Raw genomic sequence first — 57,671 nt, forward strand, 5'->3', positions numbered from 1 at the left:
TAGTCATGCAGAAGAGGTAGGAAAACGACAGCCAACTACCGTAACGGTATCGTCAAAGGATATTAAAAATGCTGAATTAGCACAGGATTTGTTCTTTAATGAATCATTTCGAGTATATACAAGTCCAGACATAGTGGGGATAGAACTTGGTGGTGCGTTAAAAAACATAATTGCGCTTGGAGCTGGAATCTCGGATGGATTGGGTTATGGGGATAATGCGAAAGCAGCTCTTATTACAAGGGGGCTGGCAGAAATCACGCGATTGGGTACCTCACTTGGAGCCAATCCACTAACATTTCTCGGGTTACCTGGTGTAGGTGATCTTATTGTTACATGTACAAGTGTTCATAGCAGAAACTGGCGCGCCGGAAATCTGTTAGGAAAAGGCCAGAAATTGGAAGAAGTATTAGATCAGATGGGGATGGTTGTTGAAGGTGTAAGAACTACTAAGGCTGCCAATCAGTTTGCCTTAAAACAACAAATAGAAATGCCAATTACTAATGGAATATATAAGATCTTATTTGATGATATGAATCCAAGAGATGTGGTTGAACAGTTAATGAATCGAACAAAAAAAGAAGAAATGGACGACCTTGCAACATTGCTCCGTACAAACTATTCAAAATAACACGTAATCTTTCTCCTTGCATACAATATGGTGAACTAACTATGCAAGGAGGCGAGCATGTGAGTAATTTTCAAGACAATCTTTTTGATAAAATTCAACAAAAGTCAGACGTAAATCCTGATGAAATTTATAAAGTTGCAGACTCTGTAAAGCATGCAGATTTTTCTGATGAAAAAACTGTAAGAGAACTAGTTAGGCGATTATCCAGAATTGCCAATAAACCAATTTCTAAAGCCAAGGAAGATAAGATTGTTAAGTCTATAACAAGTAGTAACATGCCAGTGGATATGCAATCCTTAAATAAAATGTTTAAAAAATAGTCATATCTGGGCAAGTGAGGATACATTAGTGCGTATGCTCGCATAAAATGAATCGCACAAGCATTCATCGATAGAGTTGCTGTGGGTATTATTTAGTCAAACCGGGATGGAGATAGGCCCCCTTCATCTCGGATTTTTAATGTGTACATAATGCTCTCATAAATGCCATTATGTTATAATACGTTTTGCATATTAAGAATAGGAGTGAAAGCAATGTCAGTATCAATGCTTAAAATGTATATATCATTCGGAGGCATGGCGCTATTACTTTTAGCTATCGGGCTTATTATACTCAGCAGATATAAATTAAAGGGCTTTTTAGCTGGAATTGTGTCTGTTTTAGCATATCTTTCTCTGATGATCGGTGGAATAATTATTTTATATATCGTTTTTAGTGGTCCAACAGGATAGGAGGCTTATCATGAAAAATACATATATTGGGGCTATGAGTGCATTTCTTATCATATTCTTTCTAACAGGATGTCTGTATCCAAATAATGAATTATCAAAAAACCAAGTGCCAAATCAGGCCCAACTCGAACAAATACAATCAGCAGTTGATACGTATCATAATGAAACCAATGGATTGGTTCCGATTAGAACAAAATCAAATGATACACCAATTTTTCAAAAATATTTAATCAATTTTAATAAGCTAAAAGAAAAAAACAACATATCGGAAATACCTGCGAATGCATATCAAAATGGAGGTATTTATCAATATGTGTTAATAACTCCTGAGGAGAACCCACGTGTGAAGCTAATTGATTTGCAGATAACTGAAGCAATTAGAGAAGTAAGTGTAAAACTGGAAATTTACCGAACCGAACACATTTATCCGCCATATGGAAAAGAAATTGCAGATGGTGTTTTCAAAGTGGACTATAAAAAACTAAATTTACAGGCTTACCCTTATGTTAAAAGTCCATACTCAAAAGAAAATCTGCCTATCGTAATGGATAATCAGGGAAAACTTTATGTGGATTATCGTATAGATTTAATGAATGCATTAAAAGAATATAAGCACAATTATGAAACAGGAGAAGATATTCGGTATTTGTTGGCTGACAATAGCCCCTTTGTACCTGCTTACTCTTTACCATATACAATTCGAGAAGGTGAGCCTGTTTTTAATAATACAAATAAATAAACTATCATAATAAATCCCTTGTTACATATATTGTGTTGCAAGGGGTTTTTTGCGTTTGAAGTATAAACCTCTTCCATGACTTAAGAATTTGATAACTAAAATAATCTTTTAAACATAATTAAGTCATATTTTGATAGGACAACATCATAGAATTGTAATGTCAATTATTCGTAGTTTGTTTATTATTAATGGATAAGGAGATCGGGAGGGGATCGTTTGGAGAGAGTTGATATTTTTAAAGATATTTCGAAACGGACGAATGGAGATATTTACCTTGGAATTGTAGGTGCAGTCCGGACCGGGAAATCAACTTTTATTAAGCGTTTTATGGAGTTGGTAGTTTTACCGAATATTGCAGATGAAAGTGAACGAGGAAGAGCACACGATGAGTTGCCACAAAGTGCAGCAGGAAAAACGATAATGACAACAGAACCTAAATTCATTCCAAACCAAGCTGTATCGGTACATGTGGACGAGGGACTTGATGTAAACGTCCGGTTAGTGGATTGTGTTGGGTATGCTGTTAATGGTGCTAAGGGATTTGAAGATGAAAATGGCCCTAGAATGATTAATACACCATGGTACGAAGATCCTATACCATTCCATGATGCAGCAGAGATTGGTACACGAAAAGTAATTCAGGAGCATTCTACAATTGGTGTCGTAGTTACCACCGATGGAACTATCGGAGAGATTGAAAGATCTGATTATCAAGAAGCAGAAACGAAGGTTGTTGAAGAATTAAAAGAAGTCGGTAAACCATTTATCATGGTAGTTAACTCCGTTAGACCAACTAGTCAGGAAACAGAACTACTTCGACAGGAATTAGTTGAAAAATACGATATACCTGTATTGGCTATGAGTATTGAATCAATGACTGAGCATGATGTTTATAACGTATTAAGAGAATCACTTTATGAATTCCCGGTTCTTGAAGTTAACGTAAATCTACCTAGCTGGGTTATGGTCTTAAATGAGGATCACTGGTTAAGAAAAAATTATCAGGAAGCAATTCAAGCAACAGTAAAAAATATACGAAGATTAAGAGATGTGGATCATATAGTTGGAGACTTTTCAGATTACGATTATATTGACAAGGCAAATCTCGCAGGTATGGAGATGGGAGATGGAGTTGCAGAAATTGATCTCCATGCACCAGATTACTTGTATGATGAAGTACTAAAAGAAATTGTTGGAGAAGAAATTCGAGGGAAAGACCATCTACTTGAACTAATGCAGGATTTTGCTTATGCAAAACGTGAATATGATAATGTTTCTGGTGCATTGCAAATGGTAAAACAAACCGGCTATGGTATAGCAGCTCCAACATTGGAGGATATGGAATTAGAAGAACCGGAAATTATTCGTCAAGGATCAAGATTTGGAGTTAGATTAAAAGCGGTTGCACCTTCCATACACATGATAAAAGTTGAAGTGGAGTCAGAATTTGCGCCAATAATTGGAACTGAAAAACAAAGTGAAGAGTTAGTAAGGTATCTAATGCAAGACTTTGAAGAGGATCCTTTATCCATTTGGGAATCTGATATTTTCGGCAGATCCTTAAGTTCTATTGTAAGAGAGGGCATCCAAGCAAAAATTGCGCTAATGCCGGAAAATGCTAGATATAAATTAAAAGATACCCTTGAACGAATTATTAACGAAGGTTCTGGTGGTTTAATAGCAATTATTTTATAGCAGCTTTAATTAGTTGCTATTTTTTTTTATATTTTTTTAAAAGTTGCAGGAATTTCTTTATCATTGTCGTATATATCTAAAAGAGCCTATTATACTACGGCTTTATACTGCACCCAATATACATGGTTAATTTTTCCAAAACGGCAAATTTTAGAGACTAATATGGGAAAAAATAGCTAAATATCAAATAAAAACCGAGAAAATAGGCGATTATTGTTGAAATTTATTTCAATCTCGGTTAGTATAAGCCTTGTCATCAATGAATTTGGTGGTAATAGTATAAAAAATGACAGATTGGTAACAAATGGAATTAGAATAAGTTTGTGCCAATGTCGATTGAAATTTGGGAGGAGGTGAATGTCATGAATAAAACAGACCTAGTAAATGCAGTTTCAGAAAAAAGTGAGCTTTCTAAAAAGGATGCTACTAAAGCTGTAGATGCAGTTTTTGAATCTGTCATGGATTCACTTAAAGATGGTGAAAAAGTACAATTGATTGGATTCGGGAATTTCGAAGTACGTGAGCGTTCAGCACGTAAAGGTCGTAACCCGCAAACTGGGGAAGAGATCAAAATTCCTGCAAGTAAAGTTCCTGCATTCAAACCAGGAAAAGCCCTAAAGGAAAGCGTTAAATAATAACTTACATAGGGCGAAAAAGGGCACGTAAACTACGTGCCCTTTTTTCTTTGTATTACAAATATCAAAATCAAATGAAATTTGCTGTAACTAAAATGCCCGGGCTTACCATACTGCTATGCACAGAGCTTGGTTATATAAATTATAATTCCTATTTCAACGTTCTTGTCTTTGATTTTTATGATTATGGAACATACTCAAAATATGCTATAATAACAATATCAATTAGGAATGCATGAAAGGGAACAGGTGGTTGTTTTGCAGACATCCAGTATGGATACGGGAAGTTTAAAAACATTAATAAAAGAAAAAATGCATAATTCATATTTAGAAAAATATGTAAAAAACCCGGTTTTGAGTGAAGATAAACTATTCATGTTAACTTCAATCTTAAACAATGCCGATTTGCCAGACTATAAAAAAGAGAATTACATCGTATCTACAATGCTTGTTCAAATGGCATTGGACACACATGATTTGGTTCCCAAAACAGACGATTCAGAGCAATCCAATACAGAAAAGGTAACAAAGCAACTATCAGTATTGGCTGGAGATTACTATAGTGGATTATACTACCTACTTCTATCGGAAATAGAAGATATAGAAATGGTTCATATTCTAGCAACCGCAATTAAAGAAATTAACGAATATAAAATGCAATTATATTATAGAGAAATAGAGTCTTTTGATACCTTTATAATAATCGCAAAGAAAATTGAAACACTATTATATACTCATGTTGCTGAATTCGTAGGTGAAACGACAATTAGTGGCATCGCGGCTGGATGGCTATTTACTAGCAAACTCAATGATGAAACACAACATATGCTACATACAGGTACTTCCACGATGTTTTCTATTTGGCACAAGCAGACTTCTTCAAGTGATGCGATCACAATACGCGCTGCAAAGAAGCATATTAACAAAGAAATAGCATCGGTTAGAAATCGGCTAACTCATTTTCCAAAGCATCTTATTGCAGTCAAAACACACATTTTAAAGACTTTAAATGAATTTCCATTTGAAAACAGAACAATTGTGGAAGAAGGGTAGTAAATGCATCAACAATCGAAAGAAGAACGTGTACATCACGTATTTGAAAAAATATATGATAACTATGACTCCATGAACTCAATAATTTCCTTTCAGCGTCACAAGGCATGGAGGAAGAATGTCATGCAGCGAATGAATGTTGAAAAAGGATCGATTGCACTTGATGTATGTTGTGGTACTGGAGATTGGTCTATCGCTCTTGCTGAAGCAAGTGGCAGCACAGGTGAAGTGATCGGGCTGGATTTTAGTCATAATATGTTATCTGTCGCAGAAGAAAAAAATGAGGCCCTAAAGTACAACCAGCTTCATTTTGTACAAGGAAACGCTATGGAATTGCCATACGAGGATAATTCATTTGATTATGTCACAATTGGTTTTGGGTTACGTAATGTTCCAGACTATATGACAGTATTAAAAGAAATGTATCGTGTTGTTAAACCGAATGGAAAAGTAGTTTGTCTGGAGACTTCACAGCCAACAATGTTTGGATTTCGTCAAGGATACTATTTCTATTTTCGCTTTATTATGCCATTATTAGGTAGAATGTTTGCTAAAAGTTATAAAGAATATGCATGGTTACATGAGTCAGCAAAAGACTTTCCTGATAAGAAAGAACTGAAACAGATGTTTCTATCAGCAGGTTTTTCTCGTGTACAAGTGAAAAGCTATACAGGTGGTGTAGCTGCAATGCATATGGCAACAAAAGAACAATAAATAAAACGACTTTAGTTCGGGAACTTAAAGTAAAAGGTGACATGCATGAAACTATCTAAAACTTACGGGTATTTAAACAAAGAATTGGATATAATTGAGTATGCATTAGGTAACGCTATTCAAGCTGACCACGATGTATTACGTGAAGCTTCTACACAGTTACTTCAGGCAGGGGGGAAAAGAATTCGCCCTGTTTTTGTCTTGTTATGCGGACAACTTGGAAACTTTAATATTGATCGTATTAAAACGGTTGCGGTATCGCTTGAATTAATACATATGGCTTCTTTAGTCCATGATGATGTAATTGATGACGCAGAATTACGTAGGGGTAAACCTACAATAAAACAGCTTTATGGAAATCGTGTTGCAATGTATACAGGTGATTACATACTGGCACGAGCTCTGGAAAATATAACTTTATTACCAAAGCCAACAGCACACCGTGTACTTTCTAAAACGATGGTGCAAGTGGCTACAGGGGAAATTGAACAAATTAAAGACAAGTTTAATTGGGATCAGAATTTGCGTAATTATTTACGCAGAATTAAACGCAAGACAGCTTTGTTAATTGCGACAAGCTGTAAATTGGGTGCAATTGCTACAGATGTTTCTGAAGAAAACGCAGAAAAACTATATCGTTATGGATACTATATAGGGATGTCCTACCAGATTATTGATGATATTCTTGATTTCACTGCGTCTGAAAATGAACTTGGCAAACCGGCTGGAAATGATCTTCTACAGGGGAATATCACATTACCTGTCTTAATTGCAATGAAGGATAAGGAGTTTAATAATTTAGTAAGAGAGACATTTGAAGATCCTGAGCGTGTATCTAAAGCTCAAATGGCTAACTTGTTGACCGAAATGAAGAAAACAAATGCCATAACAGAATCTTATAAGATAAGTGATCACTATTTGAAAAAAGCGCTAAATGAATTAGAAACAATTCCGAATCATAAGGCTAAACAAACATTACAGAGTATTGCAAAGTACATTGGCAAAAGACGCTCATAAATTATGCTAAAAGTTTGTTGCTATTATATAAACTGCGACACAGTGTGGAAAAATAATATAATTGCTATGACACCGCTCCGGTTACCAAGGCGACATATACTCCAGACACAGTATTTATAAACTATTTGTTAGCTTAGTCTTTTAGGTTAACTTTAGGTTAACAGTAAAGATAATTGTTATTTTAATAAATGTTTGTTAAAATTTTAAAGGTTGCTTATATAAGAAAAAATACATACTAAATGAGGTGCAAACATGGAGAAAACATTTTTAATGGTAAAACCAGACGGCGTTCAACGTAATTTAGTTGGTGAAATTATCAACCGTTTTGAAAGCAAAGGGTTTAAATTAGTGGGTGCAAAGCTAATGAATATTTCTAATGACTTAGCTGAGAATCACTATGGTGAACATAAAGAAAGACCTTTCTTTGGAGAGTTAGTTCAGTTCATTACTTCCGGACCAGTATTTGCAATGGTATGGGAGGGTGAAAACGTAATTTCTATTGCCCGTGATATGATGGGTAAAACCAATCCACTTGAAGCTGCATCAGGTACTGTCCGTGGAGACTTTGCCATGACTGTTGGGAAAAACATTATTCATGGTTCAGATTCACCAGAAAGTGCTGAGAGAGAGATTAATTTATTTTTTAATGAAAATGATGTGTTGTCTTACTCTAAACAAGATAGTGCGTGGATTTACTAACCATTTAAACCTCCGTTTTCTAACGGAGGTTTTCTTAGAAGTTACGAAAGTATAAATCCTTTCTTACTGCATGAGTGCAACTAAGCCGTTCGCCATTAAGGCTTTTACTCCAAAGTATAAGGGGTTCCAAGAAGCAAATCACACTTTTTTCATAAGAATCCCTTTAACGAATGCAAAGTTTTCTAAAATGAAAGAGGCGTATATAAATGTCGCAGGATTACATAAATTTTGTCTCCGATATAAAACATAAATTAAAAATTGATTTAACGTTATACAAAGAAACACAAATGAAGCGACGTCTTACCTCGTTACGGGATAAACGTGGCTATCAGCGTTTTAGTGATTATCTTAAAGCGATAGCCCAGGATGAATTACTGTTAAACGAATTTCTCGATCGTATTACGATAAATGTTTCTGAATTCTATCGCAATCCGAAGAGGTGGGAAGTAATGCAATCTGTTATTCTGCCTTCTTTATTGAAAAGTGGTAAGAAACTATCAATATGGAGTGCTGCTTGTTCTACTGGAGAAGAACCATATAGTATAGCATTAATGGTTAAGGAACATTTTCCAAATGCCGATTTTACTATTTTAGCTACAGATATTGATAATTTGGTGTTAGAAAGAGCGAAACAAGGGGCTTATACAGAACAATCACTTAAAGAATTGCCTGAGTCAGTACGAGATAAGTATTTTAAGCAGGAATCAGGTCTATACCATATTGATAACGAAATAAAACACCATGTACGATTTAAAAAGCACGATTTGCTTTCTGATATATACCCTCGAAATATGGATTTAATTGTGTGTCGAAATGTATTAATTTACTTTACTGACCAAGCAAAGAATATAATTTATCAGAATTTTTCGGATTCACTGAAGCATAATGGTATTTTATTTGTTGGGAGTACTGAGCAAATATTTAGTCCTGATAAGTATAATATGTCATTGATAGATACATTTTTTTATAAAAAGAATAATAATTAAATACGTTTGTTAATAGTGCAAGCGTATTTTTATTTTAACCTATGGCAAATCCTTGGTTTAAGGTATTCTAAGAACTATTCTATACTACGGAGTGCAAGTCTTAATGGCGAAAGTTTTGATTGCATATATACAGTAAGAAAGTATTAACTGCTAAAAATTTTTAACTAAATATAACAAAAGTAAAATGAGATATGATATAGTTATACAAAATTATCGAGAAGGAGGAGGTTTCATGCGTTATTTAACAGCTGGCGAATCACACGGTAAACAATTAACTACAATTATTGAAGGAATCCCTTCACATATGCCTTTATTAATAGATGATATTAATGAATCGTTACTTCGGAGGCAAAAAGGACATGGCAGAGGAAAAAGAATGCAAATTGAAAAAGACTTGGTGGAAATCACAAGCGGAGTTCGTCATGGCTATACGTTAGGATCACCTATATCACTGGTAATACACAATGATGATTTTAAGCATTGGATAGATATAATGGGAGAGGGTCCAATTGAAGAAGATAAGAAAATAAGGCGAACCGTTTCACGTCCAAGACCTGGTCATGCTGATTTGAATGGAGCATTAAAATATGGTCATCGTGATATGCGCAATGTACTTGAACGTTCATCAGCACGTGAAACCGCTGCTCGTGTAGCTGCAGGCGCTGTTGCTAAAACACTTTTAAAGCACCTGGGGATAGAAGTTTCAGGCTACGTAAAAGAAATTGCCGGTATCGTAGCAGAAGATAATCCATCTATGACAATGGAAAATAGGAAATCGACTTCTGAAGAATCACCTGTTCGAACGCTTGATAAAAATGTAGAACAGCAAATGATGAATGCAATTGATCAAGCGAAAAAAGAAGGAGATTCAATTGGTGGAGTTGTCGAGGTGTACGTAGAGGGAATGCCTGCAGGGGTTGGATCATATGTACATTATGACCGGAAGCTGGATGGCAGGATTGCTGGCAGTGTAATGAGCGTCAATGCTTTCAAAGGAGTTGAGTTTGGCTTAGGCTTTGAGGCAGCTCGAAAGAATGGCAGTAAGGTCCATGACGAAATCGCCTGGAAAGAAGATGTCGGTTATTACCGGAAAACAAATCGTTTAGGTGGATTTGAGGGAGGAATGACAACTGGCATGCCCCTTGTAATTAAGGGAGTAATGAAGCCAATCCCGACCTTGTACAAACCTCTTCAAAGCGTTGACATAGAAACAAAAGAACCGTTTAATGCAAGTGTTGAACGCTCAGATTCTTGTGCGGTACCTGCTGCTTCTGTTGTAGTAGAACATGTTGTTGCATTTGAACTTGCAAAAGCAATTACCGAGCAGTTTCCAAGTGATAAATTTTCGGCTTTACAGAAAGCAATTGAAGATTATCGTGAAGAAACAAGGTGTTTTTAGTGAAAGTGACAAAAGTTAAATCTGCTTCAAATTCCTACCATGTTTATGTAGGTGAAAATATAAGGTGTGATTTAAATTCTTATTTGCCAAAAGATTACTCATCTATTTTTATTGTTACAGATGAAATAGTAGCTAAGCATTATTTAGAAGAGATAAAGAAAAGCATATCCCATAAGCATGTCTATTCTTCGGTCATTCCATATGGCGAAAAATCAAAAAATGTAAATACGTTTTATCAATTGCATACGGATGCGATTGAATTTGGATTAGATAGACAGTCACTTATCATCGCACTTGGTGGTGGTGTAGTTGGTGATGTAGCTGGCTTTGTTGCAGCGACCTATATGCGCGGGGTTGATTTCATCCAAATGCCAACGACAATTCTTGCTCATGACAGCAGTGTCGGCGGAAAAGTTGCGATAAATCATGAACAGGGGAAAAACCTGATTGGTAATTTCTATCCCCCTGCAGCAGTTGTCTACGACGTACAAACACTTCAAACATTAAATGATAAAGAAATAAGGTCAGGTTATGCTGAATTGATTAAGGAAGCATTAATCCAGGATGATGCTTTCTTCCAATCATTACTAGCTTCAGACCTTTCTTCATTAACAAACGATGTCTTAGCTAATCAGTTAAACAGAGGGATTGAAATAAAAGCTTCAATCGTTGAAGAGGATGAACGTGAATCGGGTGTACGCAAATATCTTAATCTGGGACACACATTAGGTCATGCCTTAGAATCTATTATTGGATATGGGGTCCGTACACATGGAGAAATGGTTGCAATCGGATTATTATTTGCGATACGAGTCAGTGAAAAGGTATTCTCCATTAAGCTCCCTTATGATCAACTGTTACAATGGCTAAACGTAAATGCGTTTCCGATTCAGCTTACAAATATAAATAAACAACAAGTTTTAAATAGAATGAAATTAGACAAAAAGACAGTAAATACAACAATACAAATGGTACTTTTAAAAGATATTGCACAACCCGTTGTTGTTGAAATTAGTGACGAGGACTTATTAAATTATTTAGATTCCTTTCTTAAGGAAATTGAGAACAACGTTAATTTGAGGATGGGGGAGTAGCATATGAATGGAAAGCGAATTTTGAAGGAAATGACCCCTTATAAACAAGGAAAGCAAATGCATGAAGTGAAAAAAGAATTTGGATTAGAACGAATTGTAAAGCTGGCGTCAAATGAAAATCCGTTTGGATACTCAAAGAAGATTAATGAATACTTTGATGCACAACTGCCTTCATTTGATATTTACCCAGATGGATATACATCTGAATTGCGTACAGCTGTAGCAAACAAATTAAATATTAACGAAGATCAACTTGTTTTTGGAAGTGGAACAGATGAAATTGTTCAAATGGTAGGTCGGGCGTTTTTATATCCTGGAGTAAATACGGTAATGCCTACACCAACATTCCCACAATATAAGCATAACGCTATAATTGAGGGAGCAACTGTAAAAGAGATACCAACTATAAATGGGTATCATGATCTCGATGGAATGCTATACGCAATTGATGAAGATACAAATGTGGTTTGGTTATGTTCACCGAATAATCCGACAGGTAGTATAATTGCTCATGATGATTTCGACACATTTATGGAGAAGTGCCCGAAGCATGTGCTTGTAGTCTTGGACGAGGCATACTATGAATATGTACAAAACAATATGAAATCAAATATTTCGGTTAGATTATCAAGCTATAAAAATTTGCTAATATTACGTACGTTTTCTAAAGCTTATGGATTAGCTGGTTTACGGATTGGATACGGGGTAGCAAATAAAGAACTCATTGCGAATTTAGATGTTGTTAGAGGACCATTTAATACATCGTCCATGGCACAAAAAGCTGCATTAATAGCACTTGATGACGATGAGTTTCTTCTGGATTCAACTTCAAGGAACAGTAGTATAAAACATAGCTTTCAGCAGTTTTTAGATTCGATAGGCTGGCATTACTATGATTCACAAACAAACTTTTTACTGATTTCTACCCCAATTAATGGTGATGAAGTATTTCAGTACTTATTGGAAAATGGATTTATCGTTAGATCCGGTGAGGGATTAGGTTGTCCTAACACAATCCGCGTAACGATTGGAAATGAAGATGATATGAAACAGCTACAAGATATTGTCTACCAATTACATCTAGATATAAACAAGGAGAGAGAATCATGAAAAGAACAATTCTTGTAATTGGTTTAGGATTGATCGGTGGCTCACTAGCAAAGAGTATTGGCGAGTCAGACGAAAACTATATCATTGGTTATGATACAAATAAAGAAACGCTTGAATTTGCGCTCATGAATGAAATCATTCATGAGTCTTGTTCAACTATTGCTGATTCTGCTCAAATGGCTGATATTATTATACTTGGAACACCAATAACAGAAACAATTAAGTTTATAAAGGAATTAGATCAAATCCCATTTAATAAAGATGTTATTGTTACAGATGTTTCGTCGGTTAAAAAGCCAGTTAGTAACGTTGCAAATGGAATTACCAATAAACACATTAAGTTCATTGGCGGTCACCCAATGGCTGGCTCACATAAAAAGGGAATTAAAGCAGCAAAGGAGCACTTATTTGAGAATGCTATATATGTTCTTACGCCCTCCGATGTCTGCACTGAAACGATGATAAACACACTTAAAACTACACTGAAAGCTACAAAGAGTAACTTTGTAGTGTTAGAGGCGAATGATCATGATGAAATGACTGGAGTTATCTCACATTTTCCTCATTTGATTGCATCTGCACTTGTTCATCAAGCAAAAAAGTGGCAAAACACACATTCATTTATTCCAAAACTTGCAGCCGGAGGATTCCGGGATATTACTCGGATTGCATCCAGTAATCCCGAACTGTGGCAGGATATTTTTTACCATAATAGTGGAAAAGTGATGCACCTTATAGACGACTGGATAATGGAAATGAATGAGTTAAAGCAAATGCTTGAACAAAATAACAAAGTAAAACTAAGTTCCTACCTGAATCAAGCGAAGGATTACCGAGACGGTTTGGGTACAACCAAAAAAGGAGTAATTCCATCCTTTTATGATTTATATGTCGATATACGAGATCAAACAGGTGCAATCGCTTCTGTTGCTCAACTATTAGCTCACGAGAAAATTAGTATTAAGAACATGCAAATATTGGAGATACGAGAAGGGATTACTGGCGTTTTGCGCTTAAGTGTTCCAACAATAGATGATCAGAAGAAAAGTTATCAAGTATTACATAATAATGGATATGAATTGATGCTTGAAAAATAGTGGAAATGAAAAAGGAAGTGAATAGATTTGAAGGATATGAAGTTATCACCGTGTTCAAATGCTCTTAACGGAATATTGCAAGTCCCAGGAGACAAATCTATTTCGCATCGGGCAGTAATTCTCGGTTCGCTTGCGAAAGGTACTACAAAAGTTACTCATTTTTTAACTGGCGAGGATTGTCTGCGAACCATTAATGCATTTAAATTGCTAGGGGTGGATATCGAGGTAGATAACACCACGTTATATATACGCAGTAATGGCTTGTCCCATTTTAAAGAACCGATAGAACCAATTTACTTCGGAAACTCAGGGACTACCGCCAGATTAATGCTCGGAGTGTTATCCGGATTGCCTTTCTTCACCGCATCTTATGGGGATGCTTCATTAACATCACGTCCAATGGATCGTGTGATTATTCCTTTACAGCAGATGGGGACTAGTATAAACGGACGAAGTAATGGCAGTTATTTGCCGCTTGCAATTAATGGTGGTGGGTTGAGTGGCGTCCAATATACCTTACCTGTAAAAAGCGCCCAGGTTAAATCGGCAATATTGTTAGCAGGTCTTTTTGCTGAAGGGACGACCGAGGTTATTGAACCGACAGCCACCAGAAACCATTCTGAGAATATGTTGAAGGCTTTTGGGGCGGATATCAGTATAGAAGATACTTGTATAAGTATTACAAATCAGCCTCTGACTGCGACAGATGTATTTGTACCTGGGGATATTTCCTCTGCAGCATTTTTCATGGTTGCTGCCGCAATTGTTCCTGGTAGTAACTTGACTTTGAAGAACGTTGGACTAAACTTTACACGAACGGGTATTATTGATGTATTAACTGAAATGGGAGCTTCTATATCAATTTCAAATAAACAAACAATAAGCGGAGAAGATTTCGGTGATATAACCATTTCCTATAAAAAATTACAAGGTATTGTAATTAATGGTGATATCATCCCTCGTTTAATTGATGAACTTCCAATAATTGCATTATTAGCAACCCAAGCTGAAGGCGAGACAGTAATTGGTGATGCCGAAGAACTGCGATTAAAGGAAACAGACCGTATTGAAGCGGTTGTAGAGGGGTTGACCAATCTAGGTGCTGAAGTGCAGCCGACAAAGGATGGAATGATGATTGAAGGAAATTCCGTACTTGTTGGCGGAAGTGTCAATTCTTATAACGATCATCGTATAGCAATGATGCATGCGATAGCATCTTTAATAACTCAAAATGAAGTTGTAATCGATGATGTATCTTCTGTAGCAATTTCATATCCGAATTTCTTTCAGGATCTTACATCCGTATGTAGTTAATTTGGCAAAGAATCTGTTTACATACAGATTCTTTTCTATTTGAACAAAAATACACTTTTCTGTATGATAAAATGCATTAGATAGTTTCGCACGAAAAGAAAGGAAGTTCATAGTGGACACCAAAATTATGGAAGCAGTTAATTTAATGGAAAATAGACAATCAGAGAAAGCTATTTCACTTTTGGAAAATTATTTACCAAAAGCTGATGATGAAGAAAAATATACAATTGCAGAACTCTATATTCAGTGGGGTTTTCTAAAAGAGGCTAGTAATGCATTACAAGAACTTTTACAAAAATATCCAAAAGAAAGCGAAATTAAGGTAATGCTTGCTGACGTATATACTGAACTCGAAAATGACGAAGAGGCAATAAATTTACTAAGTGAAATTGATGAAGACGATCCGGCATTTGTTCAGAGTATGATTCAGCTGGCAGACCTTTATCAGGCGCAGGGACTTTTTGAAGTAGCAGAACAAAAACTGTTAATTGCCAAACAATATGAGCCCAATGAGCCTATCATTGATTTTGCTCTAGCTGAACTGCTGTTTTCTACCGGGTCATATAAAAACGCTATTACGTATTATGAAAAGATACTGCCTATTACAAATGAAATGGCAAATGTACCAATTAATGACCGTATGGCTGAAGCATATGCGGCAATAGGAGAATATGAAATTGCATTAAGTATATTCCAGGATATAGATAGTGAGAATCCAGATACAATATTTAAATATGGTTTTACAGCCATGCATGCAGGCCGAAGTGATATAGCAATTAAAGCATGGAAGCAAGTAATAGAACTTGATACCTATTATCATGCTGCATACTATCAATTAGCAAAGGCGTACGAAGCGGAAGAAATGCCTAAAGAAGCTTACGAGACAGCAAAGCAGGGATTGCAGGTTGATGAGTTTAATAAAGAGCTATATTTCTTTACCGGTTCTTTGGCACACCAATTAAATGAAGACATTGAAAGTGAAAAGTTGGTGAGGGAAGCAATAGCACTTGATCCTGACTATAAAGAAGCAGTTTTATTTTTAATTGAGCTGCTTAAAAAACAAAATAATCAGGAAACTATAGTTGAGCTGATTATTGAAATTAAAGGAATGGGAGCTAATGACCCACTTTATGAATGGGAACTTGCACGAGCGTATAATGAAATTGAATCATATGACAATGCATTAAAACACTATGATGAAGCATATAATAGCTTAAACCAAGACAGCGACTTTCTAAAAGAGTATGGATACTTTCTAACAGAAGAAGGGAGGATGGAAACAGCAATCCGTATATTTGAAGAATATTTAAAACAACAACCATTAGATGTAGATGTCGAAGAATATATCGCTCGACTAAAACAATCAAGAGAACTATAATAAAACGAAAGTGCAAACACATGTATAGTGCCGTATGGATTATAATCGTGCCGTATCGACGTTGTCGCACAAAGCGGCGATCTTCTTATTTCCTGAAATTTTATGAACATGACTCATCGTAAACACGGGGAGAAGTCCAATAGGCGCTGGAGCTGGACGTGGCAAACTCGGAAGTTCAGTTATACACAGCACTTAACTTTTATTTCTTATAATATTAGAGAAAATTGCTACCGCCATGCCTTTATGGCGAAAGCCTTAGTTGCACTCATGCAGTAAGACAGTATTTATACTTTCTAAACTGCTAAAAAATTATGGATATTAAGGGAGGTTAGTTCCACGAATGCATACTCCTATTTCCGTGCAGGATAAGAAAAGTTTTATTCAATGGTTTTTAAATCACTATCAGTTAAAAAAGCGTGAAAGTGTATGGATTTTAAATTATTTAATAAATCATAAAAAAATCTTAACTAACGTGCACTTTGTGCGTGAAGCGAAGTTTTGTCCAAGAGGAATTATAATTACCAGTCATTGTTCTGAGGAAGTACCATTCCGTTTCTATAAAAATCAATTAGTTACAACTGATGCTGAAAAGTCATTTCATGATATCAGGATGAATCAACATGAGCCCTTATACATCCAATTGAATTTCACAAAATCGTATCAGAATATATTATATGCAGCAGTTCTAGTTGAAAACCCATTTATTCCTGACGAATACTTTATTACGAAAAAGGATCAGGAAGCAGCAAAACAACTCTTGGAAAAATCATTATTTGAATATCAAAAGAATCAACTGCAGGTTAAAATAGATCGTGCTCTAGATGAGAAAGATCAACAAACATTTCAAGAGTTGGCAAAAAAACTACATAGATTGGATAACATGAAATTAAATCAACCTAACTTACAAAGGTAATAGGTTGATTTTTTTTGCTGATTTAAGATAAGATTTAAGTTAAATCATATTTTTTCTAAAATGAAGAAGAATAGAATAGAGGAAGGGTTGTATACTATGAAATGGAAAAAAAGTGATTTACACCAGTATGTAAATGCAAAAGAATATGTGGATACAATAATTATTCCACTCATACCCTTTCAGTTATCAAACGATTCTGTACTTGAAAAGGATGCGTTTCAGCGAGAAGTATTAGTTGCTTTTTCCTACGAACTTGAAAAAGAGCTTACAGGAAGGGTTTTGCTTACACCGAATTATAATTATCTTAAATCATCCCATAAAGACCAGGAAATAGTTCGAATAAATTCATGGATCGATGACATAGAACAACAACCTTTCAACCATATTTTTTATGTTACATTTGATTCTACATGGAAAAAGAATGAACAAGGAATGCGTGGCACCCTATTATGGCTGCCTGGCGTATCAGATGGTACATTACAATCAAATGAAATGCACTCCATCATACGTAGCAATGTTGAACAAGTAAGTGAGCTTATAAGGTCTTACTGGAAAGATTAGTGAACTTAACTTAGCGCAAAAATTTAGTGGCGATAAACTTACTTGTACTTATACGATTTCTAAAGATTTACATTTTCCTATCGGTGTAAAAAATAGTACTTTTTAATTACTAATTATTCACCTATTTACGAAAGTTTTATGTCAAAGAAGATTATTTATTGACCAGATAAACAGATTGCGCTATTATGGTAATGTCCTAGTAATCTGATTAAAATAATCTTGTCCGTGAAAAATGTATAGAGGGGGGAAAATTCATGAGCGAAGAGAAACAGCAAGTATCCCGTCGTCAATTTCTAAATTATACACTTACTGGTGTAGGTGGATTCATGGCAGCAGGTATGCTTGTTCCCATGTTACGTATGGCAGTTGATCCAGTCTTGCAAGAATCAGCAACTGGAGATTTTGCAAATGTTAGTTTGGCAGTAGAGGATATTACAAATGATCCACAGCGTGTAGATTGGAAGATTAAACAGGTTGATGGTTGGTATGAGTCTGAAGTTACTAAATCAGCATGGGTGTACAAAGATGATAATGGCGATATAATAGCACTTTCCCCAATTTGTAAGCACCTTGGCTGTGTTGTTTCATGGGAAGGCAGTGAAGATTATCCAAATCAATTTTATTGTCCATGCCATGACGGCCGTTATTATAAGAGTGGCGTAAATGTACCTAACACACCACCAACAGCGGCATTGGATGTATATGAACAAAAAGTTGAAAATGGGATGTTATATCTTGGTAATGCACATCCACAAGGGGAGGCTTAATAGTATATGCTACAGAAAATATATGATTGGATTGATGACCGCGTAGATATTTCGCCTTTGTGGCGTGATATTGCGGACCATGAAGTACCTGAGCATGTTAATCCTGCCCATCATTTCTCGGCTTTTGTTTATTGCTTTGGAGGATTGACATTTTTCGTAGTCGTTATTCAGATTTTATCAGGTATGTTTTTAACGATGTATTATGTTCCAGATATCGAAAATGCGTGGAAGTCAGTTTATTACTTACAAACTGAAGTTGCGCATGGCCAAATTGTACGAGGCATGCACCACTGGGGTGCCAGTGTCGTTATTGTAATGTTGCTACTACATACACTGAGAGTATTTTTCCAAGGTGCATATAAAAAACCACGTGAACTAAACTGGATAGTTGGGGTTCTTCTATTCTTTGTTATGCTTGGACTTGGTTTTACTGGATATTTATTGCCTTGGGATAATAAAGCATATTTCGCGACTCAAGTTGGTCTTGAAATAGCAGAACAGGTTCCATTTATGGGAGAACAAATTAAGACTCTACTTGCTGGTGATGCGAATATTGTTGGTGCACAAACACTGACTAGATTCTTTGCAATCCACGTATTCTTCCTACCGGCTGCCTTATTCGGATTAATGGCAGCACACTTTATATTAATACGAAGACAAGGAATTTCAGGACCACTATAAATAAAAAGGAGGTAAAGCTGTGCATAAGGGTAAAGGAATGAAATTCGTCGGTGATTCGCGGATTTCGGCCGAACGTAAACCAAACATACCAAAAGATTATTCTGAATATCCCGGAAGAACTGAAGCATTTTGGCCCAATTTCTTATTAAAAGAGTGGTTGGCAGGTTCTGTATTTTTAGTTGGTTTTATGAGCTTAACACTTGCGCATCCATCTCCGCTTGAAGGAATGGCTGATCCAACCAATGCAGGTTATATACCTTTGCCAGACTGGTACTTTCTATTCTTATATGAACTTTTAAAATATGACTTTGCTAGTGGGCCATTTATTCTACTGGGTATCCTGGTAATTCCTGGACTAGCATTTGGTGGGTTGTTATTGGCACCATTCTTAGATAAAGGGCCTGGCAGACGACCACACCAACGCCCAATTGCTGTTGGAATGATGTTATTAGGATTAGCTTCTGTCATATGGCTAACTTATGAATCAGCCTCACATGTTGATTGGGCACAGAGAGCTGAAGCAAATAAACCTATACCTCCATCAGAAGAAGTTGAAATTGATAAACAAGACCCAGGCTATGCAATTTATGAAAGTAACTGTATGACTTGCCATGGCGGTGATTTATCTGGTGGAGCAGCAGCACCACCTTTAATTGGTATTGACCGCTCTGCTGAGGAAATTGCAAAAATTGCTCGTGAAGGGATAGGCACAATGCCAGCAGATCAATTTAAAGGTTCAGATGAAGAGTTAAAGAAATTAACTGATTTTATTGTTTCTGTAAATGAACAAGCAAATTAACTAAAAACACCTTTGCCAAACGACTGGTGAAGGTGTTTTTTCTGTAAGCAGGATCATGCAAAGAAGGGATTCATTATATGTTAAAATATATACTTTTGGATAAGCGCTTTTTATTAGGTTTATTAATCGTAAACTTAATAGGTACTATTTATGGCTATTACTGGTATCGTTCTCAGCTTTCCATAACTCCAGATATTTTTTTAGTATTTGTTCCGGACAGCCCAACGGCAAGTTTATTCTTCACTATATTTTTACTTCTTTTTTTATTCAATAGAAATACGCCTTACATAGAAGCTCTGGCAATTATCACACTTTTTAAGTACGGTATTTGGGCAGTTGCAATGAATTTATTCACGCTCTACGTCGACGGTTCGTTAAGCTGGCAAGGTTACATGCTGATGGCATCACATGGTGGAATGGCAATTCAAGGTTTATTATATGCTCCATTTTACGCCATAAAAGTACGCCATATAATGTTTGGTGCATTATGGACATTACATAATGATGTGATTGACTATGTATTTGACATGATGCCGATGTATTCCTCCGTAACAATGTATATGGAAGAAATAGGGTACTTTACTTTTTGGTTAAGCATTTTGTCTATTTTCATAGCCTATAAGTTAACAATCAAACCCAAAAATTCATTATCGTAACCTGTTATATTAAACTATAGCCGCACATACATTAGTGGGAGAAGATGTTATGTGAGGTGAACTCTATGAAAAGTAGTCCTTTAGATAAATATACAATTTCCACGGTCATAGGGGTTTGCATTTACTTTCAACTGACTAAAACAATAAGTTACGCAAAGCAAATAATCCCTGTTAAGAATCAAATTATTTTGTCATCTAATAATAATGCAGAAATGATTCCCTTTTACTGGATGTTGACAATTGTTGGTGGGTGTATAGCTGTTACATTAACTTATGTAAGTTGGAGAAAATATAAAGGTGAGAAAAAGAAACAAAGCGAAAGAGATTCAAACAGTTGACTATCTACCCTTTTTTGACTAAAATTGACCATAAGGTACTATATACTATAATGATGGAGGAATGAACATGTTAGGTGGCCTTGGTGGATATATAATATATATAGCATTGTTAATGATAATACCAATTTGGGCTCAGTCAAAGGTTAAAAAAACGTACAAAAAATATTCGAAAAAAGCGACTTCATCACAAATGACTGGTGCCGAAGTTGCACGTAAAATTTTAAATGATAACGGAATATTTGATGTGAATATAGAGGTAACAAAAGGTGTTTTATCCGATCATTACGATCCTAGTAAAAAAGTGTTAAGACTTTCAAAAGATATATATTACGGACAATCAATGGCATCATCTGCAATTGCCGCTCACGAAGTTGGTCACGCGATACAGGATGCACAAGATTATGCATTCTTGCGTTTTAGGCATGCATTGGTCCCTGCAGCAAGCATGGGTTCTAAAATGTCATTCTTTCTGATATTTGCTGGGATTATCTTCACAATGCCGAACATGCTGCTATTTGGAATCATTTTCATGTCTGCTGCAGTGTTATTCCAATTAGTTACATTGCCAGTTGAATTTGATGCTTCAAATAGAGCAATGGGGCAATTAGTTTCAACCGGAGTTATCCGAAATAATGAAGAACGTGAAACGAAAAAAGTTCTAAATGCTGCAGCATTAACATATGTAGCCGCTGCAATGGTGGCTCTGGCTGAACTTATCAGGTTTGTTCTAATTTATGCTGCAAGCAGTGAATAAATTTAAATTATGTGGTCCAGTTCGTTTCAAACAATAAGAATATTAGAGCAAATTGAGCATTGAATTGCAGAGCAATTCAATGCTCTTTTTAGTGTGCAACAGTAATTATTAATCTTGCTGGCTTTTCTATCGAGTCACTGAATTTGTCTAGCAAATAGGGGAACAAACCATTTTTTGACATCTTTCGATTTAAACCTGCTGAAAACTGAAAAAATCACGTTGAAGACTGAATAAACACGAATGAATATTGAATACACCTGGATGGAAATTGATTAATCGTTCAAGGGGCTAACTAAGAACTGAATAATTACTGGGAAGACTGAACAGGAGTCTTCCATAGCTTTATAGCCAGCGACCTCCACAGCAGCCAGTGCATCGCTTCACAACTATAATCGTTTCTCAGCATAAAAAAGTGGCATATTTTAAAAAATGTCTCTTTTTGTAAATATTTTGCCCGTTAACCACCCAGTTGATATAAACTGCGACATAACGTGGAAAAAATTTAAGTGCTATGACACCGCATACACTTCGTTTTCCACGGGCGGCTGGCAACCTCCTCGTGCTGCGCCCACGGCTAAGAAGACACTGTGAAAGTGAGTATATTCCAGCTGCGTGGTCATGGATCCGCATTAAATACTACAAGACCGGTTACCCTTAGTCTGTGTCGCAGTTTATATTCTTTGTGTAAATAAACTTTTAGGAAGCATCCTAAAAATTAATTCTGCCACTTTTTTACTTTGGCATTCGATAATAATAATAGAAACATTAGTCTTCAATTGGATTTTTATTTTCATCTAATGTAAATCCTTCACCAACTACATCATGAACAGAGCTCACTGCTACAAAGGCATGGGGATCTATTGCATTTATAATATTCTTTAACCGCACGATTTCATTCCTTCCGACTATACAATAAAGAACATCACGATTTTCACCGGTAAAGCTTCCTTTTCCAGATAATACCGTTACACCACGATCCATTTCTTTATTAATCTTTGTGGCAATATCTTTACTATGACTGGAAATTATTGTTGCGCCACGTGCTGAATAAGCACCTTCCTGGATAAAATCGATTACTCGAGCTGCAATATATACAGCTACTAATGTGTACATGCCCTCAACCAATTCAAGAATGGTGAAGACGGATGTGGTAATAACAATAAAGTCGAAAAGAAACATTGTTTTCCCCATACTCCAGCCTGCATATTTATGGACTAACCTAGCGATGATATCCACACCGCCTGTTGTACCTCCATAACGGAAGATAATACCTAATCCGACACCGATGAAGACTCCTGCAAAAAGTGCAGCAAGTGTCATATCTGACTGCAGGTATGTTGGAAAAGGGTTGATTTGAAAAATATACAAAAATACGGATACAGCAAATGTACCAATTATCGTATACAAAAATGTGTTGCGTCCTAGAAATTTCCATCCTATGAAAAAGACAGGAATGTTAAGAACAATATTTGTAATAGCTGGATCCCATTCCCATAAAAAATAAAGGAGTAATGTAATACCAGTAAATCCGCCTTCTCCTAAGTTGTTTTGCATATTAAAGTGAACAATTCCAAATGAGAAAATGGCAGAACCCAGTAGAATAAATATAATATTTTTTATTTTTAGACTGAAAACCATCCACATAACCTCCAATCCTTTTATACGTAACATTCTCTTAAATGACACTTTTATTATTATAGACAATTTACCAGCTAAGAACAATCAAATAAGAAACACTTATCAGATTAATAATTTGTCAAATCAGGGCCTTTTAGCTAACATGAAAGGAGATTAAACAAGTTAGAGGAGTATTTTGTATGACAGAAAACGGTAAATCATATAGCACTGATGAAATTCAAGAAAGAGTCGATGCATATATTTCACAGTTCAAGGAAGGCTATTTTTCTCCATTAAGTCTTATGGCTAGATTAACTGAGGAATTAGGAGAAATGGCACGAGAGGTAAATCATTACTATGGTGAAAAGCCTAAAAAATCATCTGAGACACGGAAGAATATTGATGAAGAACTTGGTGATATAATATTCGTTCTCACTTGTTTTGCAAATTCACTCGACATAGATATGTCGGAAGCCTTTGAATTATCTATAAACAAAATAGAAACAAGGGATAAAGATCGTTGGACACACAAAGGTTAATTAACTAACAAACACTAGTAGACATAACAGGAGGCATATAAACATGAGTATTAAAGTAATTATTGCCGGACCAAGAGGCAAAATGGGGTCTGAGGCTGTTAATATGGTAAACAATGAGGAATCATTTGAATTGGTTGCATGTCTTGACCGAAAAAATCATGGCAAAAAAGTAAAAGACATTGATAACCTTCCAGATCTGTACGTACCAATTTTTGAGGATCCCGAAGTATGTTTTCAGGAAGTGGCTGCAGACGTTTTAATTGATTTAACGGCACCGGATGCAGGGTTCTTACATACAAAACTAGCATTACAATACAATATTCGACCAGTAGTTGGAACATCAGGATTTTCAGCTGAACAAATAAAGACCTTGTCTGATTTATCAGGTACAAATAATATTGGTTGTATCATTGCACCTAACTTTGCTGTTGGTGCTGTACTGATGATGCAATTTGCTAAGACAGCCGCGAAATATTTACCAGATGTAGAGATAATCGAGAAACACCATGATCAGAAACTAGACGCTCCATCAGGTTCGGCTGTTAAAACCGCAGACATGATTAAGGAAACAAGAGAGAGTAAGCAACAAGGACATCCCGACGAACGTGAAATAATGAATGGTGCTAGAGGAGCAGAGACAGATGGGATTAGAATCCATAGTGTACGGCTGCCAGGGCTTGTTGCCCATCAAGAAGTGATTTATGGTGGTCCTGGTCAAACATTAACAATTAAACATGATTCCTATAACCGTCAATCTTTCATGGATGGGGTGAAATTATCTGTTAATGAAGTAATTAATTTAAATAAACTAGTCTATGGATTAGAAAAAATACTTGAGTAGGGGGGATACAATGAATATCGCATTAGTTGCACACGATAAAAAGAAACAAGATATTATCAACTTTAGTATTGCATATAAACATGTCTTACAGAATCATAACTTATTTGCGACTGGAACTACTGGAACAAGAATAACTGAAGAGACTGGACTTGATATTCACCGGTTCCAGTCGGGTCCAATTGGAGGGGATCAGCAGATAGGTGCAAAGATTGCAAACAACGAGATGGATGTTGTTATTTTTTTCAGAGATCCATTAACAGCCCAGCCACACGAGCCAGACGTTAGCGCATTAATGCGTCTTTGTGATGTTCATTTAATTCCCCTTGCTACTAATTTAGCTGCAGCCGAAATTGTGATACGAGCATTAGGAAGAGGTGACTTCGAGTGGCGTGAAATTGTCAAGCAAAATAGAAGTGAGGATATTGACAAATGAAAAAGATTGGAATAACTTGCTACCCGACAGTAGGTGGGTCAGGAATTATTGCTACCGAACTTGGCATGTTAATGGCAAAACAAGGAGATCAGATTCATTTTATAACATCCAGTCTACCGTTCCGATTGAATAGGGTACATCCCAATATCTATTACCATGAGGTTGAACTAAATCACTATCCAGTTTTTCAATATCCTCCATTTGATCTTGCTCTAGCAAATAAGATGGCTGAAGTGATTGATCAGGAAAAATTGGATATTCTTCACGTGCACTATGCAATGCCTCATGCCATATGTGCAATTCTGGCGAAAGATATTGCAAAGCATGATGTAAAAATTGTAACAACATTACATGGTACGGACATAACTGTTTTAGGGATTGATCATTCCCTCAAAAAAATGATCAGACATGGCATTGAGAAGTCTGATGCCGTTACAGCCGTATCAAATAGTTTGGTGAAACAAACTAAAGATATAATTGGTGTGGATAAGAATATCAATGTTATATATAATTTTGTTAACGAAGAAGAATATTTTAAAAACGAACCTCCTGGAATTAAGCAACAATATGGTATCGGACCCGATGAAAAAGTAATTATTCATATATCAAATTTCCGTAAAGTAAAAAGGGTAGAAGATGTAATTTATACATTCCACAAAATACAAAAAAATATTAAATCAAAATTAATTCTGGTCGGAGATGGACCTGAATATTCTGAGGCATATCATCTAGTTGGGAAATTAGGACTCACAAATCAAGTTCTTTTTCTAGGAAAACAAAAGAAAGTTAGTGACTTATTGTCTATTTCTGATTTGAAGTTGCTCATGTCAGAAAAGGAAAGTTTTGGTCTTGTTTTATTAGAAGCGATGTCCTGTGAGGTGCCGTGTATTGGAACAAATGTAGGTGGAATACCTGAGGTAATCGATCATAATAAAACTGGCTACATAATTGAGTTAGGTGATATTGATAAAGCTGCGGAATACTCAATACATTTACTTGAAGATGAAACACTTTTAGACCGTTTTTCCAAAGATGCATTAGCACATGCCAAAAATCATTTTTATTCGCATGATATTGTTCAGCAGTATACAGATTTATATGATGATATAATTAATAAATTTTAAACAGAAATAATGGTGATTACAGTGTTATTTACCAAACCATTTATTGAGGCAATAGAGGTACTAAATCAGATTGAAAGTCATGCTTACGATGCATATTTTGTTGGTGGGTGTGTAAGGGATCTATTACTCAAACGCGAAATAGGTGATATTGATATAGCAACTTCTGCACCTCCAAGTGTAATCCAGCAGATTTTTAATAAGGTCATTCCAGTCGGATTGGAGCATGGCACTGTAATTGTGCGTCATAGACATCAGTCATACGAAGTCACTACTTTCCGCGTTGAAGGAAGCTATTCGGACCAAAGACATCCTGACACGGTTGAATTTATTCAAACGATTGATCAGGATCTAAAACGCCGTGATTTTACAATTAATGCACTCGCTATGGATAAACAAGGCAACGTTATTGATTTGTTCGATGGGAGAAGCGATATTGAAAACAAAATAATTCAGACAGTTGGTAATGGTTATGATCGATTTATGGAAGATCCTTTACGTATCATACGCGCGCTACGATTTTCCAGTCAACTGGGTTTTTCCATCAGCCCCAATACTATAAATGATATGAAGTTAGTTAAAAGTGAAATCGAAAACATTGCTGTTGAGCGAATAAATAATGAAATGACTAAATTATTTGCTGGGGATTATATTGAAATTGGTCTTAACTATTTAACAGATACAGAGGTGTATCAACATTTACCAATCATGAATGACCACCCAAATATCATCGAACTTCTTCCGAAGAACATGCAAGCTATACGATCATTTGGAGGAGTTATTGCACTTTTTCATTTTTTAGCTCCGACAATAAGTATAAAGAAATGGGTTAATGAATGGAAATGCTCAAATAATGTTAAAAATGAAGCCCTAATTTTGAATGATGCTTTATTGCATTATAAAAATTGCGGGTTGGATCGCTTATTGGTATATTGTTTACCAAGAAATTATTACCAGGTTTTTTCAGAATTAGTAAATATGCTCTTTAATCAAATTATATTAATAGATGAAATGGAGCAAATAGACAATAGGCTACCGATAAAGTCAAAAAAAGACCTGGCAATTACCGGTGATGATGTACGCGAATTGTTCCCTCAATTAAAGAGCGGACCATGGATTCGAAATACATTAGCAGCAGTTGAACATGAAGTTTTATCAGGGAAGTTAAAGAATAATAAAATGGATTTAAAGGATTGGATAAAATGGAATCCACACGTAATAGATTAATCGAATTATTAGAAACCAGCGACAAACAGTTTGTATCTGGACAGCTATTATCCGAAAAACTAAAGATATCCCGAAGTGCCATCTGGAAACATATGAAAGAGCTTGAAAAAGATGGGTACCATGTAGAAGGAGTCTCTAGAAAAGGATATCGGATTGTAAAATTCCCGGATAAAGTGAGTGAAAACACAATTCAATGGGGCTTAAGAACCGACTGGCTTGGGAAAAAGATAATTCACAAGACATCAACAACAACAACCCAGCAGATTGCCCACCAAGTTGCACAAGACAATGCTGAACATGGTACAATTATCATAGCAGATGAACAAACGAAGGGAAAAGGAAGAATGAATCGCCAATGGCAATCCACAAAAGGGAAAGGAATTTGGATGAGTATCATCCTTAGACCAGATTTTCTTCCTGTAATGGCACCACAATTAACCCTTTTATCTGCAACTGTACTTGCCGATGTACTTGCAGAGCATACTGCATTAACACCAAAGATTAAATGGCCAAATGATATATTAATCAACGATAAAAAAACAGCAGGCATTTTAACGGAAATGCAGGCAGAACAAGATCAAATCCAATATGTCGTAATTGGGATAGGAATAAATGTTAATCAAATAACAGAAGATTTCGATAAGGATATACAAGATAAAGCAACTTCTCTTCAAATACAAACCGGAAATCAATGGAATATAAAAGATTTTATCCAGCATGTCCTTCAATCATTTGAAAATTCATATGACTCTTTCATGCAGAATGGGTTTCCTGATGTAAAATATAAATGGGAAAGCTATGGTTATCGAATTGGCGAGTACATCAAAATAAAGACGTTACATAAAGAATGGAAAGCTAAATTTCTAGGAATAGCTGAAGATGGAGCCTTACTAACAAAAACAGATAACGATGAAATCAAAAAAATATATTCAGGGGAAATCGAATGGTTTATGAGAGGAGAAGACAATAATGCTCAGTAGACTGGATTTGCAAAAAATGAAACGGGAAGATGAACAGATAACGATGATTACTGCATATGACTATCCTTCTGCAAAGCTTGCTGAAGAAGCTGGAATTGATATGATCCTGGTCGGTGATTCGTTAGGAATGGTTATGTTAGGATACGATTCCACAGTGAAAGTCACAGTACAAGACATGATTCATCATGCAAAAGCGGTAAAGCGTGGAGCTAAAAATACATTTATTGTAGTTGATATGCCGTTTATGTCTTATCATGTTTCATTAGAAGCATCTTTACTAAATGCGCAGCAAATCTTTCAAGAAACAGACGCACAGGCTGTCAAAGTTGAAGGAGCATCAGAAGAAGTTCTATTACTCGTACAACGTCTAACAGATGCTGGTATCCCAGTTGTTGCACATTTAGGTCTAACACCTCAATCCGTAAATGTATTAGGTGGCTATAAAGTACAAGGAAAGGATAAAAATACTGGTGCAAAATTGCTTAATGATGCAAAGCAATTAGTTGCCCATGGTGCTATTTCCTTAGTATTGGAGTGTGTGCCAAAAGAGCTTGCTGAAATTGTAACAAATTCAGTTTCAATACCTACAATCGGAATTGGTGCTGGTGTGGAATGCGATGGACAGGTTCTCGTCTATCACGATATTTTAAAGTATGGAGTGGATCGTTTACCGAAATTCGTAAAACCATATGCCGATTTTAATAAAGTCGGTAAACAAGCTATCGAGTCTTATATATCAAATGTTAAGGACAGAACATTTCCATTAGATGAACATTCATTTAAGATTAAAAATAAAGATTTATTACCAAACAATTCAGAAGGTAGATAATATGAAAATAATACGTTCAACAACTGTAATGCAGGAAAAAATGATCAAAATATCCAAATCTGAAAGCATAGGATTTGTTCCAACCATGGGATATTTTCATGAAGGACATTTAGCATTAATGAAGCAGGCAGCGGAAGATAATGATGTTGTCGTTACAAGTATTTTTGTGAACCCTTTGCAATTTGGGCCAAATGAAGATTATGAGCAATATCCTCGTGATGAGGAACAAGATATCCGGCTTGCAGAACAAGCAGGAGTAGATATATTGTTTATTCCAAGTGTTAAGGATATGTACCCAACCAAAATGAACATAACCTTATCGGTTGAAGAGAGAGCGAATGTTCTATGTGGGCGATCACGTCCAGGCCATTTTGAAGGAGTCATAACTGTCTTAACCAAGTTATTTAATATAATACGTCCGAATAAAACATATTTTGGTTTGAAGGATGCTCAGCAAGTGGCAGTTGTCGACGCGCTTATAAATGATTTGAATTTTCCTATTCAACTTATTGCATTACCAACTATCCGTGAGCATGATGGATTGGCAAAGAGCAGTAGAAACGTGAATTTAGCCAATGACGAAAGAAGTCAGGCAGTTTGGCTCACGAAAGCATTAGAGCATGGTCACCAACTAGTGGTTGACGGAGAGCAAAATCCTGCTATTATTGTAAAAGAGGTAATTGATGTAATAAACAGAGAAACCTCTGGTACTGTCGATTATGTCGAGATGCTGAGTTATCCAGAGTTGCAATCAGTCTCCACCATTAAAAATAATGTTGTTTTAGCAGTTGCAGTACAATTTAAACGCGCAAGATTGATTGACAATATTATTTTTAATGAAAATGGAAAGCTGATAAGGCAATTTTACTAGGGGGCAGTTACATGTTTCGCACTATGATGAAAGCAAAAATACATCGCGCACGAGTAACGGAAGCAAATTTAAATTATGTAGGCAGTATTACAATAGATCAGGATCTATTGGATCAAGTTGATATGCTGCCTCATGAAAAAGTTCAAATTGTGAACAACAACAATGGTGCACGGCTTGAAACATATGTAATACCCGGAGCAAGAGGGTCAGGTACTATTTGTCTAAATGGTGCTGCAGCACGACTTGTTCAACCAAATGACATTGTTATAATTGTTTCGTATGCACTTATTTCGAATGATGAATTAGCATCATATAAACCAAAAGTTGCCATTATGAATAACAGTAACGAGATTGAGCAACTTATTGAACAAGAACCACCGCTGACCGAGATGTAATATTTTTGGTTATCAGGTAGAACTCTTATCAGTTTATATGATAAGAGTTTTTTTTACTTATACGGAAACGATAATAAGAAATGTCGATGTACAATTTAAAGCTAAGTATACATGAGAGATAGGTGGAAGTATGGATAAAAAATTTGTTGTGATTGACCTGGAAACAACAGGTCATTTTCCGGCAGAACAAGATAAAATTATCGAGGTAGGAATCGTTGTTATTCAAAATAATGAGATTACTGACGAATTTTCCACCTTCTTTAATCCGAATATGCCAATTCCATCTTTTATTACAAATTTGACTGGTATAACTGACCATGATGTACAAGATGCCCCAATGTTTGAAGAAAAAGCTCAAGAAATTATTAATTTATTTGATAATAGCTATTTAATTGCGCATAATGTTCCATTTGACTTAGGATTCTTAAATGAGGAGCTTGCATCAAATGGTTATAGGCAACTAAATAACCCGGTAATCGATACGGTTGAGCTTTCCCGTATGTTATATCCCAAGGCTCCCAGTTATAAGTTGGGACAATTGGCAGAGCATCTCCAAATTATGCATAATGATCCACATCGAGCTTTGTCAGATGCATATGTTACAGCGAAATTGTTTTTAAAGTTAAAGCAGAAGATAAATACATTACCTTATGAAACAGTTTCGCATTTATTAAAGCTGGAAAAGAAGCTGAAGTCAGACATATATACCATGCTCTACGAACAACAGCAAGAACTCGCTTTTTCAGTTTATGAAGGTGATAATATTGATACGTATAGAGGGTTGGCCTTTAAGTCAACAGAAGAAACGAAACCGGTTAAAAAAGATATCGACACAGCTTTTGGAAATTTTCTTGATGAAATTTATGAAAATGACGGTACTATGCAACAACAAATGCTAAATTATGAAAAAAGAGAAGGGCAACGTGAAATGTCTGAGACTGTCTATGATGCTTTTCGAATGAAGAATCATGCCTTAATTGAAGCGGAGACCGGAACGGGTAAAACGTTAGCCTATTTAATACCTGCAATTTATGAGGCGGTATCGGAAAAAAAGAGAATTATCATTAGTACATATACAACTCAGCTACAATCCCAGTTGATGGACGAAGAGATTCCGTTAATTCATAATTTGGTACCATTTCCATTTAAAATAGCTTTACTTAAAGGAAAACAACATTATATTAGCCTGGAAAAATTTGAACGTGCATTATCTTCTGAACAAGCGGATAATTATGATATTACACTGACAAAAGCAATGATACTTGTTTGGCTGACAGAAACAATTACAGGAGATATCGATGAAATCCAGTTACCTTCAAGTGGTTACTTATTTTATAGAAAAGTATCAACTGATACAGAAGGTTCAATCGATCCAACAAATCCTTGGTTTTCCAGATCTTATTATCAAAAAGCGCGTAAAAAAGCACAGCAGGCAGATATTTTGATAACGAACCATGCATTATTATGTACCGATATGTTTAATGATTATCAATTATTACCATCCTATGACAAGGCAATTATTGATGAAGCGCATCATTTGGAAGAAACAGCTTCAAAACATTATGGTTTAAAGCTTGATTATGTCCATGTACAGTATACGTTAACGCAAATAGGGGATACAAAAGATGGGAATTGGCTAGGCAAGCTACTGACAAACTACCCTATTAACGATGAAAACTTTTCAGTGGATGAATGGGAAAACTTCTATAACAAAGCTAAATATGAAGTTGATGATTTATTCCGTATGCTTTTTCAGTATGTTATCGAACAAAAACAGAAGGAAAAGTCATTAAGTGATATCGGAAGAATCCAGTATCGCTTTGATGAAGTCGAAAAAAATTCAGCACAATGGAACGTCATCATAGAAATGTCAACACGTTTGACATTCTATCTTAGAGATCTCATTCATTTACTTTCACAATTAAAGCAATCTCTATTAAAAGAAAAAGATATTGATAAAAATCATTTGGAAGAACTAACCAGAATTATGGAAGCAATTCAAACGATTATTGATTCCCTTGAGCAGTTGTTTCTAACGGATGAGGGGATTGCAAATGTTAAATGGATGGAAATCGAGGCTTATGGAGCAAAAAACGCTGTATACCTTTACAGTGAACCAACAGATATGTCTGCTTTGCTTTCAGAGGATTTCTTCAATCAAAAACAAAGTATTATTCTTACAAGTGCTACATTGACAATGAAGAATTCATTTTCATTTATTATGAACAGGCTAGGATTGGAATCTGATCATACGCTGACAACTAAAATTAATTCTCCATTCTCTTATGAGAATCAAGTACAGTTAATGATCCCAAATGACTTTCCTGATATCAAACATGGTAATTTAGATGATTTTATTTATTCAACTTGTGAGGCCATTTTATCGTTAGCACAAATAACAAACGGAAGAATGCTCGTATTATTTACTTCCTACGACATGCTAAGGAAATCATATAATTTATTAAGGGAAACAATTGATATTAATAAATATATGCTAATTGCTCAAGGTATTTCAAGCGGTAGCAGATCCCGATTAAAAAAGAATTTTCAAACGTTTGATGAGTCAATTTTGTTAGGAACCAGTTCCTTTTGGGAAGGTGTCGACATACCGGGCGATGATTTATCATGCCTAATGATTGTGCGTCTTCCATTTCAGCCGCCTAATCATCCGGTATACGAAGCGAAATCAAATCATTTTAAAAAAGAAGGTAAAAATGCTTTTTTTGAATTAGCACTACCTAATGCTGTTATTCGTTTTAAACAAGGTTTTGGCAGATTAATACGCTCGTCTAATGATCGGGGTATTGTTTTTGTCTGTGATGCACGTATTATTAAGGCTCGTTACGGAAAATATTTTACGGAGTCAATTCCTTCTGTCCCAACCACTTACGAATCCACCCAGGCATTAATGGACAAAGCCATGGATTGGTTCTAGCCATGAGTTAGATGAAGAAGGCCTGACGTGCAATATTTACATCATTATTCAACCTTAGAAAATTTGGATTATTACCAAGCCATAATGGAGAAATCCTTAGTTGCATTTATAGCAAAAAAAATATACTGATGCACCAAGTGATACATCAGTATGATATGGTATGATATGGGATAGGAGATTTTGTTGAAATAAATAAAAATAAAACAATTTTACACGAATGCTTGTTATACTATATTGTAATTCATCCTATTTATTCAACGTTACCTATAGTTTTCGCAAATACGAAGAACACTATGAGTAGTAAAATTTGATAAAACAAGCAGTATTTATTATTGGAGGGAAAACGATGGATAATAAATTAGAGGTATCAAAAAAAAGTTGTTCTTCAAGTAATTATAAAATAGTTAGTTACATTGTTTCACCATTTGTTGAGGCCAATGAAGAATAAGCGTTATTCGTGGTTTAACTTACCTGATTGGCTTAAGTGGGTTTTTGCTGTAATATTACTTGTATTGATTGCTTGTTTTATTTATGGTTTTAATTTATATAATGCTATACAACAGGATAAAACAGCATCTTTTGAATATGTAAAAAATAAAGTGGTGGAAGAAACAGAATTAGAAACCATTGACAAAGTAAAAAGATTTCATGGTGAAAAAGCTTATTATATAATTTATGGGGAAACAAATAACAATAAACAGAAAATTATTTACTATCCTTTTAGCAAAAATAATGAAGATATAACCATAGTAGACAAATCTGAAATTATTTCAGAAGAATCTATACGAAAAGGATGGAATGAATCTTGCAGAAACTGTAAACTTTATGATATTACTCCAGCATTAGTTGGTGATAAGCCTTCGTGGGAGGTTACGTTTACAGATGAATCAAATCGATACGTTATTGATTATTTATCCATTTATGATCGAACACGTATTGAGCAATTTCGTTTTAAACATATGTTCAAATAGAAAGGTGATTTCATGGATTTAGCAAACAGAGTAAAAACATTAACACCATCATCAACATTAGCAATTACTGCAAAAGCAAAAGAACTTAAAAGTCAAGGTCATGATGTTATTGGACTTGGAGCGGGCGAACCAGACTTCAATACGCCAGAATATATTATTAAGGCTGCTGAATCTGCAATGAAGAACGGTTTCACTAAATATACACCTTCTGGAGGTATTCTAAACCTTAGAGAAGCGATTGTGAGCAAGTTTAATCAAGATAATGACTTAGAATACTCAACAGACCAAATAATTGTTACAACAGGCGCAAAACATGCTTTATACACATTGTTTCAAGTGTTATTGAATGAAAACGATGAAGTCATTGTTCCGGCACCTTACTGGGTAAGTTATCCAGAGCAAATTAAATTAGCTGGCGGAAAACCAATTGTTGTTGATGCAGATGAAAAAAATAATTTCAAACTGACTCCAGAACAACTAGAAGCAGCAATAACATCTAAAACTAAAGCATTTATTATAAATTCTCCAAGTAATCCTACTGGAATGATGTATGATAAAGAAGAACTGCAAAAGCTAGGGGAAATATGTTTAGAACACAATATCATAATTGTGTCGGATGAAATTTATGAAAAATTAATCTATACAAGTGATAAACATGTTTCAATTGCTGCACTATCCGAACAGTTGAAAGAACAAACAATAGTTGTCAACGGCGTATCGAAATCACATGCCATGACAGGTTGGAGAATAGGATATGCTGCTGGACCAAAGGAAATAATTAAGGCAATGACAAATCTGGCATCTCATTCGACTTCAAACCCAACATCAATTGCACAGTATGCCGCGTTAGCAGCGTATGATACAAAAGAAGATCCAAATGCGGAAATGCGGAAAACCTTCAAAGAACGTCTCGAATTATCATTAGAATTATTGAATGATATTCCAGGTATCTCCTGTATTAGACCAAAAGGTGCATTTTATCTGTTTCCAAATGTAATTGAAGCAGTTAAAAGCAATGGATTTGAATCTGTTGATGAATGGGTTACCGCCCTACTTGAAGAGGAAAAAGTTGCTTTGGTACCTGGATCAGGTTTCGGAGCACCAAATAATGTACGTTTATCTTATGCAACATCAATTGATTTATTAGAAGAGGCTGCAAAGCGAATCAAACGTTTTGTACTTAACCATCAATCAAAGTAATGGAGGTAATTTTCTTGAAAACAACTATTTCGCAAGTACCAAAATATGAAGGACAAGCAGTAACTATTGGAGCATGGCTTTCAAACAAACGATCCAGTGGTAAAATTGCTTTTCTGCAACTTAGAGATGGAACTGGTTTCATGCAAGCCGTAGTTGCCAAAAATGATGTTGCAGAAGATATCTTTCAACTTGCCAAGAATATGACACAGGAATCATCAATGTACATAACAGGTAATATTGTGGAAGATAAAAGAAGCCCATTTGGGTATGAGATGCAAGTTAGTGACATTAAATTGATTCAAGAAGCTGTTGATTATCCAATAACTCCAAAAGAGCATGGGACAGAATTTTTGATGGATCATCGTCATTTGTGGCTACGCTCAAAACGGCAACATTCTGTTATGAAAATACGAAATGAAATTATACGTGCCACATACCAATTTTTTAATGAAAATGGATATGTAAAGATTGATCCGCCAATTTTAACGGGGGCTTCAGCAGAAGGTACTACAGAGTTGTTCCATACACAATATTTTGATGAAGAGGCTTACTTATCGCAAAGTGGTCAATTATATTTGGAAGCTGCAGCAATGGCACTGGGAAAAGTATTCTCATTTGGACCAACATTCCGTGCAGAGAAATCTAAAACAAGAAGACACTTAATTGAATTCTGGATGATTGAACCAGAGATGGCGTTCATGGATCATGACGAAAGCTTGGAAGTACAAGAACAGTATGTGAGCTTCGTTGTTCAATCAGTACTTATGAATTGCAAACTTGAGTTGGATACACTTGAAAGGGATACATCTAAACTTGAAAAAATTAAAGCACCCTTCCCAAGAATCAGTTATGATGATGCTGTAGAGATGCTGAAGGAAAAAGGTTTCGATGATGTTGAATGGGGTGTTGATTTTGGTGCGCCTCATGAGACGGCAATCGCTGAAAGTTTCGATAAACCAGTTTTCATTACAAATTATCCAGCTGAAATAAAAGCATTTTATATGAAGCCTGACCCAGAACGGTCGGATGTTGTTCTATGTGCTGATTTAATTGCTCCAGAAGGTTATGGAGAAATTATTGGCGGTTCTCAGCGTATTGATGATTTGGAATTGATGAAACAGCGTTATGAAGAACATGATTTAACCGGTCCTGCTTACAAATGGTATCTAGAACTACGTCAATATGGTAGCGTGCCACACTCAGGATTTGGATTAGGTCTTGAAAGAACAGTTGCTTGGCTGTCTGGTGTAGAACATGTGAGAGAGACTATTCCATTCCCTAGATTATTAAACCGATTGTATCCTTAATAAACTTGACAAACTATTCTAGCTATCCACAGAGCCTAAGTTTTGTACGCTAATAAATTGTAAAATCCCTTGCAGACGGATGGCAAGGGATTTTATAATCTTGATAAAATTAAATTCATGCTATACTGGGAAATGAGGTGTTACACATAATGAAGAAATCCATTTCATTTCAGGATATAATAACAAATCAACTGCAAATACCAATAAAATTACTTGATGACTATACATCATTGGGTCTAGATGAAAAAGAAATCATGGTTATTTTACAAATACTTCGTTTTATGCATGACAAGAATGAGTTTCCTACCCCTAATGATCTGACATCACATTTAACTTTTGATGAAAAGGAATGTGCAAATATTTTACGAAAGCTTATCCAAAAAAACCTTTTATCAATAGAACAATTGAAAAATGAGCAGAACCAACTAAGCGAAGTATACAGTTTAAACCCACTGTGGGAAAAATTGTTTACAAAGGAAGAAGAGAAAGTAAACACACAAGAAGATGGCACTATCTTTATATTATTCGAACAGGAATTTGGTAGACCATTATCTCCGTTTGAAATTGAAATGATAAATACCTGGTTGGATGCTGATGAACTTAAACCGGCTTTAATTAAAGCTGCATTACGGGAGTCAGTACTAATGGCCAAATTAAATTTTAAATATATCGATCGAATTCTTCGTGACTGGCAGAAAAAGGGAATTCATACTGTAGAACAAGCTCGCGAAGCAAGTAAATCCTTTCACCAAAACCAAGCACAAACACAAAAACAAACTGATACTAGTAAGAAACGAGATACATCTTTTTATTATAATTGGCTTGATGGGGAGGACAACTAAAATGCTAAATAAAAATCAAGTGAATTTCTGTTTAGATGTGATGAAGGAAATGTATCCACAAGCTGAGTGTGAACTACGCCATTCTAACCCGTTTGAATTAGTGATAGCTGTATTATTATCTGCACAATGTACTGATGTTTTAGTAAACAAAGTAACAGAACCTTTGTTTCAGAAATATAAGACACCAGAAGATTATTTAGCTGTCTCATTGGAAGAATTGCAGAAGGATATAAAATCAATTGGTTTATATAGAAATAAGGCAAAAAATATTCGAAAGCTATGTCAAATGCTGATTGATAATTATGGTGGAGAAGTGCCTAAAACCAAAACTGAATTAATGAAGCTTGCGGGAGTAGGACGAAAAACTGCAAATGTAGTAGCTTCAGTTGCATTTAGAGAACCAGCGATAGCTGTAGATACACATGTAGAGCGCGTTGCTAAAAGGCTGGCGATCTGTCGATGGAAGGATTCGGTATTGGAAGTTGAACAAACGTTAATGAAGAAGGTCCCAAAAGATGAGTGGGCTGACACACATCATCGAATGATATTTTTTGGCAGGTATCACTGTAAGGCTAGAAATCCGCAATGTCCGGAATGTCCGCTGCTGGAACCTTGCAGGGAAGGGCAGAAACGGATGAAAAAGGCTGAAGCGATTGAACAACAAACATAATAGGGACATAAAAGAGGCAACCTTCATTGAAGAAGGTTGCCTCTTTGACTAATTAGTTATTTTGTTCATCGTCGGTACTGCCGTCATTACCGGTGCCACCAGCGCTATCTTCCGGTTCGTCCGATCCACCTTCATCACCTTCGACAGTAGCTTGAGTACTGCTGGAATCACCTCTGACACCCTGATTAGCCCCATTTTGACCAATTGGTGTAACGGTAATGGTATAAGACCCAGAGGGGGCATCTTCGATTACAATACCCATGGATTCAACCGTTTGCCTATTAACTTCACTGCCATCTTGTGTGACAACGACTTCAAAACGTACAGGCGGTCCATCGTATCCCCAAGATACATCAACAGTCGAGCTAGACACTGAAGCATTCAGATTACTAACTGACGGTATATTACCTTCACCATCTTCTTTCTCTTCTTCCTCTTCCTCAGGAACTTTAACTGATGTTGTTTTCGGTTCACTTGAGTTAGCTTCTGTTTCATTACTAACAGCTACAACCTGTATTTCATACTCTGAACCAGGTTCGACATTTGAAATTTCAATTGATGTTTCTTCAGTTGAAGACAGTCCTTGCATTTCTCCACCATCAACACTTGCACTCACTTTAAATGAAACATCCTCATCTGAATTATACTTCCATTCAGCCTGTATAGTACTGGATTCTTTATCAAAAGTAGCTTTCAGCCCTTCTACAGGATCCAGTTGATCATATTTTTCAGATGTTTTAGTCGGTTCATTGCCTTTAACAAATAGCTCTGTAACAATTTCCGAATCTGGTGTGAAGTCACTCGGAAGTTTAGCAGGTCTAGATCCTTCTTCAACAGCAACTTCTACGACAGAATCTGGTTTTGTAAAGTCTGGTGTATCCTTATCTTTTGATAACTCTGTCATTGCATTTTTAAATAATGCATGCGGTATTTTTGTGTCTGAAATACCAATATTATTATTATTGTAACCAGTCCAAATGGAGATAGTGTAATTCGTGCTATATCCACTAAACCAAGAATCTGGAGGTCCTTCAACATCATCGCGGTTAGTTGTTCCGGTTTTTCCTGCTACATGCAATCCTGGCACATTGGCTAATTTACCAGTACCTTCTGTGACAACATTTTTCAACATATCTGTAATCATATAAGCAGTATAATCAGACATCGCCGGTTCAGGCTCTGGCTTTAAATCAACAGTTTTTCCTGTGTCTGGAAACTCTACTTTTGTGACAGCATAAGGATCATTGTAGATACCTTCATTCGCAAAAGCTCGATACGCTCCAGCTAATTTCGTAGGATTCGTACCTGAAGAGCCACCAATGGAATCAGTTAATTGTATTTCGTCATTTTCAAATTTAATACCTAAACCTTTTGCGAATTCTTTTGCTTTGCCCCGGCCAACTTCTTCAAATGTTTTAGCAGCAGGGACATTCAATGATTGCTCTAATGCGAACCTCATTGATACCCAATCGTAATAATGACCGTTGTTAACCCAGGTATTTATTTGATCTTCTGTACCAGCTATATCAAACGGTCCATCATCATTTATTTGATGATATGTTGACCATTGTTTGTTTTCGATTGCTGGACCATAGTCAATTATCGGTTTGAATGTTGACCCGGGCTGACGGCTAATACCAGTTGCGTAATTTAAACCATCGTTCTCTACACCACCGCGTGCACCACCGATTGCTCGGATAGCCCCAGTCTTTGTATCCAGGACAGTCATACCTGCTTGCAGTCTGACCTTATCACCCTCAGGATTAGCTGGGTCTGTAACAGGTTCTGGATAATTAATCGGATTATCCTCACTGTCTGATAATAAAAATTCAACATATTCTTGTGCATCTGTATCAATAGTTGTATGAATTTTCAAGCCATCTGTATAAATATCTGCGCCATCCACTTTTTCTTCAACTTCATCGCGTACTTTTTGCAGGAACGCTTGATATGGAGTAGTGTCTGGCTGATCGCCAGCTAATAGCGAAGGGATATCAACTTCACTCGCCTTATCAGCTTCTTTCTGCGATATTTTCCCATGCTGAACCATAAGACTTAAAACAGTATTCATACGTTTTTTCATTAATTCAGGATTTTTGTATGGGTTATATGCTGATGGTCTTTGCGGTAATCCAGCTAATATTGCAGCTTCTGGCAAATTAAGCTTGCTTAAGTCAGTTTTACCAAAATATAATTCAGCTGCTTTGGCAACGCCATAAGCACCATTACCATAATAAATTTTGTTTAAATACATCTCTAAAATTTGTTCTTTTGAATATTCTTGTTCCAGTTTTAATGCTAACCATTGTTCCTGAACTTTAATGCTAACTTTCTTTTCAGGTGATAAAAAAGATTTCTCAACTACTTGTTGGGTAATTGTACTGGCACCTTCAGAACCAAATCCATTTGTTACATTAGCTATTATAGCTCCACCGATGCGCCATATATCAATTCCTGGGTGTTCATAGAATCTTGAATCTTCTGTCGCAATAACGGAATCCTCTAAAACATCGGGTATTTCATTATACTCAATTTTCGTGCGTTGTTCTGCGCCTAAATCGGCAAAAAGTTCTCCATCTTTATCATATATTTTTGATGAAAACGGGATGGATAATTTAGACGCATCAATTTCGGGTGCCGTGGCAATATAATACGTAAATAGTGCACCTACACCAATACCGATAGCTAGAATTGCAATACCGGTTATTAATAATATCTTTTTCCATAATGGTTTCTTTTTTGATTGTTTTTGTTTTCTTCTTGCTGTACGAGATTGGCCTTTTTCTGCCATAGCTCATCTTCCTCCAATCTAAAAATAAAGCTTATCTATAACTTCTAAATAGTTAACTCTTGCTTGATAGTGAAATGGAATTACATACCCTTCTTCTTTGATGGTTTCATATGGTATTGATTTTTTCCCACCATTAAACTGCTTATCCCAGAGTGGAATGAAGGATTCAGCAGGCATATAATATGTTTCATTATATACTGCGAAGCGAATTATTAAAAAGCTAACGCCTCCGTGATCAATAATTGATTTCATATGCATTATTTGGTGTTCATGTATGTTCGCAAGTGGAAATCGTGTTTTATTTTTTGTTTCCTTGGCCTCAAAATCAATATACTTGTGTTTATATATACCATTATAATCAGTTGTAGATGCTTGTTTAAAATAACCTTCAGTTATGACAGCAGCACTGCGTTTGGGATAATGTACATTTACTATTTGTACAGGTGTTGGTTTTTTATGAATAATTGCCTTATCTCTATCAAGATAAAAGGTATTAGTCGCATTTATATCATCCTCCAGCGTCATCCCACGGTTACTAAAACCATACTTAGGATCTGACGATTGTTGTTTTACGTTATTCTTTTTTCCGTTTGGATAATTCATTATTTTCCCCCTTGCATATTTAAATATCATACCAAAAATACTACAAGTTGATAACTACTAAAAAATTTGGCATTCATTAAAGGGAATATTATGAGTGTATTTTGCTATCTAAGGAGACTTCTGAAAGAGGTGCTATTATGAATCCCAAACTAAGAAATAATGATTATCTCTATTATATTATAAATAAGACAAATCAGCATAACACCGATAACATTTCCCGAACAAAAGCATATCAAAACTTTTATATGGAGTTTAAAGAGATAAAATGGGCATTCATTGCAAGTATGGTATCCCGGAATGCTGGTTGGAATATGACAGATTTATTTTTATCCCCATTTCAAGAAATTCTTTCAGGTGACCAAAACAAGCAATTGTTTATGACCTATGAACGGGCAAACTGGCTAATTTTTTCTGATGCATACCCACAGTTGCTAGTTTATAAACTTTCGATTCAATTAAACAGATCAATGTTCCATCTATTACCAAATCTCCATGTATCACAGTTTATGGTTCAAGAATGGAATAACTATTGGAAAAATAATGATAAAGAAAGGCTTATGATTGCCTTAATAGTCAATGAACAGAATGTAATTCAAAAACCTGTCATTCAACAGTCTTATTTTAAGTATCATATTTTTCTACGCCTGCCATACCTCTTACAAGATTTTTTATTTATGAATGCTATTATTTTACCAACAAGAAAAAACGTTTTATATGGTACATTCGTACATGATTTCACAAATCTTTCAAAACGTATAGATTTAGGAAAGCGTATATCTTCAATCATGTTTAAACCATTGATTTATGATCGGTTGCTTGAATATGCCCAGTCAATTGAACATACAGGTTCTCGCTGGGATTATGAACAATTTCTTGGAAAACAGTTCGAAAAAGGACCTTTATTACGTACTGTATATCCAGTAATCACTCATCAAGATATTATTCGTTCGGATTGGTATAAAAGAGGGGGGATAAAGAAAAAATGGATGGAAAGCTCAAAGGACGATTTGAATTCAGATGTCAGCCAGTCATTCTACAAAAGAAGAGAATTACTTTATGCCTATTATCACTTAAGAAATATTTAGAAAAGGATTTGTATGATACAAACCCTTTTCTAAATATTATGTTGAAGGACGATTTGGACCATCCAACTTTTTATCTCCTGTATGATTTCTTTTCTTTTGTCGGCGATTTTCTGCTTTTTGTTGGGATTTCTTTTTCACCATAATGACACCTCCTTTCCATTTAGTTTGTCTATTTATCAGCGAAACTACACTTGTTTTGCCATATTTCTTCTAGTTTTGTCGAAGGGGAAGGGATGTCTATCTTTTCCTCGAAAAAGTAATTAATACTTTTATAAAAAGGGTGGTTATAATAATGGCAATTATAAAGGATATGAATCAGAAGGTTCATGGAATAGATAAAAGGAAATTTAGAAATTCAATCGGCGATTTAGCTGATCAATTGAGACTCATTGAACAAAAAATTACGATGGGAACTGATAACAGTATAGACATTAATTACAAGGAACAGCAAAAAGAAATTAATCGCGTGTATTCATCTGTCCAAAATATCACGAAAAGCGATAACCTTCTAATGTCCGATTACGCTCCGAAAGCTAAAAAAAGATTATCCTAATATGTGCTTATTTGAATTAGTAATGATAAAATGTACCTGTTAGAAAAATATATTTAAAAGGCAGGACAGTTTTATGGTATTGGAATTACAAACAAAGCAATTTAAAGAACATGTAGATAAATTAAGAGTAAGATATGAACAAAATAACCCACCAGAGAATAAAAAAGATAAACAATTTTTTCTTATGGTAAAAGAATATACAGCACCTATATATGTATTGTTAGAGGAATGGGAAAAGAATACACTTCAAGTTGTTAAGGATCGTAAAGTTAATATCCATCCTCAGCAGGTTACCTCTACAAGGGAAAATATGGAGTTATTATTAATGCATAGCTTCTATATCGATGCAAAGAGAAAAAGATACATGGAATTAAATCATTCAGTACTCTATGTCTTGGATCAATTATTGAGAGAGCTTAACAATATGTAAAAACTTTACAAGATTAGCTTTTTCTATTATAATTACCTTCCATTTAGTGTGAAGGGGGAACATGTTATGAGTGAAAAAGAATTGATTCAAGAAGCAATTACTATTCGGAATAAAGCATACGTTCCATACTCAAAATTCCCTGTAGGCGCTGCATTGTTAACCAAATCCGGTAAAGTATATACAGGATGTAATATTGAAAATGCAGCATACCCTGTAAGTTGCTGCGCTGAACGAGTAGCAATCTTTAAAGCAATTGCGGATGGCGAGCGTGAATTTAAAGAAATGGCAGTTGTTGCTGATACCAAACGGCCCGTTCCTCCCTGTGGTTCATGTCGGCAGGTTATGAGCGAGTTTTTTGACAGTAATCTGACAGTCCATTTGACAAACTTACATAATGATATTAAATCCATTACGATGGATGATCTATTGCCTTTTTCTTTTCAGCCAGAAGATTTAACTGAAAAATAGATCAAAATGGAGCTGTTACTTTCAGCTTCATTTTTTTGCAGTTAAGAAAGTATAAATACTTTGCATAAGCGCAACTAAGGCTTATCTATATTGAAGTTTGCACTCCAAAGTGTAAGGGGTCCTACGAAAGCAAAGTACGCATTCAAAAAATCCCTTTATCGAATACCGAGTTTTCTAACATTTTAATGACCCAAAAGACAAGTTCACCTAATAATGTTATACTATGATAAAGGAAGAAATTGTGCATAAATTAAAGGGACAAACAATACAATTAAAATTGACATTTACTTATTAACATTAGAAGAACGAAAAACAATTCAAAAAGTATGAGGTGACTTTAAATGAATACTAATCGCATTCAACTCAATGGAAAAGAAATTCTGGAAAAAGAGTTCAAAACAGCAATGCGTGGCTATCATCAGGAAGAAGTTGATGAGTTTCTTGATACAGTCATACAGGATTATGAAGCATATGAACAAGAAATTGAGAAATTGAAGCAGGAAAACGACCGACTAAAGAAACAGTCTGATCAAACAAGAACTAGAACTGCAACAACTCCAAATCATCAAGTAAATTATGATATCTTAAAACGCCTATCCAATCTTGAAAAATCGGTCTTTGGCAAAAAATACGCGGATTCCTGAATTAGTTTTATTTACCAATGATGTAAGCTTGTGAATATGTTATAATTTAGTTAGTAAAAAAGTTGAATACTCACGTAATCGCTGTATATTTAGTATGCAGAGGAAAGTCCATGCTCACACAAGCTGAGACGTTTGTAGTGTTCGTGCCTGACGAAATCATAAGTCAGGATAACCTAATTGGGTTAATGGCAGTGGAAAATCCTAACTCTTATGACATGGATTAATACACTTGAAAGTGCCACAGTGACGTAGTCGGAATGGAAACATTCCGAGTGGAACGAGGTAAACCCCACGAGTGAGCAACCCAAATATTGGTAGGGGCATCCTTGATTAGGGAAATTGAACCGAAAAAGGGACAAGTAATTTATTGCTTGTAGATAGATGATTACGACCAACGTACAAGGTTGACCACCGTTTGAGTACATTGGAACAGAACATGGCTTACCGAGTATTCAATGGTCTATACGTAAACGACAAACCTCCTAATTGTATACAATTAGGAGGTTTTTTTATTGGCAGTTAAGAAAGTATAAATACTTCTTGTCTGCCATTAACCACAACTAAGACTTTCGCAATTATAGCTTGACGATAATCCATGTTTCTAATTAGTAATTTCAGTACGATATGGTAAACTATAACTAATTCTTAGAAATGAAAGGACTAAATGTATGACACAAGAGGTAACATTAATCGCAACAGCTGCTATGGGGCTTGAGTCTGTGGTAGCAAATGAAGTAAAACAACTCGGGTATAAAGTTGAAGTTGAAAACGGTAAAGTAGTATTTCAAGCGCCAGTGTCTGCAATTCCTCGCTGTAACTTGTGGTTACGAACAGGGGATCGTGTGAAACTGCAGGTAGGTGTGTTCAATGCATCTACATTCGATGAATTATTTGAGTCAACGAAGGCTCTGCCATGGGAACAATTTATTACGGAAGATGGTAAGTTTCCTGTTTCAGGTAAATCTGTAAAATCTACATTATATAGCGTTCCTGACTGCCAAGCTATCGTAAAGAAAGCAATAGCTGAACGCTTAAAATTAAAATATGGTGTTGCTGCCAAAATGCCGGAATCCGGCTCATTATACAAAGTAGAAGTGGCGATTTATAAGGATGAAGCAATACTAACATTAGATACATCAGGGGCCGGCTTACATAAAAGAGGATATCGTGTTGGGCAAGGGGAAGCACCCTTAAAAGAAACAATGGCTGCTGCACTCATAATGCTAACTAATTGGAAACCCGAACATCCTTTAGTCGATCCATTCTGTGGGTCTGGTACAATACCAATCGAAGCAGCACTGATCGGGCAAAATATTGCTCCAGGGTTTAATCGTGAATTCGCTTCTGAAGATTGGGAATTCGTTAAAGATCAGTACTGGGACGAAGCCTTTCAAGAAGCCGAAGATAAGGCAAACTATGACCAAAAACTGGATATCACCGGATCAGATATTCACCATAAGATGATCAAAATATCTAATGATAACGCTAAGGAAGCCGGGCTAGGCGATTTAATTTCGTGGAAACAAATGCAAGCCAAGGATTTGTTTTTACGAGAAGAGAATGGGTATATCATAGGTAATCCACCATACGGGCAACGTATTGGAGATCAAAAAGACGCAGCAAAAATATATAAGGATTTAGGTAATGTAATGAAACAACATCCATCATGGAGTGTATACATTTTAACTGCGTATGATGCCTTTGAAAAGGAATACGGACAAAAGGCTACAAAAAAACGAAAATTATTTAACGGGTTCATCCAAACAAATTATTATCAGTATTTTGGTAACAAATAAAGGAGGATCAAGCTTGGATAATATAGAGCAAATTGAAAAAGACTTCAAAGAATTACTAAGTGAACTAGAAGTTTATCGTGAAGCAATTACCCTAACACAATGGGATATGCGTACAAAAATCCCGAAAAATGGCGTTGAGCAACGTTCAGAAGTAGTTGGTTTTTTGTCCGAAAAAGTTCACCAACTTGAAACTTCAGAAAAGATGAAATATTTTATTGACCTTTTAAAAGATAGTACCCAAGATGAAATCGTCAGAAAGACTGTAAAGGAATGCGAAGAAATATATGAGCGAAATCGAAAAATCCCCAATGATGAATTCAAAGAATATGTAATGCTTCAGTCTAAATCAGAGTCCATCTGGCAGGAAGCACGAGAGACAGATAATTTCTCTCTTTTTCAACCTTATCTTGAGGAGTTAGTCTCATATAATCAAAAGTTTGCATCGTATTGGGGTTATGAAGATAACATTTATGATGCTCTATTACATAATTATGAACCTGGTGTTACAACTGCAATGCTTGATAAAGTATTCCCTGAAGTCAGAAAATCCTTATCATCTTTATTGAACAAAATAAACCAAAGCAGCAATAAGCCAGATCCAACTGTTTTAGTGGGCCATTTCCCTAAAAAAGACCAGGAAGACTTTACTATTAAGATTTTAGAGCAAATGGGTTACGATTTTTCTTCAGGACGTCTTGATGAAACTGTACATCCTTTTGCCATCGCTTTAAATATGAATGATGTACGTATAACCACTCGTTATGATGAAAAAGACTTTCGGACAGCTGTTTTTGGTACGATTCACGAAGGTGGCCATGCCTTATATGAACAAAACATTAGCAAGAAATTAGTTAATACACCGTTAGCAACCGGAACTTCCATGGGTATCCATGAATCACAATCACTGTTTTGGGAAAACTTTGTCGGACGAAATAAGGCTTTTTGGGATAGTAATTACGAGTTATTTCAGTCATATGCACCAAAGCATTTCCAGCAGCTTCCATTGGGTGAATTTTACCGTGCTGTTAATGAAGTGAAACCATCATTAATTCGAATTGAAGCAGATGAGCTAACCTATTCGCTTCATATTATGATTCGCTATGAACTAGAAAAAGCATTAATTAACGACGAAATTAGTGTTAGTGATCTACCACATCTCTGGAACGAGAAGATGGAGGATTACCTTGGAATAAAACCACCAACTGACAGAGAGGGTGTCTTACAGGATATTCATTGGTCAGGAGGGGATTTCGGTTATTTCCCTTCTTATGCATTAGGTTATATGTATGCAGCTCAATTTCATAATACAATGAAGACCAAGTTGAATGTAGATGACTTAATTCGAAATAACCAATTTGATCAAATACGCAATTGGTTGACAGAAAACATTCACCAGTATGGCAAAATGAAGAAACCTCTTGAAATAATTGAGGATGTAACAAAAGAAAAATTAAATCCGGATTATCTTGTAAATTATCTAACAAATAAATACAGCAAAATATATAATCTTTAATATGCAAAGCACAGGGAAGTACCCCTGTTTTTTAGGAGATAAGAAGGCATTCCTTTCTTACTGAATAAGTGTGCAACTAAGGATTGCACTTGAAAGTATAAGGGGTTCTAAGAAAAGCAAAATACGTTTTTTATAGAACCCCTTTAATGATAAATAAGTATTTCTATTGTTGAATTATCAGTTATTTCCAATTGGCCAAGCAAATGGTGGTGAGCCTGGAGGTGAATGCTGAATAATTTCTATAAACGGAATGGTATATGCAAATAGAATCAGTGCTATTGTTAACCCAATCCAAAGTTTCCAATTTTCCAGGAATTTTGGTGTAGGTTCTGCATCTGGTTCTTCTTCTGCAATAGGAAACTCTTCTATTCCTTTTGGTGCAAAGAACGCTAATTTAATAAATATATATACCATCAGTATAATTCCTATAAATAGAATGGACCCGCCAATCGCCTGTGAGTACTGATAACCAATCCACTCTGATGCTTGTTCGGTACCACTATAGGTTGAATATGCTGATCGACGGGGAGCTCCGAATAAACCTGCAATATGCATTGAACCCGATATAATGGTCATACCAATTGTCCATATAATTGTTTGAATCATACCTAACTTATTGATATCAGCTGTCAGTTTTCTCCCGGTTAAAGCCGGAATCAACCAATAAGATATTCCAAAAAAGGTTAAAATAACAGTTGTTGCAACCGTTAAGTGAAAGTGTCCTGTTACCCAAATTGTGTTGTGTACAACTGCATTTAACTGGTGAGAAGCGTTAATAATTCCGCCAGTCCCAGCGGGAATAAACGCAAGCATACCTACCATCGGTGCAAAGAATCTTACATCCTTCCATGGTAAATGTTTTACCCAGCCAAATATACCTTGAAATCCTTTTTTGCGTCCCGTAATTTCAAACATTGCAAACATGGAAAATGCAGTTAACAGAGAAGGAATAATAACCAAAAATGTTAGTACAACTTGAATAAACTTCCACATTGGGTCAATTCCAGGTTCGGTTAGTTGATGGTGAAAGCCTACTGGAATGGAAAACATTAAAAATAAGACAAAGGCTAGACGAGCTAGCGAATCGCTAAATATTTTCCCGCCAATAATTTTAGGGATTATAGCGTACCAAGCCATATATGCCGGCAGTAGCCAGAAATATACCAATGGATGTCCAAAATACCAAAATAATGTTCTGCTTACTAAAATATTTATCGTGTCAGCATAACCAAGTGACCATGGAATAAACTGAATCAATACTGTAGCTGCTACACCTAAAGTTGCGATAAACCATAGCAACATATTTATAACAACCATAAATGCTAATAGAGGTGACTTTTCATTTTTATGATCTTTTCTCCATAAGAACATTTGCCTGAAGTTAACAAAGCAAGCAACCCAACTTCCGATAATTACTAATGCCAACCCAATATAAAAGGCCGGATGTGCTTTTAATGGAGCGTAAAAAGTATAAAGTACACTTGCTTTACCTAATAATATAGTGATCGAAGACATAATAGTACCGACTAGCATAATCCAAAAGCCAACCCAGGAGATCTTACGTTGTTTAACTGTTAATCCAATTGTTTTATTAATTAAAGCATACTGGAATCCAATAATGAAAAATGTTGTTAAGACAAGACCTAATATAACACCGTGAACAGTCAATACTTGGTAATAATCAATTCCCCATGGAAGTGTAAATGTCCCGGAACGAACTAATGTTTGGAGTAATCCCATTAGACCACCAATAAGCAGGGAGATAAATGCTACATAAATATATGCCATGGATAATTTCGTTTCCTGTTTAGATAAACCTAATTTTTCACTAATCATTATTCATACACCTCCACAGTAGCGAACATCAAATGATGTCCAGTTCCGCAATATTCATTACAAACTAAAGTATATTCACCAGGTTTTTCCATTACTGTTTCATAACTGCTGACATAACCAGGTTCAACCATCATGTTTACATTTGTTCCAGCAAGTTCAAATCCATGAACAACATCCTTTGACGTTACATGGAACAAAACAGTTGATCCCTTGGGTACTCTGATAGATTTTACCTGAGCCCCTTCCTCATCTACGCCTAAATCATAATTAAATGCTGAAGCAAGAACATTAAGAATATATTTATTTTCATCTACTTTAGTTAAACCAAGATTTTCTTTTTTAAATGCCTCATTTGCTTCAACATTTTGTGGATCAATTGTTGTCATCTGGCTTTGTGGATGTGTTCCTTTATAAAATGCTCCTATACCTATAACTAGAAGGAATACCACAAGTGATCCTACCCCAAACATTAGCCAAATTTTTTCGTATTTGTGTAAATGCATGTAAAACATCTCCCCATATTTCTTTTTATCTCATAACAAAAAGAGCGTATACACCAAACCAACTAGCCAAAATAAATAGTCCAAGCATCATAACCGAAATAAATGTTCCTTTTAAGTCTGGACTTTCTTTTTTAGCTTTTTCTTCCTTTTGATGATGTAGACTCGTCAAATTGCTCACTCCCTTTAAACTAAAATTATGTTTCAATTTTTATGATACACCTATAAAAAATGAAAATCGTTGAATTAAACGATAATTCATAAATTGTTCAATAACTGCTGCGAGCCAAGAGGTTAAGGGGATTATAAGCAAAATATTATAGAGGTTATGAAAAATATGTGAAGAAACTGTTATATTTTTGTGTAAAATAAACAAACTAAACCTAAAAAGGTGAGTTCATGTCATTTATTTGTTCAATTGGATTAGGTATTCCTTCAAATGAATTATCACAGCATTCAGTTAAAAATCTAGTCAGTGAAATTTTCACATACTCTGAAAAACAATTATCCAGATTATTACCTGTATTTGACCATGCAATGATTAATAAAAGACAGTTTGTAGTGGGAGAGGAATGGTTTAAAGAAAAGCACTCATTCCAGGAAAAGAATGATTTATATCATAGACACGCTATCAACTATTCATTACAAGCTATGGACGCTTGTCTAACTAATAAAGAATTTCTTAAACAGGATATTCCATACGAAGCTATTGATTTAATTATCTTTGTATCGAGTACTGGAATAGCTACGCCCTCGTTAGATACATATTTAATGAACGAGCGTCCTATCCGAGAAGATATTTCTCGTATGCCGCTATGGGGATTAGGTTGTGCAGGGGGCGCAATAGGATTATCCCGGGCTTTTGACTGGCTTAAAGCTCATCCTGATAAAACAGTGCTTATTATCTCATGCGAACTATGCAGTCTAACATTTCAAAAAGATGATAATCAAAAAAGCAACTTAATTGGTACAGCCCTATTTGGAGACGGAGTGGGTGCTGCTTTATTAGTAGGTGAAAATTCAACTTATCTATCTCATGCAAAGAAAGTAAAGCCACAAATAAAGCATACGAGCTCAGCAACTATGAAGAACAGTAATTCCGTTATGGGATGGGACATTACAAATGATGGATTGGAAGTAGTATTCTCAAAAAGTATTCCAGCACTTGTGCAGACATTCTGGAAGAAGCATATTGAAACATTTCTGCAAGATAATAATATAAACAGAAATGAAATATATTCATTTATTTCACATCCTGGAGGTAAAAAGGTATTAGAAGCTATGGAAGATGTTCTACAGGTTCCACAAGAAAAGTTTAAACATTCGTATCGTGTACTTGGAAACCACGGGAACATGTCTTCAGCAACCGTCTTTTACATACTGCATGAATGGTTAAAAGAGGAAGTACCGGAAAAAGAACAAAGTATTTTATCAGCTTTAGGGCCAGGATTTAGTTCAGAATTATTAATATTGGAGTGGAATGAAAGATGACAACTTGGATGTGGCTATTAATTATTGTAGTTATTGCACAAAGGCTGATAGAACTAAACATTGCCAAGCGAAATGAAAGATGGATGAAAGATAGGGGAGGTATCGAAAAAGGGGAGAAGCATTATAAATGGTTTATATGGCTTCATAGCATCTTTTTTTTGTCGATGATTTTTGAAGCACTTTTGAATAATAATAACAGTACCGGAATTAATTACTTTTTGATCACTATATTTTTATTAACACAATTAGGAAGAATATGGTGTATTCATACTTTAGGAAAATTCTGGAATACAAAAATTATTGTTCTGCCAGGAGTCTCGCTGATTAAAAAAGGACCATACAAATACGTGAAACATCCAAATTATATTATTGTCGCTATAGAGTTATTTGTAATTCCATTTCTTTTAGGAGCCTATTTAACTGCATTTGTATTTCCGCTCCTGCATATCATTCTCTTAAAAGTAAGAATTCCGCGTGAAGAAAAAGCGTTAACGAAAGCAACCTTGTAACAAAAGAGGATAGCATATTCGCTATCCTCTTTAAGCTTATTTTTTATGCAGGTTTTTAGCAATATACATAAATGGTGTATCAATTAATGCTACTGCGAATTTAATTATATACGTCGTAAGGAAAATTTCCAGCCAAACGGAGGTTGGATATTCACCATAAAATGCTATTGTACAAAATACAGCAGTATCAAGAAGTTGACTTACTACTGTACTGCCATTATTTCGAATCCATAAATTTTTATCTGATGGAAACAATTTCCGTAGTTTGTCATAGATCCAAACATCGAAATATTGGCTAATAGCATAAGCAGCCAGACTACCGGCAGCTATACGTGGGATCATTCCAAAAATTGTTGCTAGTGATCCGTGGGCAATATCGTCTGCACCAGGTTCGAATACAAGTACTATTTGCATCATAATCGTCATTGTAATTAAAGTTGAGAATCCTAGCCATACAGCCTTTTTCGCATCCTTTTTACCATACTTTTCGTTCAAAATGTCGGTTGCTAAGTATGCTGTGCCATAAATTATATTTCCCAACGTTGCAGTTAACCCAAATAGTTCAATTGTTTCAAGTACCTGAATATTTGCGATAACTGTTGCCATACCTATCCATGCAAAAAGACCCATTTTTCCAAACAAGCGGTAAAATAACAGTAATAATGAGAAGTTAACAAGGGCAAACAATATCCAAATTATTTCATTTGGCATCATAATAAATTCCTCCTTAGTTTTGATAACGCGGGAGTTTACGAACCGCGATAAAACAACAAAATTCATTATACGTTTTTACTGTTTAAGAAGCAAGGGGGGGATTGAAATTCAATAGACAACATATTACGTATGAACATTTTAAAAAGTTATAAAATCATTGAAGTCCAAGAAGGAATAAATTTATCTTATCGTAGACAAGTTAAGGGAAGTCCACGAGGCACTGGCGGGTGAGAACGGAAAGTCCAGTGGCGTCAACGGCACTAGAATAGTACGTCATATACGTCGGCCAAGACGTGACTGATTATCCAGTTGGTGAATGGAATAATTGCATTTATGCAGTATAAAACCATCAAAAAAAGCGGTAATCTGAAAAAGATTACCGCTTTATATATTGTTGGGTTATTTTTTAGTTACATTTGCAGCTTGTGGGCCACGTTCGCCTTCTACAATTTCAAAAGAAACTTCTTGTCCTTCTTCTAAAGACTTAAAGCCTTCTTCCTGGATAGCTGAATAATGTACGAATACATCATTTCCTTCTTCCAATTGAATAAAGCCATAACCTTTTTCTGCGTTGAACCATTTTACTACTCCGTTTTCCATGTAAATAAATCCTCCTAAAAACTTTCACGTAAAACGTGTTAATACAAAGCAGATTAATGAATATCAAAAAAGACAACCTCGTATAGAAGGTAGGATCACTAGTACGTCCACTTCTATGGAAGCTGCCTGTCGTTAATGATTCCATACATCTTCTTTGCTTATGTCTAATATAGCCTATTTTCGTCTAGCCGTCAAGATGTTAGGCATAATAAACTCAAATATTTTATAACAAAAAAAGGCTTCTTAGTTTATAATGTAAACGCTTTAAAAATCCTCTAAAATTATGTGAAAATAATGTTAAATGCGTTACACTATATATATTATTGTTGCAAGGAGGAGTACAAATGAAGACGGATATCGAGATAGCTCAACAAGCTGAACTAAAGCCAATTGGGGAAATTGCCAAAGGATTGGAATTAACAGATAAAGACTGGGAACCTTATGGTCACACAAAAGCAAAACTGTCTGACTCTTTATTGGACAAATTAAAAGAAAAACCAGAAGGCAAGATTGTCTTGGTAACATCAATTAATCCAACACCTGCTGGAGAAGGAAAGTCTACTGTTACTGTTGGGTTAGGACAAGCACTTACCAAATTAAACAAAAAAGCGATTATTGCATTGCGAGAACCATCTTTAGGACCAGTCATGGGAATGAAGGGCGGAGCGGCAGGCGGGGGATACTCACAAGTACTGCCAATGGAAGACATTAATTTACATTTCACCGGTGATTTACATGCAATAACAAGTGCCAATAATGCGTTATCAGCCATGATTGATAACCACATACAACGAGGAAATGATTTGAATATAGATCCCCGTCGGATTGAATGGAAACGAGTAATGGACATGAATGACCGTGTGCTGCGTCAAATAGTTGTCGGGCTAGGAGGACCATTACGTGGAGTTCCAAGGGAAGATGGGTTCACAATTACAGTAGCTTCAGAAATAATGGCTATTTTGTGTTTAGCAACAGATCTTGAAGATTTAAAGGAAAGGGTCTCGAGAATAGTTATTGGTTATACATACGATGAAAAGCCAGTAACAGTTAAAGACTTAAAAATAGAAGGTGCTATTACACTATTACTAAAAGATGCCATGAAGCCTAATTTAGTCCAAACTATTGAAAATACACCAGCAATTATTCATGGAGGGCCTTTTGCAAATATTGCACATGGCTGCAATAGTATAATGGCAACCAAAACAGCTTCAAAACTTGGAGAGTATGTTGTAACAGAGGCAGGATTTGGGGCAGATCTTGGTGCCGAGAAGTTCCTTAATATTAAGAGCCGTGCTGGCAATTTTGATACCGATGCTGTAGTAATTGTAGCAACAGTACGTGCATTAAAAATGCATGGAGGTGTTCCAAAAGACAACTTAACTGTCGAAAATGTTGAAGCACTTAAGGCAGGAATGGAAAATTTAAAAAAGCATATTGAAACCATTGAATATTTTGGACTACCCTTTGTCGTTGCCATAAATAAATTCCCAACGGATACACAAGCCGAAACAGACTTTATTATGACATGGTGTGAATCCAGAAATATTGACGTAGCATTAAGTGATGTTTGGGCGAACGGTGGAGCAGGTGGCGTTGAACTCGCTGAAAAAGTTATTGATAAAGCTAATTCTGATGAAAGGAACTTCAATCGTGTTTATGATTTGGAAGAAACGTTGGAAGCTAAAATCAGAAAAGTAGCAACAACCGTATATGGCGCAGATGGTATTGAACTATCCCACAAAGCGAAAAAACAGTTGGAGTTTTACGAAAGACAAGGGTGGGGGAAACTCCCAATCTGTATGGCTAAAACTCAATACTCTTTATCTGATGACCCAACCTTAGTAGGAAGACCTAAAGGGTTTACTGTTACGATAAGAGAACTGCGACCATCGATTGGAGCAGGCTTTATTGTTGTGTTAACAGGAGACATGATGACAATGCCTGGATTGCCTAAAGAACCAGCTGCACTGAATATGGATGTAGCTAAAGATGGAAAAATCGTGGGATTATTTTAATGAACAATACTGAGAAATTAGATGCTATTCGTGAATATATATATTACATTTTTTCAAGTGATGCCACTGGTCATGATTATTATCATATGAAACGGGTAGCTAGAATGACTAATTTAATCGCTAAACAAGAGGGAGCAGATCAATTTATAGCTGAGGCTGCTGCATGGATACATGATGTTGGAGACTCGAAATTGTTTTCAAATAGTGATGATGAATTAGACAAGTTAAATGATTTTTTACAAACAATAAATTGTACTCAAAGCCAATTGAAACAAATTAACATGGCTGCTAAAGATGTTTCGTTCAGCAAAGGAACAACACCTGCAACACTTGAAGGTAAAATAGTTCAGGATGCAGACCGAATAGATGCATTAGGAGCCATTGGCGTTGCACGAACTTTTGCGTTTGGTGGTTCAAAGGGACAATTGATTTGGGGAAATGACAATAAAGAGAATACATCTATTCAGCATTTTTACGATAAACTCTTAAAACTGAAAGATCTGATGAACACGTCTACCGCTAGACAAATTGCTGAGGAACGACACAGTTTCATGAAGTACTATTTAGACCAATTTTTTCATGAATGGTAGCTTGCCCAAGAAAAATTAAGTCGAGCAGAACAACTCTGCTCGACTTTTTTCACTGCTTTGGAAACTTTAAAATATAAGCGCTGTAACGTCAACTACTCGCGATGCGCGGGGCATTCCATACGACGTTGACCAAGCGCTTGCTCTTTTGTTCGCAGTTAGGAAAGTACAAATAATTTCTTACTGCATAATAACAACTAAGACACTCAACATTAAGGCTTCCACTCCAATATAAGGGATTTTAAGAAAGCAAAATATGTTTTCATAACAATCCCTTTAAAGAATGCCAATTTTTCTAACGTTATTCACTAACTGTTTCTTTTTTGATTCTGCCACTGTCTAAAAGCCAATTATGTTGAAATATTTCCGTCACTGCCAGTAGAGCAGCGGTTAAAATGGAGCCAAAGAAAGTTATTCTGGTATCTACAAATAACATTGCTCCAAAGTAAACTATTAATGTTGTGGCAACAAAATCCATGAAGACACTTAGCCAATTAGTTTCTTCACGCAACAAGATTCTCTCCATAAAATATCCTACAAAAGCTAATACAACCCCGAGTATAATTGGCTGATACCAGTATCCAAACTCTACATTCGGAAAGATCCATGAAGCCAAAAATAAACCAATTGGACATATAAGTAACTTTACAACTAACCCAGTCATAATTATCCCACCTTTACGTGTTATTAAAAATAGTATTATTAGTAAAGGAAGGATTTATTCAGTTCGGACAAATTAAGTATTTAGTTGACTCTTCTTGCACCTAGATATCTTTGATCCCAATATGAAGTACTTAATTCACTTATCTCCACACCTCGTGATTCTCCAGCATGAATAAATTTTCCATCACCAATATAGATTCCCATATGTGATGGTCCAGGCTTATACGTTTCAAAAAAGACCAAATCTCCAACAGAGGGGCTATCAATGTGTTGGGTGAAATTCCATACATCACTAACAGTACGAGGCAATACAATATTTTCCGTTTTAAAAATGTAT

62 protein-coding genes and 1 other RNA gene (2 of these 63 running past the window's edge) are annotated in these 57,671 nt (G+C 35.6%); 52 read left to right on the forward strand and 11 right to left on the reverse strand.

The annotated features are described in order from the left end of the window. From BLS02_RS09135 to BLS02_RS09255, 25 genes are all read left to right on the forward strand, one after another. A protein-coding gene (locus BLS02_RS09135; RefSeq protein WP_092492699.1) for an NAD(P)H-dependent glycerol-3-phosphate dehydrogenase crosses the window boundary here: on the forward strand, window positions 1-628 show its 3' portion. It extends 410 nt beyond the left edge of the window; 628 of the gene's 1,038 nt are visible here — the last part of the coding sequence; its start codon lies beyond the left edge, outside the window; it ends in the stop codon at window positions 626-628. A 59-nt stretch (window positions 629-687) separates the two neighbouring features. Further along, window positions 688-948, forward strand: coding sequence for a stage VI sporulation protein F (locus tag BLS02_RS09140; protein ID WP_092492700.1), 261 nt, complete (start codon window positions 688-690; stop codon window positions 946-948). Window positions 949-1,161: 213 nt separating this feature from the next. Beyond that, on the forward strand, window positions 1,162-1,359 hold the full coding sequence (locus tag BLS02_RS09145) for a DUF2768 domain-containing protein (RefSeq protein WP_092492701.1): 198 nt from the start codon (window positions 1,162-1,164) through the stop codon (window positions 1,357-1,359). Window positions 1,360-1,369: 10 nt separating this feature from the next. Next, window positions 1,370-2,098 (forward strand): hypothetical protein, encoded by a 729-nt coding sequence (locus BLS02_RS09150; protein ID WP_092492702.1) that lies wholly within the window; start codon window positions 1,370-1,372, stop codon window positions 2,096-2,098. A gap of 216 nt (window positions 2,099-2,314) precedes the next feature. Beyond that, entirely contained in the window at window positions 2,315-3,793 is a 1,479-nt protein-coding gene (gene spoIVA / locus BLS02_RS09155; RefSeq protein ID WP_092492703.1) for a stage IV sporulation protein A, read from the forward strand. Window positions 3,794-4,155: 362 nt separating this feature from the next. Next, window positions 4,156-4,428, forward strand: coding sequence for an HU family DNA-binding protein (locus tag BLS02_RS09160; RefSeq protein ID WP_092492704.1), 273 nt, complete (start codon window positions 4,156-4,158; stop codon window positions 4,426-4,428). A 258-nt stretch (window positions 4,429-4,686) separates the two neighbouring features. Beyond that, the gene (locus BLS02_RS09165; RefSeq protein ID WP_175559469.1) at window positions 4,687-5,481 is read left to right on the forward strand and encodes a heptaprenyl diphosphate synthase component 1; all 795 of its coding nucleotides are present in this window, start codon (window positions 4,687-4,689) and stop codon (window positions 5,479-5,481) included. A 3-nt stretch (window positions 5,482-5,484) separates the two neighbouring features. After that, on the forward strand, window positions 5,485-6,195 hold the full coding sequence (locus BLS02_RS09170; RefSeq protein ID WP_092492706.1) for a demethylmenaquinone methyltransferase: 711 nt from the start codon (window positions 5,485-5,487) through the stop codon (window positions 6,193-6,195). 45 nt (window positions 6,196-6,240) lie between these two features. After that, window positions 6,241-7,212, forward strand: a complete 972-nt coding sequence (hepT, locus tag BLS02_RS09175) for a heptaprenyl diphosphate synthase component II (RefSeq protein ID WP_092492707.1) — start codon at window positions 6,241-6,243, stop codon at window positions 7,210-7,212. A 252-nt stretch (window positions 7,213-7,464) separates the two neighbouring features. Further along, window positions 7,465-7,911: a nucleoside-diphosphate kinase gene (gene ndk / locus BLS02_RS09180; RefSeq protein ID WP_092492708.1), complete on the forward strand. Its 447-nt coding sequence runs from the start codon at window positions 7,465-7,467 to the stop codon at window positions 7,909-7,911. Window positions 7,912-8,117: 206 nt separating this feature from the next. Continuing rightward, window positions 8,118-8,897 (forward strand): CheR family methyltransferase, encoded by a 780-nt coding sequence (locus tag BLS02_RS09185; protein WP_092492709.1) that lies wholly within the window; start codon window positions 8,118-8,120, stop codon window positions 8,895-8,897. 232 nt (window positions 8,898-9,129) lie between these two features. After that, window positions 9,130-10,296 (forward strand): chorismate synthase, encoded by a 1,167-nt coding sequence (aroC, locus tag BLS02_RS09190; RefSeq protein WP_092492710.1) that lies wholly within the window; start codon window positions 9,130-9,132, stop codon window positions 10,294-10,296. 5 nt (window positions 10,297-10,301) lie between these two features. Beyond that, window positions 10,302-11,390 carry a 3-dehydroquinate synthase gene (gene aroB, locus BLS02_RS09195; protein WP_368073007.1) on the forward strand — a complete coding sequence of 363 codons (1,089 nt, stop codon included), beginning with the start codon at window positions 10,302-10,304 and terminating at the stop codon, window positions 11,388-11,390. A gap of 3 nt (window positions 11,391-11,393) precedes the next feature. Further along, window positions 11,394-12,500: a histidinol-phosphate transaminase gene (gene hisC, locus BLS02_RS09200; protein ID WP_092492712.1), complete on the forward strand. Its 1,107-nt coding sequence runs from the start codon at window positions 11,394-11,396 to the stop codon at window positions 12,498-12,500. Next, window positions 12,497-13,597 (forward strand): prephenate dehydrogenase, encoded by a 1,101-nt coding sequence (locus BLS02_RS09205; protein ID WP_175559470.1) that lies wholly within the window; start codon window positions 12,497-12,499, stop codon window positions 13,595-13,597. Before hisC ends, BLS02_RS09205 begins: the two co-directional genes overlap by 4 nt. A 27-nt stretch (window positions 13,598-13,624) precedes the next feature. Continuing rightward, a complete protein-coding gene (gene aroA, locus BLS02_RS09210; RefSeq protein WP_439144713.1) occupies window positions 13,625-14,911 on the forward strand; it encodes a 3-phosphoshikimate 1-carboxyvinyltransferase in 1,287 nt (428 codons plus the stop codon). A 112-nt stretch (window positions 14,912-15,023) separates the two neighbouring features. Next, complete coding sequence (locus BLS02_RS09215; RefSeq protein ID WP_092492714.1) at window positions 15,024-16,289, forward strand: tetratricopeptide repeat protein; 1,266 nt, start codon at window positions 15,024-15,026, stop codon at window positions 16,287-16,289. A 340-nt stretch (window positions 16,290-16,629) separates the two neighbouring features. Further along, window positions 16,630-17,202: a ReoY family proteolytic degradation factor gene (locus tag BLS02_RS09220; protein WP_092492715.1), complete on the forward strand. Its 573-nt coding sequence runs from the start codon at window positions 16,630-16,632 to the stop codon at window positions 17,200-17,202. A gap of 96 nt (window positions 17,203-17,298) precedes the next feature. Then, window positions 17,299-17,763 carry a DUF2487 family protein gene (locus BLS02_RS09225; protein WP_092492716.1) on the forward strand — a complete coding sequence of 155 codons (465 nt, stop codon included), beginning with the start codon at window positions 17,299-17,301 and terminating at the stop codon, window positions 17,761-17,763. Between the two features lie 254 nt (window positions 17,764-18,017). Further along, the gene (locus BLS02_RS09230) at window positions 18,018-18,530 is read left to right on the forward strand and encodes a QcrA and Rieske domain-containing protein (RefSeq protein WP_092492717.1); all 513 of its coding nucleotides are present in this window, start codon (window positions 18,018-18,020) and stop codon (window positions 18,528-18,530) included. A gap of 6 nt (window positions 18,531-18,536) precedes the next feature. Next, on the forward strand, window positions 18,537-19,211 hold the full coding sequence (gene qcrB / locus BLS02_RS09235; protein ID WP_092492718.1) for a menaquinol-cytochrome c reductase cytochrome b subunit: 675 nt from the start codon (window positions 18,537-18,539) through the stop codon (window positions 19,209-19,211). Window positions 19,212-19,230: 19 nt separating this feature from the next. Then, window positions 19,231-20,010 carry a menaquinol-cytochrome c reductase cytochrome b/c subunit gene (locus tag BLS02_RS09240; protein WP_092492719.1) on the forward strand — a complete coding sequence of 260 codons (780 nt, stop codon included), beginning with the start codon at window positions 19,231-19,233 and terminating at the stop codon, window positions 20,008-20,010. Between the two features lie 77 nt (window positions 20,011-20,087). Next, window positions 20,088-20,666, forward strand: a complete 579-nt coding sequence (locus tag BLS02_RS09245) for a lipoprotein heptaprenylglyceryl N-acetyltransferase LhaT (protein WP_092492720.1) — start codon at window positions 20,088-20,090, stop codon at window positions 20,664-20,666. A gap of 65 nt (window positions 20,667-20,731) precedes the next feature. Continuing rightward, a complete protein-coding gene (locus BLS02_RS19500) occupies window positions 20,732-21,004 on the forward strand; it encodes a sporulation protein YpjB (protein WP_439144714.1) in 273 nt (90 codons plus the stop codon). Window positions 21,005-21,071: 67 nt separating this feature from the next. Then, window positions 21,072-21,758: a zinc metallopeptidase gene (locus tag BLS02_RS09255; protein WP_092492722.1), complete on the forward strand. Its 687-nt coding sequence runs from the start codon at window positions 21,072-21,074 to the stop codon at window positions 21,756-21,758. A 765-nt stretch (window positions 21,759-22,523) separates the two neighbouring features. Here BLS02_RS09255 and BLS02_RS09260 read toward each other — a convergent pair. Then, window positions 22,524-23,396, reverse strand: coding sequence for a YitT family protein (locus tag BLS02_RS09260; protein ID WP_092492723.1), 873 nt, complete (start codon window positions 23,394-23,396; stop codon window positions 22,524-22,526). Between the two features lie 179 nt (window positions 23,397-23,575). Here BLS02_RS09260 and BLS02_RS09265 point away from each other — a divergent pair, with 179 nt between their 5' ends. The 15 genes from BLS02_RS09265 to nth all read left to right on the forward strand — a co-directional run bounded on the left by BLS02_RS09265 (window position 23,576) and on the right by nth (window position 38,536). Then, window positions 23,576-23,914, forward strand: coding sequence for a nucleotide pyrophosphohydrolase (locus BLS02_RS09265; protein WP_092492724.1), 339 nt, complete (start codon window positions 23,576-23,578; stop codon window positions 23,912-23,914). Window positions 23,915-23,957: 43 nt separating this feature from the next. Then, on the forward strand, window positions 23,958-24,755 hold the full coding sequence (gene dapB, locus BLS02_RS09270) for a 4-hydroxy-tetrahydrodipicolinate reductase (RefSeq protein WP_092492725.1): 798 nt from the start codon (window positions 23,958-23,960) through the stop codon (window positions 24,753-24,755). Window positions 24,756-24,765: 10 nt separating this feature from the next. Beyond that, complete coding sequence (gene mgsA, locus BLS02_RS09275; protein WP_092492726.1) at window positions 24,766-25,188, forward strand: methylglyoxal synthase; 423 nt, start codon at window positions 24,766-24,768, stop codon at window positions 25,186-25,188. Further along, the gene (gene bshA, locus BLS02_RS09280; protein WP_092492727.1) at window positions 25,185-26,312 is read left to right on the forward strand and encodes an N-acetyl-alpha-D-glucosaminyl L-malate synthase BshA; all 1,128 of its coding nucleotides are present in this window, start codon (window positions 25,185-25,187) and stop codon (window positions 26,310-26,312) included. The genes mgsA and bshA overlap by 4 nt, the downstream gene beginning before the upstream one ends. A 21-nt stretch (window positions 26,313-26,333) precedes the next feature. Continuing rightward, entirely contained in the window at window positions 26,334-27,536 is a 1,203-nt protein-coding gene (locus BLS02_RS09285; protein ID WP_254788746.1) for a CCA tRNA nucleotidyltransferase, read from the forward strand. Further along, on the forward strand, window positions 27,512-28,516 hold the full coding sequence (locus tag BLS02_RS09290; protein ID WP_092492729.1) for a biotin--[acetyl-CoA-carboxylase] ligase: 1,005 nt from the start codon (window positions 27,512-27,514) through the stop codon (window positions 28,514-28,516). The genes BLS02_RS09285 and BLS02_RS09290 overlap by 25 nt, the downstream gene beginning before the upstream one ends. Next, window positions 28,506-29,345, forward strand: a complete 840-nt coding sequence (gene panB / locus BLS02_RS09295; RefSeq protein WP_092492730.1) for a 3-methyl-2-oxobutanoate hydroxymethyltransferase — start codon at window positions 28,506-28,508, stop codon at window positions 29,343-29,345. Before BLS02_RS09290 ends, panB begins: the two co-directional genes overlap by 11 nt. A 1-nt stretch (window position 29,346) precedes the next feature. Then, on the forward strand, window positions 29,347-30,216 hold the full coding sequence (gene panC, locus BLS02_RS09300; RefSeq protein ID WP_092492731.1) for a pantoate--beta-alanine ligase: 870 nt from the start codon (window positions 29,347-29,349) through the stop codon (window positions 30,214-30,216). An 11-nt stretch (window positions 30,217-30,227) separates the two neighbouring features. Continuing rightward, window positions 30,228-30,611: an aspartate 1-decarboxylase gene (gene panD / locus BLS02_RS09305; protein WP_092492732.1), complete on the forward strand. Its 384-nt coding sequence runs from the start codon at window positions 30,228-30,230 to the stop codon at window positions 30,609-30,611. A 130-nt stretch (window positions 30,612-30,741) separates the two neighbouring features. Further along, complete coding sequence (gene dinG, locus BLS02_RS09310) at window positions 30,742-33,546, forward strand: ATP-dependent DNA helicase DinG (protein ID WP_092492733.1); 2,805 nt, start codon at window positions 30,742-30,744, stop codon at window positions 33,544-33,546. Window positions 33,547-33,983: 437 nt separating this feature from the next. Beyond that, the gene (locus tag BLS02_RS09315) at window positions 33,984-34,517 is read left to right on the forward strand and encodes a cell wall elongation regulator TseB-like domain-containing protein (protein ID WP_092492734.1); all 534 of its coding nucleotides are present in this window, start codon (window positions 33,984-33,986) and stop codon (window positions 34,515-34,517) included. A 12-nt stretch (window positions 34,518-34,529) separates the two neighbouring features. Next, entirely contained in the window at window positions 34,530-35,717 is a 1,188-nt protein-coding gene (locus BLS02_RS09320) for a pyridoxal phosphate-dependent aminotransferase (RefSeq protein WP_092492735.1), read from the forward strand. 14 nt (window positions 35,718-35,731) lie between these two features. Continuing rightward, window positions 35,732-37,024: an asparagine--tRNA ligase gene (gene asnS, locus BLS02_RS09325; protein ID WP_092492736.1), complete on the forward strand. Its 1,293-nt coding sequence runs from the start codon at window positions 35,732-35,734 to the stop codon at window positions 37,022-37,024. A gap of 149 nt (window positions 37,025-37,173) precedes the next feature. Further along, the gene (locus BLS02_RS09330; protein WP_175559471.1) at window positions 37,174-37,866 is read left to right on the forward strand and encodes a DnaD domain-containing protein; all 693 of its coding nucleotides are present in this window, start codon (window positions 37,174-37,176) and stop codon (window positions 37,864-37,866) included. A 1-nt stretch (window position 37,867) separates the two neighbouring features. Then, a complete protein-coding gene (nth, locus tag BLS02_RS09335; RefSeq protein WP_092492737.1) occupies window positions 37,868-38,536 on the forward strand; it encodes an endonuclease III in 669 nt (222 codons plus the stop codon). A gap of 52 nt (window positions 38,537-38,588) precedes the next feature. On the opposite strand, the gene BLS02_RS09340 is transcribed toward nth, so the two are convergent. After that, the gene (locus tag BLS02_RS09340) at window positions 38,589-41,327 is read right to left on the reverse strand and encodes a PBP1A family penicillin-binding protein (RefSeq protein WP_092492738.1); all 2,739 of its coding nucleotides are present in this window, start codon (window positions 41,325-41,327) and stop codon (window positions 38,589-38,591) included. Between the two features lie 18 nt (window positions 41,328-41,345). After that, a complete protein-coding gene (gene recU / locus BLS02_RS09345; protein ID WP_092492739.1) occupies window positions 41,346-41,960 on the reverse strand; it encodes a Holliday junction resolvase RecU in 615 nt (204 codons plus the stop codon). Window positions 41,961-42,067: 107 nt separating this feature from the next. Here recU and BLS02_RS09350 point away from each other — a divergent pair, with 107 nt between their 5' ends. Next, window positions 42,068-43,015 (forward strand): DUF2515 family protein, encoded by a 948-nt coding sequence (locus BLS02_RS09350; RefSeq protein WP_092492740.1) that lies wholly within the window; start codon window positions 42,068-42,070, stop codon window positions 43,013-43,015. Between the two features lie 36 nt (window positions 43,016-43,051). Here the strand turns inward: BLS02_RS09350 and BLS02_RS19105 are convergent, their stop codons facing one another. Continuing rightward, window positions 43,052-43,156: a spore protein gene (locus tag BLS02_RS19105; protein WP_217633946.1), complete on the reverse strand. Its 105-nt coding sequence runs from the start codon at window positions 43,154-43,156 to the stop codon at window positions 43,052-43,054. Between the two features lie 151 nt (window positions 43,157-43,307). On the opposite strand from BLS02_RS19105, the gene BLS02_RS09355 reads away from it, so the two are divergent. The 7 genes from BLS02_RS09355 (at window position 43,308) to BLS02_RS09385 (ending at window position 48,419) form a co-directional block, all read left to right on the forward strand. Continuing rightward, window positions 43,308-43,568 (forward strand): hypothetical protein, encoded by a 261-nt coding sequence (locus BLS02_RS09355; protein ID WP_092492741.1) that lies wholly within the window; start codon window positions 43,308-43,310, stop codon window positions 43,566-43,568. A 73-nt stretch (window positions 43,569-43,641) separates the two neighbouring features. Then, complete coding sequence (locus BLS02_RS09360) at window positions 43,642-43,998, forward strand: DUF1798 family protein (protein ID WP_092492742.1); 357 nt, start codon at window positions 43,642-43,644, stop codon at window positions 43,996-43,998. Between the two features lie 66 nt (window positions 43,999-44,064). Continuing rightward, window positions 44,065-44,466, forward strand: a complete 402-nt coding sequence (locus tag BLS02_RS09365) for a cytidine deaminase (RefSeq protein ID WP_092492743.1) — start codon at window positions 44,065-44,067, stop codon at window positions 44,464-44,466. A 341-nt stretch (window positions 44,467-44,807) separates the two neighbouring features. After that, window positions 44,808-45,110 (forward strand): cell division regulator GpsB, encoded by a 303-nt coding sequence (gene gpsB / locus BLS02_RS09370; protein ID WP_092492744.1) that lies wholly within the window; start codon window positions 44,808-44,810, stop codon window positions 45,108-45,110. Between the two features lie 66 nt (window positions 45,111-45,176). Beyond that, an RNA gene (rnpB, locus tag BLS02_RS09375) (RNase P RNA component class B) lies at window positions 45,177-45,559 on the forward strand. Window positions 45,560-45,778: 219 nt separating this feature from the next. Further along, entirely contained in the window at window positions 45,779-46,906 is a 1,128-nt protein-coding gene (locus BLS02_RS09380) for a THUMP domain-containing class I SAM-dependent RNA methyltransferase (protein WP_092492745.1), read from the forward strand. Between the two features lie 22 nt (window positions 46,907-46,928). Then, window positions 46,929-48,419, forward strand: coding sequence for a carboxypeptidase M32 (locus BLS02_RS09385; protein WP_439144715.1), 1,491 nt, complete (start codon window positions 46,929-46,931; stop codon window positions 48,417-48,419). A gap of 177 nt (window positions 48,420-48,596) precedes the next feature. On the opposite strand, the gene BLS02_RS09390 is transcribed toward BLS02_RS09385, so the two are convergent. The 3 genes from BLS02_RS09390 to BLS02_RS09400 are packed head-to-tail and all read right to left on the reverse strand — an operon-like array spanning window position 48,597 to window position 50,927. After that, a complete protein-coding gene (locus tag BLS02_RS09390) occupies window positions 48,597-50,255 on the reverse strand; it encodes a b(o/a)3-type cytochrome-c oxidase subunit 1 (RefSeq protein ID WP_092492747.1) in 1,659 nt (552 codons plus the stop codon). Then, on the reverse strand, window positions 50,255-50,758 hold the full coding sequence (locus tag BLS02_RS09395; protein WP_092492748.1) for a cytochrome c oxidase subunit II: 504 nt from the start codon (window positions 50,756-50,758) through the stop codon (window positions 50,255-50,257). Before BLS02_RS09395 ends, BLS02_RS09390 begins: the two co-directional genes overlap by 1 nt. A 25-nt stretch (window positions 50,759-50,783) precedes the next feature. Beyond that, complete coding sequence (locus tag BLS02_RS09400; RefSeq protein ID WP_092492749.1) at window positions 50,784-50,927, reverse strand: cytochrome c oxidase subunit 2A; 144 nt, start codon at window positions 50,925-50,927, stop codon at window positions 50,784-50,786. A 227-nt stretch (window positions 50,928-51,154) separates the two neighbouring features. On the opposite strand from BLS02_RS09400, the gene BLS02_RS09405 reads away from it, so the two are divergent. Further along, window positions 51,155-52,246, forward strand: coding sequence for a type III polyketide synthase (locus BLS02_RS09405; protein ID WP_092492750.1), 1,092 nt, complete (start codon window positions 51,155-51,157; stop codon window positions 52,244-52,246). Continuing rightward, on the forward strand, window positions 52,243-52,755 hold the full coding sequence (locus tag BLS02_RS09410) for an isoprenylcysteine carboxyl methyltransferase family protein (RefSeq protein ID WP_092492751.1): 513 nt from the start codon (window positions 52,243-52,245) through the stop codon (window positions 52,753-52,755). Before BLS02_RS09405 ends, BLS02_RS09410 begins: the two co-directional genes overlap by 4 nt. Before the next feature lie 36 nt (window positions 52,756-52,791). Here BLS02_RS09410 and BLS02_RS09415 read toward each other — a convergent pair whose 3' ends face one another. Continuing rightward, window positions 52,792-53,466 (reverse strand): queuosine precursor transporter, encoded by a 675-nt coding sequence (locus BLS02_RS09415; protein ID WP_092493235.1) that lies wholly within the window; start codon window positions 53,464-53,466, stop codon window positions 52,792-52,794. Between the two features lie 402 nt (window positions 53,467-53,868). Further along, window positions 53,869-54,069: a cold-shock protein gene (locus BLS02_RS09420; protein ID WP_036572880.1), complete on the reverse strand. Its 201-nt coding sequence runs from the start codon at window positions 54,067-54,069 to the stop codon at window positions 53,869-53,871. A gap of 344 nt (window positions 54,070-54,413) precedes the next feature. Between BLS02_RS09420 and BLS02_RS09425 the strand changes: the two genes are divergently transcribed. Both BLS02_RS09425 and BLS02_RS09430 read left to right on the forward strand, forming a co-directional pair. Then, window positions 54,414-56,084: a formate--tetrahydrofolate ligase gene (locus BLS02_RS09425; RefSeq protein ID WP_092492752.1), complete on the forward strand. Its 1,671-nt coding sequence runs from the start codon at window positions 54,414-54,416 to the stop codon at window positions 56,082-56,084. Then, window positions 56,084-56,674, forward strand: coding sequence for an HD domain-containing protein (locus BLS02_RS09430; RefSeq protein ID WP_092492753.1), 591 nt, complete (start codon window positions 56,084-56,086; stop codon window positions 56,672-56,674). The genes BLS02_RS09425 and BLS02_RS09430 overlap by 1 nt, the downstream gene beginning before the upstream one ends. Before the next feature lie 298 nt (window positions 56,675-56,972). Here the strand turns inward: BLS02_RS09430 and BLS02_RS09435 are convergent, their stop codons facing one another. Together BLS02_RS09435 and BLS02_RS09440 are read right to left on the reverse strand one after the other, a co-directional pair. Continuing rightward, window positions 56,973-57,335 carry a DUF2512 family protein gene (locus tag BLS02_RS09435; protein WP_092492754.1) on the reverse strand — a complete coding sequence of 121 codons (363 nt, stop codon included), beginning with the start codon at window positions 57,333-57,335 and terminating at the stop codon, window positions 56,973-56,975. Window positions 57,336-57,415: 80 nt separating this feature from the next. Further along, window positions 57,416-57,671 carry the end of a C40 family peptidase gene (locus BLS02_RS09440; protein WP_092492755.1) on the reverse strand. It continues 770 nt past the right edge of the window, so only the last 256 of its 1,026 coding nucleotides appear in the window; its start codon lies off the right edge, out of view — the gene reads right to left on this strand; its stop codon occupies window positions 57,416-57,418.

Origin of the sequence: Virgibacillus salinus, assembly GCF_900102415.1 — a bacterium.
GTDB lineage: Bacteria > Bacillota > Bacilli > Bacillales > Amphibacillaceae > Lentibacillus > Lentibacillus subterraneus.

Coding starts and splice junctions, on each gene's coding strand:
- BLS02_RS09145 (WP_092492701.1), top strand. CDS start 1,162: ATGTCAGTATCAATGCTTAAAATGTATATATCATTCGGAGGCATGGCG.
- BLS02_RS09150 (WP_092492702.1), top strand. CDS start 1,370: ATGAAAAATACATATATTGGGGCTATGAGTGCATTTCTTATCATATTC.
- BLS02_RS09160 (WP_092492704.1), top strand. CDS start 4,156: ATGAATAAAACAGACCTAGTAAATGCAGTTTCAGAAAAAAGTGAGCTT.
- BLS02_RS09170 (WP_092492706.1), top strand. CDS start 5,485: ATGCATCAACAATCGAAAGAAGAACGTGTACATCACGTATTTGAAAAA.
- hepT (WP_092492707.1), top strand. CDS start 6,241: ATGAAACTATCTAAAACTTACGGGTATTTAAACAAAGAATTGGATATA.
- ndk (WP_092492708.1), top strand. CDS start 7,465: ATGGAGAAAACATTTTTAATGGTAAAACCAGACGGCGTTCAACGTAAT.
- BLS02_RS09185 (WP_092492709.1), top strand. CDS start 8,118: ATGTCGCAGGATTACATAAATTTTGTCTCCGATATAAAACATAAATTA.
- aroC (WP_092492710.1), top strand. CDS start 9,130: ATGCGTTATTTAACAGCTGGCGAATCACACGGTAAACAATTAACTACA.
- hisC (WP_092492712.1), top strand. CDS start 11,394: ATGAATGGAAAGCGAATTTTGAAGGAAATGACCCCTTATAAACAAGGA.
- BLS02_RS09205 (WP_175559470.1), top strand. CDS start 12,497: ATGAAAAGAACAATTCTTGTAATTGGTTTAGGATTGATCGGTGGCTCA.
- BLS02_RS09220 (WP_092492715.1), top strand. CDS start 16,630: ATGCATACTCCTATTTCCGTGCAGGATAAGAAAAGTTTTATTCAATGG.
- BLS02_RS09225 (WP_092492716.1), top strand. CDS start 17,299: ATGAAATGGAAAAAAAGTGATTTACACCAGTATGTAAATGCAAAAGAA.
- BLS02_RS09230 (WP_092492717.1), top strand. CDS start 18,018: ATGAGCGAAGAGAAACAGCAAGTATCCCGTCGTCAATTTCTAAATTAT.
- qcrB (WP_092492718.1), top strand. CDS start 18,537: ATGCTACAGAAAATATATGATTGGATTGATGACCGCGTAGATATTTCG.
- BLS02_RS09245 (WP_092492720.1), top strand. CDS start 20,088: ATGTTAAAATATATACTTTTGGATAAGCGCTTTTTATTAGGTTTATTA.
- BLS02_RS19500 (WP_439144714.1), top strand. CDS start 20,732: ATGAAAAGTAGTCCTTTAGATAAATATACAATTTCCACGGTCATAGGG.
- BLS02_RS09255 (WP_092492722.1), top strand. CDS start 21,072: ATGTTAGGTGGCCTTGGTGGATATATAATATATATAGCATTGTTAATG.
- BLS02_RS09260 (WP_092492723.1), bottom strand. CDS start 23,396: ATGGTTTTCAGTCTAAAAATAAAAAATATTATATTTATTCTACTGGGT.
- BLS02_RS09265 (WP_092492724.1), top strand. CDS start 23,576: ATGACAGAAAACGGTAAATCATATAGCACTGATGAAATTCAAGAAAGA.
- dapB (WP_092492725.1), top strand. CDS start 23,958: ATGAGTATTAAAGTAATTATTGCCGGACCAAGAGGCAAAATGGGGTCT.
- mgsA (WP_092492726.1), top strand. CDS start 24,766: ATGAATATCGCATTAGTTGCACACGATAAAAAGAAACAAGATATTATC.
- bshA (WP_092492727.1), top strand. CDS start 25,185: ATGAAAAAGATTGGAATAACTTGCTACCCGACAGTAGGTGGGTCAGGA.
- BLS02_RS09290 (WP_092492729.1), top strand. CDS start 27,512: ATGGAATCCACACGTAATAGATTAATCGAATTATTAGAAACCAGCGAC.
- panB (WP_092492730.1), top strand. CDS start 28,506: ATGCTCAGTAGACTGGATTTGCAAAAAATGAAACGGGAAGATGAACAG.
- panC (WP_092492731.1), top strand. CDS start 29,347: ATGAAAATAATACGTTCAACAACTGTAATGCAGGAAAAAATGATCAAA.
- panD (WP_092492732.1), top strand. CDS start 30,228: ATGTTTCGCACTATGATGAAAGCAAAAATACATCGCGCACGAGTAACG.
- dinG (WP_092492733.1), top strand. CDS start 30,742: ATGGATAAAAAATTTGTTGTGATTGACCTGGAAACAACAGGTCATTTT.
- BLS02_RS09315 (WP_092492734.1), top strand. CDS start 33,984: ATGAAGAATAAGCGTTATTCGTGGTTTAACTTACCTGATTGGCTTAAG.
- BLS02_RS09320 (WP_092492735.1), top strand. CDS start 34,530: ATGGATTTAGCAAACAGAGTAAAAACATTAACACCATCATCAACATTA.
- BLS02_RS09330 (WP_175559471.1), top strand. CDS start 37,174: ATGAAGAAATCCATTTCATTTCAGGATATAATAACAAATCAACTGCAA.
- nth (WP_092492737.1), top strand. CDS start 37,868: ATGCTAAATAAAAATCAAGTGAATTTCTGTTTAGATGTGATGAAGGAA.
- BLS02_RS09340 (WP_092492738.1), bottom strand. CDS start 41,327: ATGGCAGAAAAAGGCCAATCTCGTACAGCAAGAAGAAAACAAAAACAA.
- recU (WP_092492739.1), bottom strand. CDS start 41,960: ATGATATTTAAATATGCAAGGGGGAAAATAATGAATTATCCAAACGGA.
- BLS02_RS09350 (WP_092492740.1), top strand. CDS start 42,068: ATGAATCCCAAACTAAGAAATAATGATTATCTCTATTATATTATAAAT.
- BLS02_RS19105 (WP_217633946.1), bottom strand. CDS start 43,156: ATGGTGAAAAAGAAATCCCAACAAAAAGCAGAAAATCGCCGACAAAAG.
- BLS02_RS09355 (WP_092492741.1), top strand. CDS start 43,308: ATGGCAATTATAAAGGATATGAATCAGAAGGTTCATGGAATAGATAAA.
- BLS02_RS09360 (WP_092492742.1), top strand. CDS start 43,642: ATGGTATTGGAATTACAAACAAAGCAATTTAAAGAACATGTAGATAAA.
- BLS02_RS09365 (WP_092492743.1), top strand. CDS start 44,065: ATGAGTGAAAAAGAATTGATTCAAGAAGCAATTACTATTCGGAATAAA.
- gpsB (WP_092492744.1), top strand. CDS start 44,808: ATGAATACTAATCGCATTCAACTCAATGGAAAAGAAATTCTGGAAAAA.
- BLS02_RS09380 (WP_092492745.1), top strand. CDS start 45,779: ATGACACAAGAGGTAACATTAATCGCAACAGCTGCTATGGGGCTTGAG.
- BLS02_RS09390 (WP_092492747.1), bottom strand. CDS start 50,255: ATGATTAGTGAAAAATTAGGTTTATCTAAACAGGAAACGAAATTATCC.
- BLS02_RS09395 (WP_092492748.1), bottom strand. CDS start 50,758: ATGCATTTACACAAATACGAAAAAATTTGGCTAATGTTTGGGGTAGGA.
- BLS02_RS09405 (WP_092492750.1), top strand. CDS start 51,155: ATGTCATTTATTTGTTCAATTGGATTAGGTATTCCTTCAAATGAATTA.
- BLS02_RS09410 (WP_092492751.1), top strand. CDS start 52,243: ATGACAACTTGGATGTGGCTATTAATTATTGTAGTTATTGCACAAAGG.
- BLS02_RS09415 (WP_092493235.1), bottom strand. CDS start 53,466: ATGCCAAATGAAATAATTTGGATATTGTTTGCCCTTGTTAACTTCTCA.
- BLS02_RS09420 (WP_036572880.1), bottom strand. CDS start 54,069: ATGGAAAACGGAGTAGTAAAATGGTTCAACGCAGAAAAAGGTTATGGC.
- BLS02_RS09425 (WP_092492752.1), top strand. CDS start 54,414: ATGAAGACGGATATCGAGATAGCTCAACAAGCTGAACTAAAGCCAATT.
- BLS02_RS09430 (WP_092492753.1), top strand. CDS start 56,084: ATGAACAATACTGAGAAATTAGATGCTATTCGTGAATATATATATTAC.
- BLS02_RS09435 (WP_092492754.1), bottom strand. CDS start 57,335: ATGACTGGGTTAGTTGTAAAGTTACTTATATGTCCAATTGGTTTATTT.